This window comes from Maribacter sp. PR1 (assembly GCF_028464145.1).
Lineage (GTDB): Bacteria > Bacteroidota > Bacteroidia > Flavobacteriales > Flavobacteriaceae > Maribacter.
This window is the reverse complement of the sequence record NZ_JAQPCG010000007.1, coordinates 230,685-288,355: the sequence shown is the minus strand read 5'-3', so window position 1 is coordinate 288,355 and position 57,671 is coordinate 230,685. Positions and strand designations below refer to the sequence as shown.

The 57,671-nt window shown below is 36.4% G+C and carries 62 protein-coding genes (2 of these 62 cut by a window edge); 19 read left to right on the top strand and 43 right to left on the bottom strand.

Features of this window, described 5'->3' with window-relative positions; genetic code table 11:
- The 4 genes in view from PP182_RS15850 to PP182_RS15835 are tightly spaced (at most 10 nt apart) and all read right to left on the bottom strand, a layout consistent with a single transcriptional unit that may run on beyond the window.
- Positions 1–1,340, bottom strand: the 5' portion of a protein-coding gene (locus PP182_RS15850) for a cryptochrome/photolyase family protein (RefSeq protein WP_272652239.1). Its footprint begins 193 nt before the window's first position; only the first 1,340 of its 1,533 coding nucleotides appear in the window; it begins with the start codon at positions 1,338–1,340; the stop codon falls past the left edge of the window.
- 10 nt (positions 1,341–1,350) lie between these two features.
- Entirely contained in the window at positions 1,351–2,646 is a 1,296-nt protein-coding gene (locus PP182_RS15845; RefSeq protein ID WP_272652238.1) for a DASH family cryptochrome, read from the bottom strand.
- Positions 2,639–2,791, bottom strand: coding sequence for a DUF2256 domain-containing protein (locus PP182_RS15840; RefSeq protein ID WP_272652237.1), 153 nt, complete (start codon positions 2,789–2,791; stop codon positions 2,639–2,641). The genes PP182_RS15845 and PP182_RS15840 overlap by 8 nt, the downstream gene beginning before the upstream one ends.
- A complete protein-coding gene (locus tag PP182_RS15835; protein ID WP_272652236.1) occupies positions 2,781–3,422 on the bottom strand; it encodes a flavin reductase family protein in 642 nt (213 codons plus the stop codon). The genes PP182_RS15840 and PP182_RS15835 overlap by 11 nt, the downstream gene beginning before the upstream one ends.
- A 120-nt stretch (positions 3,423–3,542) precedes the next feature.
- Here PP182_RS15835 and PP182_RS15830 point away from each other — a divergent pair, with 120 nt between their 5' ends.
- Positions 3,543–4,898, top strand: coding sequence for an FAD-dependent oxidoreductase (locus PP182_RS15830; protein WP_272652235.1), 1,356 nt, complete (start codon positions 3,543–3,545; stop codon positions 4,896–4,898).
- On the opposite strand, the gene PP182_RS15825 is transcribed toward PP182_RS15830, so the two are convergent.
- The 3 genes from PP182_RS15825 to PP182_RS15815 form a co-directional block, all read right to left on the bottom strand.
- On the bottom strand, positions 4,895–5,269 hold the full coding sequence (locus PP182_RS15825) for a DUF4174 domain-containing protein (RefSeq protein ID WP_272652234.1): 375 nt from the start codon (positions 5,267–5,269) through the stop codon (positions 4,895–4,897). The two genes, PP182_RS15830 and PP182_RS15825, sit on opposite strands and share 4 nt — an antisense overlap.
- A gap of 107 nt (positions 5,270–5,376) precedes the next feature.
- Positions 5,377–6,156, bottom strand: coding sequence for a zinc ribbon domain-containing protein (locus PP182_RS15820; RefSeq protein ID WP_272652233.1), 780 nt, complete (start codon positions 6,154–6,156; stop codon positions 5,377–5,379).
- Positions 6,157–6,158: 2 nt separating this feature from the next.
- Positions 6,159–7,253, bottom strand: a complete 1,095-nt coding sequence (locus tag PP182_RS15815) for a Nif3-like dinuclear metal center hexameric protein (protein WP_272652232.1) — start codon at positions 7,251–7,253, stop codon at positions 6,159–6,161.
- 51 nt (positions 7,254–7,304) lie between these two features.
- Between PP182_RS15815 and lpxK the strand changes: the two genes are divergently transcribed.
- Entirely contained in the window at positions 7,305–8,312 is a 1,008-nt protein-coding gene (gene lpxK, locus PP182_RS15810; protein ID WP_272652231.1) for a tetraacyldisaccharide 4'-kinase, read from the top strand.
- On the opposite strand, the gene PP182_RS15805 is transcribed toward lpxK, so the two are convergent.
- From PP182_RS15805 to PP182_RS15765, 9 genes are all read right to left on the bottom strand, one after another.
- The gene (locus PP182_RS15805; protein ID WP_272652230.1) at positions 8,293–10,512 is read right to left on the bottom strand and encodes a hybrid sensor histidine kinase/response regulator; all 2,220 of its coding nucleotides are present in this window, start codon (positions 10,510–10,512) and stop codon (positions 8,293–8,295) included. The two genes, lpxK and PP182_RS15805, sit on opposite strands and share 20 nt — an antisense overlap.
- The gene (gene gap, locus PP182_RS15800) at positions 10,509–11,519 is read right to left on the bottom strand and encodes a type I glyceraldehyde-3-phosphate dehydrogenase (protein ID WP_272652229.1); all 1,011 of its coding nucleotides are present in this window, start codon (positions 11,517–11,519) and stop codon (positions 10,509–10,511) included. Before gap ends, PP182_RS15805 begins: the two co-directional genes overlap by 4 nt.
- A gap of 56 nt (positions 11,520–11,575) precedes the next feature.
- On the bottom strand, positions 11,576–12,451 hold the full coding sequence (gene lipA / locus PP182_RS15795; RefSeq protein WP_272652228.1) for a lipoyl synthase: 876 nt from the start codon (positions 12,449–12,451) through the stop codon (positions 11,576–11,578).
- A gap of 103 nt (positions 12,452–12,554) precedes the next feature.
- Positions 12,555–13,106, bottom strand: coding sequence for an RNA polymerase sigma factor (locus PP182_RS15790; protein WP_272652227.1), 552 nt, complete (start codon positions 13,104–13,106; stop codon positions 12,555–12,557).
- 30 nt (positions 13,107–13,136) lie between these two features.
- Entirely contained in the window at positions 13,137–13,337 is a 201-nt protein-coding gene (locus PP182_RS15785) for a membrane or secreted protein (protein WP_272652226.1), read from the bottom strand.
- Between the two features lie 159 nt (positions 13,338–13,496).
- Positions 13,497–14,255, bottom strand: a complete 759-nt coding sequence (locus PP182_RS15780; RefSeq protein ID WP_272652225.1) for an anti-sigma factor — start codon at positions 14,253–14,255, stop codon at positions 13,497–13,499.
- Positions 14,252–14,815, bottom strand: a complete 564-nt coding sequence (locus tag PP182_RS15775; RefSeq protein WP_272652224.1) for an RNA polymerase sigma factor — start codon at positions 14,813–14,815, stop codon at positions 14,252–14,254. The genes PP182_RS15780 and PP182_RS15775 overlap by 4 nt, the downstream gene beginning before the upstream one ends.
- A gap of 205 nt (positions 14,816–15,020) precedes the next feature.
- Positions 15,021–16,037, bottom strand: a complete 1,017-nt coding sequence (gene murB, locus PP182_RS15770; protein ID WP_272652223.1) for a UDP-N-acetylmuramate dehydrogenase — start codon at positions 16,035–16,037, stop codon at positions 15,021–15,023.
- Positions 16,037–17,227 carry a pyridoxal phosphate-dependent aminotransferase gene (locus PP182_RS15765; protein WP_272652222.1) on the bottom strand — a complete coding sequence of 397 codons (1,191 nt, stop codon included), beginning with the start codon at positions 17,225–17,227 and terminating at the stop codon, positions 16,037–16,039. The genes murB and PP182_RS15765 overlap by 1 nt, the downstream gene beginning before the upstream one ends.
- 125 nt (positions 17,228–17,352) lie before the next feature.
- Here PP182_RS15765 and PP182_RS15760 point away from each other — a divergent pair, with 125 nt between their 5' ends.
- Positions 17,353–18,708: an aspartyl protease family protein gene (locus PP182_RS15760; RefSeq protein ID WP_272652326.1), complete on the top strand. Its 1,356-nt coding sequence runs from the start codon at positions 17,353–17,355 to the stop codon at positions 18,706–18,708.
- A 48-nt stretch (positions 18,709–18,756) separates the two neighbouring features.
- Here PP182_RS15760 and PP182_RS15755 read toward each other — a convergent pair whose 3' ends face one another.
- A complete protein-coding gene (locus PP182_RS15755; RefSeq protein ID WP_272652221.1) occupies positions 18,757–19,149 on the bottom strand; it encodes a DUF1573 domain-containing protein in 393 nt (130 codons plus the stop codon).
- Between the two features lie 191 nt (positions 19,150–19,340).
- Here PP182_RS15755 and PP182_RS15750 point away from each other — a divergent pair, with 191 nt between their 5' ends.
- The 3 genes from PP182_RS15750 to PP182_RS15740 all read left to right on the top strand — a co-directional run bounded on the left by PP182_RS15750 (position 19,341) and on the right by PP182_RS15740 (position 22,966).
- A complete protein-coding gene (locus PP182_RS15750) occupies positions 19,341–21,971 on the top strand; it encodes a valine--tRNA ligase (protein WP_272652220.1) in 2,631 nt (876 codons plus the stop codon).
- A gap of 105 nt (positions 21,972–22,076) precedes the next feature.
- A complete protein-coding gene (locus tag PP182_RS15745) occupies positions 22,077–22,244 on the top strand; it encodes a lmo0937 family membrane protein (RefSeq protein WP_158657167.1) in 168 nt (55 codons plus the stop codon).
- Positions 22,245–22,375: 131 nt separating this feature from the next.
- Positions 22,376–22,966 carry a hypothetical protein gene (locus tag PP182_RS15740; protein ID WP_272652219.1) on the top strand — a complete coding sequence of 197 codons (591 nt, stop codon included), beginning with the start codon at positions 22,376–22,378 and terminating at the stop codon, positions 22,964–22,966.
- On the opposite strand, the gene PP182_RS15735 is transcribed toward PP182_RS15740, so the two are convergent.
- The gene (locus PP182_RS15735; RefSeq protein WP_272652218.1) at positions 22,963–23,475 is read right to left on the bottom strand and encodes a hypothetical protein; all 513 of its coding nucleotides are present in this window, start codon (positions 23,473–23,475) and stop codon (positions 22,963–22,965) included. The genes PP182_RS15740 and PP182_RS15735 overlap by 4 nt on opposite strands.
- Positions 23,476–23,480: 5 nt before the next feature.
- Positions 23,481–24,620, bottom strand: a complete 1,140-nt coding sequence (locus tag PP182_RS15730) for a hypothetical protein (protein WP_272652217.1) — start codon at positions 24,618–24,620, stop codon at positions 23,481–23,483.
- A gap of 261 nt (positions 24,621–24,881) precedes the next feature.
- On the opposite strand from PP182_RS15730, the gene PP182_RS15725 reads away from it, so the two are divergent.
- From PP182_RS15725 to PP182_RS15710, 4 genes are all read left to right on the top strand, one after another.
- Entirely contained in the window at positions 24,882–26,153 is a 1,272-nt protein-coding gene (locus tag PP182_RS15725) for a sensor histidine kinase (protein WP_419197736.1), read from the top strand.
- Complete coding sequence (locus PP182_RS15720; protein WP_330098001.1) at positions 26,150–26,851, top strand: response regulator transcription factor; 702 nt, start codon at positions 26,150–26,152, stop codon at positions 26,849–26,851. The genes PP182_RS15725 and PP182_RS15720 overlap by 4 nt, the downstream gene beginning before the upstream one ends.
- Positions 26,852–26,915: 64 nt before the next feature.
- Complete coding sequence (locus tag PP182_RS15715) at positions 26,916–28,175, top strand: sterol desaturase family protein (protein WP_272652215.1); 1,260 nt, start codon at positions 26,916–26,918, stop codon at positions 28,173–28,175.
- Positions 28,172–28,936 (top strand): creatininase family protein, encoded by a 765-nt coding sequence (locus PP182_RS15710; protein ID WP_272652214.1) that lies wholly within the window; start codon positions 28,172–28,174, stop codon positions 28,934–28,936. Before PP182_RS15715 ends, PP182_RS15710 begins: the two co-directional genes overlap by 4 nt.
- A gap of 9 nt (positions 28,937–28,945) precedes the next feature.
- Here the strand turns inward: PP182_RS15710 and PP182_RS15705 are convergent, their stop codons facing one another.
- The 6 genes from PP182_RS15705 to rsfS are packed head-to-tail and all read right to left on the bottom strand — an operon-like array spanning position 28,946 to position 33,715.
- Positions 28,946–29,206, bottom strand: coding sequence for an acyl-CoA-binding protein (locus tag PP182_RS15705; RefSeq protein WP_272652213.1), 261 nt, complete (start codon positions 29,204–29,206; stop codon positions 28,946–28,948).
- Positions 29,181–29,864: a phosphatidylserine decarboxylase family protein gene (locus PP182_RS15700; RefSeq protein WP_272652212.1), complete on the bottom strand. Its 684-nt coding sequence runs from the start codon at positions 29,862–29,864 to the stop codon at positions 29,181–29,183. Before PP182_RS15700 ends, PP182_RS15705 begins: the two co-directional genes overlap by 26 nt.
- Positions 29,854–30,657 (bottom strand): phosphatidate cytidylyltransferase, encoded by an 804-nt coding sequence (locus PP182_RS15695; protein WP_272652211.1) that lies wholly within the window; start codon positions 30,655–30,657, stop codon positions 29,854–29,856. Before PP182_RS15695 ends, PP182_RS15700 begins: the two co-directional genes overlap by 11 nt.
- Before the next feature lies 1 nt (position 30,658).
- The gene (locus PP182_RS15690) at positions 30,659–31,270 is read right to left on the bottom strand and encodes an LUD domain-containing protein (protein WP_272652210.1); all 612 of its coding nucleotides are present in this window, start codon (positions 31,268–31,270) and stop codon (positions 30,659–30,661) included.
- Positions 31,271–31,324: 54 nt separating this feature from the next.
- Positions 31,325–33,328 carry an ATP-dependent zinc metalloprotease FtsH gene (gene ftsH / locus PP182_RS15685; RefSeq protein ID WP_272652209.1) on the bottom strand — a complete coding sequence of 668 codons (2,004 nt, stop codon included), beginning with the start codon at positions 33,326–33,328 and terminating at the stop codon, positions 31,325–31,327.
- Positions 33,329–33,337: 9 nt separating this feature from the next.
- Positions 33,338–33,715 (bottom strand): ribosome silencing factor, encoded by a 378-nt coding sequence (rsfS, locus tag PP182_RS15680; RefSeq protein ID WP_272652208.1) that lies wholly within the window; start codon positions 33,713–33,715, stop codon positions 33,338–33,340.
- 94 nt (positions 33,716–33,809) lie between these two features.
- On the opposite strand from rsfS, the gene PP182_RS15675 reads away from it, so the two are divergent.
- Positions 33,810–34,541 carry a biotin--[acetyl-CoA-carboxylase] ligase gene (locus PP182_RS15675; protein WP_272652207.1) on the top strand — a complete coding sequence of 244 codons (732 nt, stop codon included), beginning with the start codon at positions 33,810–33,812 and terminating at the stop codon, positions 34,539–34,541.
- Here PP182_RS15675 and PP182_RS15670 read toward each other — a convergent pair.
- Positions 34,538–34,930, bottom strand: coding sequence for an SRPBCC family protein (locus PP182_RS15670; RefSeq protein ID WP_272652206.1), 393 nt, complete (start codon positions 34,928–34,930; stop codon positions 34,538–34,540). The two genes, PP182_RS15675 and PP182_RS15670, sit on opposite strands and share 4 nt — an antisense overlap.
- A gap of 3 nt (positions 34,931–34,933) precedes the next feature.
- Entirely contained in the window at positions 34,934–35,575 is a 642-nt protein-coding gene (gene pyrE, locus PP182_RS15665; RefSeq protein WP_272652205.1) for an orotate phosphoribosyltransferase, read from the bottom strand.
- Between the two features lie 7 nt (positions 35,576–35,582).
- Between pyrE and PP182_RS15660 the strand changes: the two genes are divergently transcribed.
- On the top strand, positions 35,583–36,173 hold the full coding sequence (locus PP182_RS15660) for an NUDIX hydrolase (RefSeq protein WP_272652204.1): 591 nt from the start codon (positions 35,583–35,585) through the stop codon (positions 36,171–36,173).
- A gap of 9 nt (positions 36,174–36,182) precedes the next feature.
- On the opposite strand, the gene PP182_RS15655 is transcribed toward PP182_RS15660, so the two are convergent.
- The 5 genes from PP182_RS15655 to PP182_RS15635 form a co-directional block, all read right to left on the bottom strand.
- Complete coding sequence (locus tag PP182_RS15655; protein WP_272652203.1) at positions 36,183–37,931, bottom strand: M14 family metallopeptidase; 1,749 nt, start codon at positions 37,929–37,931, stop codon at positions 36,183–36,185.
- Between the two features lie 76 nt (positions 37,932–38,007).
- Entirely contained in the window at positions 38,008–38,412 is a 405-nt protein-coding gene (locus PP182_RS15650; protein ID WP_272652202.1) for a response regulator, read from the bottom strand.
- Positions 38,399–40,246 carry a PAS domain-containing sensor histidine kinase gene (locus PP182_RS15645; protein ID WP_272652201.1) on the bottom strand — a complete coding sequence of 616 codons (1,848 nt, stop codon included), beginning with the start codon at positions 40,244–40,246 and terminating at the stop codon, positions 38,399–38,401. Before PP182_RS15645 ends, PP182_RS15650 begins: the two co-directional genes overlap by 14 nt.
- 178 nt (positions 40,247–40,424) lie before the next feature.
- Positions 40,425–40,883: a pantetheine-phosphate adenylyltransferase gene (coaD, locus tag PP182_RS15640; RefSeq protein WP_272652200.1), complete on the bottom strand. Its 459-nt coding sequence runs from the start codon at positions 40,881–40,883 to the stop codon at positions 40,425–40,427.
- A gap of 39 nt (positions 40,884–40,922) precedes the next feature.
- Complete coding sequence (locus PP182_RS15635; protein ID WP_272652199.1) at positions 40,923–41,897, bottom strand: D-alanine--D-alanine ligase; 975 nt, start codon at positions 41,895–41,897, stop codon at positions 40,923–40,925.
- 175 nt (positions 41,898–42,072) lie between these two features.
- Here PP182_RS15635 and PP182_RS15630 point away from each other — a divergent pair, with 175 nt between their 5' ends.
- The 4 genes from PP182_RS15630 to PP182_RS15615 all read left to right on the top strand — a co-directional run bounded on the left by PP182_RS15630 (position 42,073) and on the right by PP182_RS15615 (position 45,027).
- The gene (locus tag PP182_RS15630) at positions 42,073–42,660 is read left to right on the top strand and encodes a PASTA domain-containing protein (protein WP_272652198.1); all 588 of its coding nucleotides are present in this window, start codon (positions 42,073–42,075) and stop codon (positions 42,658–42,660) included.
- A 2-nt stretch (positions 42,661–42,662) separates the two neighbouring features.
- Positions 42,663–43,691, top strand: a complete 1,029-nt coding sequence (locus PP182_RS15625) for an RluA family pseudouridine synthase (protein ID WP_272652197.1) — start codon at positions 42,663–42,665, stop codon at positions 43,689–43,691.
- A 152-nt stretch (positions 43,692–43,843) separates the two neighbouring features.
- Positions 43,844–44,605, top strand: a complete 762-nt coding sequence (gene yaaA, locus PP182_RS15620; protein ID WP_272652196.1) for a peroxide stress protein YaaA — start codon at positions 43,844–43,846, stop codon at positions 44,603–44,605.
- Positions 44,606–44,661: 56 nt separating this feature from the next.
- Positions 44,662–45,027, top strand: coding sequence for a hypothetical protein (locus tag PP182_RS15615; protein ID WP_272652195.1), 366 nt, complete (start codon positions 44,662–44,664; stop codon positions 45,025–45,027).
- Position 45,028: 1 nt separating this feature from the next.
- Here PP182_RS15615 and PP182_RS15610 read toward each other — a convergent pair whose 3' ends face one another.
- Positions 45,029–45,157, bottom strand: a complete 129-nt coding sequence (locus tag PP182_RS15610; RefSeq protein WP_272652324.1) for a 30S ribosomal protein THX — start codon at positions 45,155–45,157, stop codon at positions 45,029–45,031.
- A gap of 80 nt (positions 45,158–45,237) precedes the next feature.
- Here PP182_RS15610 and PP182_RS15605 point away from each other — a divergent pair, with 80 nt between their 5' ends.
- From PP182_RS15605 to PP182_RS15595, 3 genes are all read left to right on the top strand, one after another.
- Entirely contained in the window at positions 45,238–45,900 is a 663-nt protein-coding gene (locus tag PP182_RS15605; RefSeq protein WP_272652194.1) for a uracil-DNA glycosylase family protein, read from the top strand.
- A 285-nt stretch (positions 45,901–46,185) separates the two neighbouring features.
- Entirely contained in the window at positions 46,186–48,732 is a 2,547-nt protein-coding gene (locus tag PP182_RS15600) for a phosphoenolpyruvate carboxylase (RefSeq protein ID WP_272652193.1), read from the top strand.
- 45 nt (positions 48,733–48,777) lie between these two features.
- Entirely contained in the window at positions 48,778–49,458 is a 681-nt protein-coding gene (locus tag PP182_RS15595; RefSeq protein ID WP_272652192.1) for a TonB-dependent receptor plug domain-containing protein, read from the top strand.
- Positions 49,459–49,597: 139 nt separating this feature from the next.
- Here PP182_RS15595 and PP182_RS15590 read toward each other — a convergent pair whose 3' ends face one another.
- The 10 genes from PP182_RS15590 to PP182_RS15545 form a co-directional block, all read right to left on the bottom strand.
- Positions 49,598–49,741: a hypothetical protein gene (locus PP182_RS15590; RefSeq protein WP_272652191.1), complete on the bottom strand. Its 144-nt coding sequence runs from the start codon at positions 49,739–49,741 to the stop codon at positions 49,598–49,600.
- Between the two features lie 99 nt (positions 49,742–49,840).
- Positions 49,841–51,343, bottom strand: a complete 1,503-nt coding sequence (locus tag PP182_RS15585) for a M20/M25/M40 family metallo-hydrolase (RefSeq protein ID WP_272652190.1) — start codon at positions 51,341–51,343, stop codon at positions 49,841–49,843.
- A 66-nt stretch (positions 51,344–51,409) separates the two neighbouring features.
- Positions 51,410–51,625, bottom strand: a complete 216-nt coding sequence (locus PP182_RS15580; RefSeq protein WP_272652189.1) for a hypothetical protein — start codon at positions 51,623–51,625, stop codon at positions 51,410–51,412.
- On the bottom strand, positions 51,622–52,386 hold the full coding sequence (gene trpA / locus PP182_RS15575; RefSeq protein ID WP_272652188.1) for a tryptophan synthase subunit alpha: 765 nt from the start codon (positions 52,384–52,386) through the stop codon (positions 51,622–51,624). Before trpA ends, PP182_RS15580 begins: the two co-directional genes overlap by 4 nt.
- Positions 52,387–52,389: 3 nt before the next feature.
- Positions 52,390–53,574, bottom strand: coding sequence for a tryptophan synthase subunit beta (trpB, locus tag PP182_RS15570; protein WP_272652187.1), 1,185 nt, complete (start codon positions 53,572–53,574; stop codon positions 52,390–52,392).
- 11 nt (positions 53,575–53,585) lie between these two features.
- A complete protein-coding gene (locus tag PP182_RS15565; RefSeq protein ID WP_272652186.1) occupies positions 53,586–54,212 on the bottom strand; it encodes a phosphoribosylanthranilate isomerase in 627 nt (208 codons plus the stop codon).
- A complete protein-coding gene (gene trpC, locus PP182_RS15560) occupies positions 54,209–54,991 on the bottom strand; it encodes an indole-3-glycerol phosphate synthase TrpC (protein WP_272652185.1) in 783 nt (260 codons plus the stop codon). The genes PP182_RS15565 and trpC overlap by 4 nt, the downstream gene beginning before the upstream one ends.
- On the bottom strand, positions 54,988–55,983 hold the full coding sequence (gene trpD, locus PP182_RS15555) for an anthranilate phosphoribosyltransferase (RefSeq protein WP_272652184.1): 996 nt from the start codon (positions 55,981–55,983) through the stop codon (positions 54,988–54,990). Before trpD ends, trpC begins: the two co-directional genes overlap by 4 nt.
- 4 nt (positions 55,984–55,987) lie before the next feature.
- Positions 55,988–56,554, bottom strand: a complete 567-nt coding sequence (locus PP182_RS15550; protein WP_272652183.1) for an anthranilate synthase component II — start codon at positions 56,552–56,554, stop codon at positions 55,988–55,990.
- Positions 56,555–57,671 carry the 3' portion of an anthranilate synthase component I family protein gene (locus PP182_RS15545; protein ID WP_272652182.1) on the bottom strand. 281 nt of this gene lie beyond the right edge of the window, so the window shows 1,117 of its 1,398 coding nt (coding positions 282–1,398); the start codon falls outside the window, past its right edge; its stop codon occupies positions 56,555–56,557.

The following is a 57,671-nucleotide window of genomic DNA, read 5'->3' as shown; positions in this document are numbered from 1 at the left end:
GTGTGTTTATAGTGGCAACTACTACAGTAATTGCTCATTTTGTTAATATAGTTGGCACTGCTTACATAAGGTTTGGTTGCAACAATTCCTCCGTCCGCAAATTGACTCATGCCCCTAGTATTTGTAATTTCTACCCACTCTATGGCATCAATGTAAACACCCAGGTACCAGCGGTCAACTTCATCGGGGTCTATTTGGGTGAGTAAGGCAAAATTACCAATTATCATAAGTCGTTGAATATGATGAGCGTATGCATCCGTCAAACTTTGTCCAATGGCATGTTTTAAGCAATTCATTTTGGTGTTACCGGACCAGAAAAATTCAGGGAGTTTGTTATGGTTTTCCAATTTGTTTAGATTGGAATAATTGGGCATTTCTTTCCAGTAGATTCCCCGCATATATTCCCGCCAACCTAAAATTTGTCTTACAAAGCCCTCTACTTGTGAAATGTCTATTGCATCGGTATGTTGATAATAATGGTCCAATACTTTAGTAATAACTTCTTTTGGACTCAAAATTTTTGAATTCATGGCAAAAGACAATCTAGAGTGAAATAGGAATTTCTCCTCGGTATGCAGCGCGTCTTGATAATCACCGAAGTGGGTCAACAATTCTTGGCAAAAGTAATTAAGGACGGAAAGACAATCTAGTCGTGTAACCGGCCAGCTGAACTGCTTAGGTTCAATTTCACCAAAGGTTATTATATCAGCTTTATGAATCTCGTCCAGTATAGCGGAAACATCCTTTCGAAACCCACTTTCATGTGGAATCTCAGGTTTGCCATTCCACTTCTTTCGGTTGCTTTTGTCATAGTTCCATTTACCACCTTCCGGTTGTCCATTGACTACCATGATATCATGCTTTTTTCGCATCATACGATAAAAAGACTCCATCACAAGCTGTTTCTTGCCGGAAAAGAAATTTTTAAGGGCGTAACGCGATGTATAGAAATGTTCGGTGTCCACCGCTTTGGTCTCTATTTCTAGGGTATTTGAAATACCCTTGAGTTGTTGGTCCAACCGATATTCATCCGGTAACTGATATTCAAATTGTTCCGCGTTGGTAGCCTGGCAATATTGTTCAATAATTTTACCTAATTCCTGCGGATTTTCAGTGCTTCCAATTTTTAGATAAATGAAATTGTGGCCTATCTCGGTTAAGTGTTCCTTGAAGGAGCGCATCGCCAAAAAAAAGGCTACAACCTTTTGTATGTGATGTTTTACATAGTCCGTTTCTTGACGCATTTCGGCCATAATGTAGGTAACATCATCGTCAACCTCATTGAACCAGCTATGGTTGTAATTCAATTGATCGCCTAATACTAATCTAAGCGTTTTCATTATTTTCTATTTAAAATAGGGATTCTTGGAGCCATAGATTTTGAAATTTTCCATTTGGATCATAGCGCTCCGCTTGTAAATTGCTATTGAACTTTCTATCTCTGGGGTCATTCCCCACACCACTGTTATACATCCAATTTCCCCAATTACTATGGACATCATAATCAATAAGCAAGCTTTCAAAATAAGCAGCACCGTAACGCCAATCTTGTTCTACTTCTTTGGACCAATAGCTTGCAACGTTTTGTCTTCCCCGGTTGCTCATCCATCCCGTTTGTGCAATCTCTTTCATATTGGCGTTTATAAAGGGTAGGTTTGTAGTACCCGAAATCCAGCTGTCCAACATTTTTTTATCAAAGTTCCAATCATATTTTTTATCCAATATCCCATCGATATGGAATATTTTGGAACTGTGTTTTAAGGATACATATTTAAAGAAATCACGCCAAATCAGCTCGAATATCAGCCAATAGGTATCTTGGTTCTTTTTTATTTCTTTTTCAAACTTTTTTACTTCCCAAAAAATAGTTCTGGGCGAAATGCTTCCATTGGCCAACCAAGCGGATAACTTGGAACTGTAGTCCGTACCTACCAGGCCATTTCTTGTTTTTTTATAGTAAGCTAATTTTTGGGTTTCCCAGAAATACTCGTTTATTCTTTTAAGAGCCTGTGCTTCACCACCTTTGAATGGAAATGCGGTTCTAGAATCAATTTCGGGTTCCGATAATCCAAGGTCCATTAGGGAAGGAATTTCTGTTTGGGTTTGAATAAAATTTGAGTGTGGAAATACTTTGTTGAACTTCTTGAAGGGCCTTATTTCGGATAGTTTTTCGCACTTTTTTCTAAAATGCGTAAATACCTTCGGAATTTCTTGGAAACTTGCAAATGGAATGTCTTTTGGATGATATAAAAACTGATTGAAAGATTCTTTGAACTCGATTGAATGGTCAACTTCTTTTTTTACCGAGTTTAGAATTTGGTTTTCGTCACGTGTCCACTCTTTTTGAAGATAAACCGTATTAATATTTTGGTTTTCAATTAATTGGGGTATAAATTTGGATGAGCTACCCATGTAAATAAATAGAGGTATGTTGTGTTTTTTTAGGTTTTCACTTAAATCTTTTATCGATTCAATTAGGAATTTAGCTCTGAACCGTTCGGTTTTCTTAAATCCAAAATCACCCTCTTTAAAATACATTGAATCGAAACAGTAAACTCCAATCAAATGTTCACCCTCACTTGCTTTTAATAGCGAAACATTATCTTGAACCCTAAGGTCGTTTCTGAACCAAACTAAATTATTCATGTGCGGTTGTGTGTTTATTTCTTCGGCACTTTTCACTGCAATATTTTACATCCGGCCAATTCTTTTCCCATTTTTTCCGCCAATTAAATGACAGACCACATATAGGACATTTTTTAGACGGAATATGCTGTTTTTTATGAGCCATGGTTTTTCCTTTCTAGTTCTTCGTTGGGCTTGGCGTAGGTATATCTTTGAACAATTTTTGAAGAAGCATAACCATCTAAACCAATGTTAGCGATGCTGTCTGCTTTTTCCAAATTCAACCATCCATCTTCAAGCATGACATTATCGGGAACATAAAGGTGCTCAATGGCTCCGATAATCATTACGCAGCCATTTTCCTTTATCAGATATTCGTTAACATAGGAGCACCCTATTTTTATTTTACTTTCCTTGACATAGGGAGCATCAAAACCATCCAAGTATTCCTCGGTTAGCTGAACCTCTTCAAACTCAGAAACCTCTTTCGCATATTTCGCTGAGGTTTTATGACTTTTTGATACTATTTTTCCATTCACGTGGTTTACTGTAAAAACGCCGGTATCTTTTAAGTTATCATAGGTATCCCTTCTGACGGTAAGTGGTCTTAAAACAAATCCTAACAGGGCAGGGTTACTGCCAATATGCATTATGGAATTAAAAAGCCCCAGATTTGTAACGCCTTTGAGTGATTTTGTACCTAAAAGATTGCTAGGTCTATACCCTGAGCAACTATTGATTAAATTTGCCCTGTATCTGCTAGGAAGTTTATCCAATTCCGATAGATTAAAATACATAGAATAATTTCATATTGTCTAATAAAATTAAATAATACTTAAACAATAAAAGTTAATTTTAAACTAAAACATGTTTAGGTAACTTTTATCCAGAACGATTATAAATTTAGTTTTCCCTATATGATCCACACCAAACAAAACATTGCAATTATTGGCTCAGGCCTAGTAGGTTCACTATTGGCCATATATCTTAGGAGGTATGGGCATACCCTTACTGTTTTTGATAGAAGACCGGATATTAGGGAAGTAGAATTCTCAGGAAGGTCTATAAATTTGGCGATGAGCAATAGAGGATGGAAAGCTTTGGAGGAAGTTGGTGTTGCCGAGGAAATTAGAAAAATAGGTATTCCCTTGGATAAGAGAGCCATGCATGTGATTGGAAAACCAGAGTATTATCAGAAATATGGTAAGGAAGGAGAGGCAATATGGTCCATTTCTAGAGGTGTACTCAATAAAAGAATGATTGACTTGGCCGAGAGTGCTGGTGTGGAATTTAGATTTGAGGAAAAGGTCTGGGATATCGATTTACCCAGAGCCCAAGTATTTACGGGGGAATCTGAAAAAGGGGAGTGGAAGGCTTACGACTTTGATTTGGTCTTTGGTTGTGATGGAGCGTTTTCAAGGGTTCGTCATAAAATGCAGCGAAGAAGTCGGTTTGATTATTCCCAAGACTTTATCGATGTCGGTTATAAGGAATTAACTATACCTCCCAACGAGGATGGTACCCATAAATTGAATAGTAATTCTTTTCATATTTGGCCTAGGGGCAAGTTTATGTTCATTGCCATGCCCAATCTTGACGGTAGTTTTACCTGTACTTTATTTATGCCATTTGAAGGTGAAGTGTCCTTTGAGAGTATTAAAACCAAAGCGGATGCCGTTCATTTTTTCAGTACTTACTTTCCCAATGTGAAAAAAGATATTGAAAACCTAACCCATGATTTTTTTAAGAACCCAACGAGTGCCATGGTTACCATGAAATGTTATCCATGGACCTATTGGGACAAAGTCGCTTTGGTGGGCGATTCTGCACATGCTATCGTTCCTTTTTATGGGCAAGGAATGAATGCTGGTTTTGAGGACATTTATGTACTTGATCAGATAATTAAAGAACAAGGGGATGATTGGGGGGCAATTTTTAAAATTTATCAAAAACAACGCAAACCCAATGCGGATGCCATAGCGGAATTAAGCTATCGTAATTTTATTGAAATGAGCAGTAAAACCGCAGACCCAATGTTCTTGTTACAAAAGAAGATCGAGAAGCGATTTTCTTCGCACCATCCAGAGAAGTGGATTCCTGCCTATAGCAGGGTAACCTTCTCCGACAAACCTTATGCGGAGGCTTTAGCTATTGGTGATTTTCAGGAAAAAATCATGAAAGAAATTATGGCAATTCCCAACATTTCCGAAAAATGGGATAGTGAGGAGGTAGAAAACAAAATTTTGAGGGCATTAGAGGAATCCAATCATTAATTAGTATTGGCCCGTATTTCAGCTCTTCTCATAGGCATACCATCTATACGGTCAAATATTTTTTTTGGTTCAAGGGGATATGCTTCTCTCATTTTTATACTGCCGTCTTTTCCTATAAGCAAATAACCCTTAAAGTTTTTTGGAAGATTTGAATTATAACCCACTGTTTCTTGATTTGCATTAAATAGCCTTTCATCATAAAAGAATAAAACGATTACCTCTCTTTCCTTCCATTCTTTCTTATGAGTTTTTAGGAGATGGTACGCGGTTTTGAGTTCCTTTTGATTTGCATCAGTATCTGCAAGTACTAGTATCCGGTTTTTCCATTGAAAGTCATCCAAATTTTGGGATTTTAGGGTTTTTGTGGCCATGCAAAGGAGTATTAGTAAAAGTATACCTTCTATTTTCATAGAGAATAATATAAACAAAAAAAGGCCATCTTTCAACAGATGGCCTTTAGTATAATTTTGATATTCGCTTATATCTTAGCGAATAGTTTTTCCATTTTTTCTTGTTCTTCATCCGCAAGGGTAGGGTCAACTAGAATTCTCCCACTATGTTCGTCTGTAATAATTTTTTTTCTAGATGCTATTTCTACCTGCACTTGAGGAGGAATTGTAAAGAAGGAACCTCCAGAAGCACCTCTTTCAATAGGAACTACGGCCAGTCCGTTTTTAACGTTGTTTCTAATTCGAGCATATGCCTTTACCAGCCTCTCTTCAATTTTATCCTGATATTTCATGGACTCATCCAAAAGTGCCTTTTCCTCTTTTTCGGTTTCGGCCAGGATGGCATCCAATTCTCCTTTTTTATGTTTAAGGTGTGTTTCGCGCTCACTTAAACGTTCTTTGGTTTCGGCAATAACCTCTTTTTTCTGTTCTATTTGAGCCTTAAATTCCTTTATGTTCTTTTCGGCCAATTGAATTTCTAATTCTTGAAATTCAAGTTCCTTACTAATAGAGTTAAACTCCCTACTGTTCCTAACATTTTTTTGCTGCTCGGTATATTTCTTGATTAAAGCTTTGGCTTCTTCAATAAGATTTTTCTTGGCACCTATTTCGTAATTGATAGTTTCCAAATCGGTCTTAAGTTTATCCAGTCTGGTTTTAAGGCCAAGCACATCATCTTCTAAATCTTCAACTTCCAAAGGTAGTTCTCCACGTACATTTCTAATTTCATCTACTCTGGAATCAATTAATTGAAGGTCATACAACGCCCTTAACTTTGCTTCAACAGATGAATCTTCTTTTTTTGCCATATTTAAAAATACTTGATAGGATTTGTTATACTTTCCGATAAACGGATTGCAAAATTAGGAATTTTTTTCGTAAGATAATCAACTAAAAGGTTTTTTGTAAACTGCTCAGTTTCAAAGTGTCCAATATCCGCAATTACCATTTTATTTTCAGCTTCATAAAACTGATGATATTTTACATCTGCAGTGACGAAAACATCAGCTCCTGAAGCCTTTGCAGCTCCTATGGCAAAGGCCCCACTACCTCCTAAAACGGCAACACTTTTTACGGGTTTATTCCTGAGTTCGGAGTGTCTTACGATTTTAGCGTTCATGACTTTTTTTAAGTGTTCTAGAAATGCCTGTTCTTGAACCGGTTCATCCAATTCCCCAATCATTCCCATTCCAATATCCTGATTTGTATTTTCCAGAGAATAGATTTCATAGGCAACTTCTTCATAAGGATGGTTCTCCATCAATGACCTCAAGACCTTTCCTTCCAATGATTTTAGATAGGTAACAGAAATCATCATCTCCTGTTCGTAATGCGTTTCCCCTTTTTTTCCGATAGTAGGGTTACTGTTTTCATCTCCTTTATAACTGCCCATGCCTTCTAGGGTGAAACTACAATTACTATAATTACCAATATTCCCTGCGCCCGCTTCAAAAAGTCTTTGCTTAAGTGTTTCGGAATCTGCCAATGGAACATAAGTAATTAATTTTCTTATTGTACCCCCCTTAGGGATTAATATCCTCGTATTTGAAACCCCCAAAACCTCACAGATTTTGGCATTTACGCCCTTCGAGGAATTGTCAAGTGCTGTATGTGGGGCGTAGATGGCTATGTTGTTCTGTATTGCTTTTAAAATGGTTCGCTCTACATAATTTTTACCCGTAATTTTTTTTAGACCGCTAAAAATTATGGGGTGAAAACTAACAATTAGATTGCAGTTGTTTTCAATGGCTTCATCCACAACACACTCTAAGGTATCCAAAGTCACTAGTATACCTTGAACCTCCATTTCGCCGTCGCCTAAAAGAAGGCCGACATTGTCAAAGTCCTCGGCATGGTCCAAGGGCGCCAGTTCTTCTAAAATTTGGGTAACCGTATTAACCGTCATTTTCAATAAATTATAAGGTTTTCAAAGATAAAATATTATAATTTCGTTCTGATGCAACTGTTGAGAAAACTTCTATTTCCATTTTCACTAGTTTACGGACTTATAGTTTATATACGCAATTCGCTTTACGATAGGGGTATATTGGAATCAAAAGAATTTGACGTGCCCACTATTTGCATTGGGAACTTAAGTGTAGGTGGAACCGGGAAAACTCCAATGACCGAGTTTCTTATCAAACTATTACAACCCAAGTATAAAATTGCCGTTTTGAGTAGGGGATATAAGAGAAAATCCTCTGGTTTTGTGCTGGCCAACGATAATGCTTCCGTGGAACAACTTGGAGATGAACCATATCAAATTTATAGAAAATTCAAAAATATCACCGTAGCCGTTGATGCGGATAGGAGGGAGGGTATACGGCAGTTGGTTAAAAGAGTTCATCCTGACTTGATTTTATTGGATGATGCTTTTCAACACAGAAAAGTAAATCCTGGGTTTTCTATTCTGTTGACTTCTTACGGAAATCTATATGTTGATGATTGGTATTTGCCAACAGGGGACTTGAGGGATAGTAAATACGCCGCGAAACGAGCGGACTTAATTGTTGTAACCAAATGTTCCCCGCTGTTAAGTAACGAAGAACAAAAGAACATAATAGCTAAGTTAAAATCCAGAAAAAATCAAAGAGTACTCTTTACTTTTTTTGAATATGATGAGTTGGTCAAAAACGATAAGGAGTCAATAAAGCTTAGCGAGTTTGCCGGTAGAAGATTAACCCTTGTTACAGGAATAGCCAATCCTGAACCTTTAGTAAAGTATTTAAAGGAAAAAGGATTTCCTATGGAGCATTTAGCCTTTAATGATCATCACTTCTTTTCGGAAAAGGAAATCGATGAATTGAAAACAAGGGAATTAATAATTACAACTGAAAAAGACTATGTAAGATTGTGCAACAAGTTATCCAATCTTTTTTATTTACCTGTAAAACATGCCTTTTTGAGCGATGGGGAGTATATGATTGGTGAGGAACTTAACACTTTTATGAAAGCGAAGACTTAGCTTTCTTATCAAAGATATTTTCCCCGATTTTCTGATAAAATATTTCTGGTTTAAAAGGTTTAGTAACGACATCATTGCAGCCCGCAGCATAAAAACTTTCTAAACTATCGTCCAAAGATATTGCGGTTAAGGCAATTATAGGCGTTTGCTGATCAAATTTCCTAATTTGTATTGTAGCTTCCTCACCACTGATACCTGGCATATGTATATCCATTAAAATGGCATCGTACTCATTTTCCCCTGCAAGAGTTACCGCTTCTTCACCGTTACTGGCGATATCACACGTAATTTCCTTCTTGTTTAGCATTTTTTTGGTAATTACCTGATTGATTTTGTTGTCCTCGACAATCATGATATGCAGACCTTTAAAATCGTATTCACCTTGGGTTATTTCGAAGTCTATGTCATCTACAATGTCATCCTTACTCTTCATGTCGATATCGAACATGAAGGAACTACCCTCATTCAAATTACTTTTGAGTTCAATTTTACTACCGAATAACCCAAGTAAACTTTTAACGATGGTAAGTCCTAGTCCGGTACCCCCGTATTCCCTATTAATTTGAATGGAACCTTGCTCAAATCCATCAAAAATACTTTGTTGTTTTTCTTTTGAAATCCCTATTCCGTTATCCTTGACTTCAAAATAAATGGTTACGTCCTCTCCGTTTTTCTCTTTCAGTTTACAAATAACTTCAACGATTCCTCCTCTTGTAAACTTTATGGCATTGCCAATAAGGTTCATAAAAACCTGTGATAGTTTTAAGGGGTCGCTCATTAAATGGCTTGGAATATCATTATCGTAGTCCAGTAACAATTTTGTCTTATTCTCTTTGGCGCTCTGTTGCAGGGAATCCATTACTTCGTTAATGACCTTTTTAAGGTTGAATTCCATGTTTAGCGGCTCCAGCTTATTCGCGTCAATTTTATTGATATGTAGGATATCATTGATGAAGTTTAATAAGTAGTCTCCAGAGAATTTTAAGGCCTTTAAATGCTCTTTCTGATGTTCAGATGGGTTTTCCTCCAATAGTAAATGGGTTAGTCCAGTAACCGCATACAAAGGTGTTCTTAGCTCATGACTAACGGTAGAAAGAAAGTTTGTTTTAGCCTCCATAGCCTGTACAGCTCCATCCCTGGCCACTTGTAGTTCTCGGTTCTTTGTCTGAAGAAGGTCATTGGTTTTTAATTTTATCTGATTATTTCGGTAAAGCGATACCGCCAAAAGTGATATAATAATCAGAAACGCAGAGGTTAATATCGCGGTTAACTCCGAACGGTTTTGGGATTCCTTCAATTCTTCGATGGTATCATCCTGTCTTGCAATCAACTCTGTCTTATAATCGTCCCTAATTTTATCTGCAGTTTTTGCTTCAACTTTAACCTTGTCAATCGTAAATAGGGAATCTTGGATTTTTAATAGGTTTTGACTGTTTGTCCATGCCTTCTGATACGATCCCATCTCACTGTACACCTTGGATAACAAATCATTGGCTTTCCTTATTTCCAAAAAGAAACCATTTGCATTGGCCAGTTCTAGGGCTTGCTCTCCATTTTTGGAACTTTCTTCATAATTTTCAGTTCTATAATTGAGGTCGGCCAACCCTAAATAAGCCCTTGTTGATAGATAATCTTTCTCATAAATATCCGTATTTACGACCAAGGAATTAAGGTTTTTTGCCGCACTCTCGTACTTCTCCAGTTTCATGTAAACCATAGCCTCGGTCAGGAGAATATTGTTGAAAAAATTCCGATCGTTATTCAATTGCTTTGCCTCATTAAGCATAAATAGTGATTGAAAACTCTGATCGGCCTCGTATAGCAGTATGGCTTCGATATATTTATGGATTGCATCTCCGTAAGGATATGCCGTATCTTTAAGTAATACACTTGCACGGTCCCAATAAAACTGGGTATCACTTTCTTTGTCCAGTTTTAGATATAAAAGGGCCAATTCATGGTAGCAGTCTATCAACCCTTTCAAATCTTCGCCCTCTTCCGCCTTCTCGGCAGCCTTGTCCAAGGTTTGCAGTGCCAAATCTATCTTATTTTGATTTCTTAGCTTTCGGGCTTCATCAAAATAAGGATCCATATCCCTGACCGGCACGGAATCCTGGGCATGAAGGGAGCAACCCACTAAAAGACATAGAAACAGCAGGGTAAGATTTAATACATTTATATGGAGTTGAATTTTTCTCAAATATATTTTTTGAATGCCATTAAGTTTATCAAATCAATGATTCTACTACTATATCCTGTCTCATTATCATACCAACCAATAATCTTCACCATTCGTCCTATTACTGAAGTCATTAAAGAATCAAACGTACAAGAATAATAACTATTGTTTATATCTATAGATACTATTGGATCTTCCGTATAAAAAAGAATGTTTTTTAGTTCGTTTTTAGACGCTCTTTCAAAAGTATCATTAATTTCCTTAATGGTGGTATTTCTTCCTACATTGAAAGTAATATCTGTCAAAGAGCCATTGGGTACAGGTACGCGAATACCGCAACCTCCAATGACATTTTCCAACTCTGGGAATATGCTCGTTAATGCTTTTGCCGCTCCCGTAGTCGTTGGAACTATGGATTGACCGGCTGCTCTCGCTCGTCTAAGGTCCTTGTGAGGTTGGTCATGAAGGCTTTGATCTGAAGTATATGAATGGACCGTAGTAATATAGGCTTGTTCAATTCCACAAAGATCTTTAATGACCTTGATCATTGGCGCCGCGTTGTTCGTAGTACAAGATGCATTGGAAATTATATTATCTTCTTTTTCCAGTATGGATTCGTTGATTCCATACACAATCATCTTAATGTCCGGGTCTATTGGTGGTACGGAGAGTATCACTTTTTTTGCACCGTTTTTTAAATGGTATTCAAGCGTCTCTTTTGTTTTAAATTTCCCAGTGCATTCAACTACTACATCTATTCCGAAGGACGACCAATTTAAATTCTTTGGGTCTTGAATATTGAAAAGAAGCACACCCTTACCATCTACAATTATATGGTTGATGTCATAATCTACTTTGCCATTATAAACACCATGGATGCTATCATATTTTAATAAATGAGCCAATGTTTTTGTATCGGCAAGGTCATTTACAGCTACGACCTCTAAATGAGGATGGTTTTGTATTAATCGGAATAAGGTCCTTCCTATTCTACCAAAACCATTGATACCTATTTTTATTTTTTTCATAGGTTTTGATTTTTAATTTGAACCTGACCGATAAGTGATTCTTTATTGGAAATGAATTAATCGATGTGTTTATGGGCCTTATAGGAAGATCTGACTAAAGCTCCACTCTCCACATGCCTAAATCCCATTTCAAGTCCAATTTCTTCATATTTTTTAAATTGGTCCGGGGTAATGAACTCCTTAACAGGTAAATGTTTTTTTGAAGGTTGCAAATACTGACCAATAGTAACTACATCGACATTGGCTTCCCTTAGATCTTGCATGGTGTGAATAACCTCTTCCTCAAATTCACCCAATCCGAGCATGATACCAGATTTGGTTCTATTAACACCATTAGCTCTTAGGTATTTTAGGACTTCCAGACTACGCTCATATTTTGCCTGTATTCTAACCTCTCTTGTCAGCCTTTTTACCGTTTCCATATTATGGGAAACAACTTCTGGTGAAACTTCAATAATGCGGTCCAAGTGTTTTTCAATTCCTTGAAAATCAGGTATTAAGGTTTCCAATGTAGTGTTTGGATTCATTCGTCTAATGGCCTTTACAGTTTCGGCCCAAATGATGGAACCCATATCCTTAAGGTCATCCCGGTCTACAGATGTGATTACGGCATGTTTAATACCCATGATTTTGATGGAACGTGCAACCTTCTCCGGTTCGGCCCAATCCACATTTTCCGGCCTCCCAGTTTTTACACCGCAAAAGCCACAGGATCTTGTACAGATATTTCCAAGAATCATAAAGGTAGCCGTTCCCTCTCCCCAACATTCTCCCATATTGGGACAACTTCCAGAGGTACAAATCGTATGCAAATCATATTTGTCGACCAAACTACGTAACTGCGTGTATTTCTTACCTGTAGGCAGTTTAACCCTTAACCATTTTGGTTTTCCTTTTGGAGGTGCGTTATTTTCTTTTATGACTACTGACATACCTATTTTTTTACAAATATACGAAGTTAAAGGTGTTTAATTTAATGGACAATTGGGACTGGTTAATTCTTGAACTTTGGTGATTATGCTTAATTTTATGGAACTATCTTCTATTTCGAATAACTTCCGAAAGCAATTTTTTCGCCCTTAAAATTTTCACCTTGATGTTGTTGATCGGTTCGTTTAACTTTTCCGCAATATCTGCATAACTAAGTTCGTTAAAATACCTAAGATTTATTACTTCTTGGTAATGAGGTTTAAGACTTTTAATATCACGTAAGAGATCAGCCAAATTCTGCTCCTGTATCAGTTGGTCTTCCATAGTCAGGGATTCATCATAAACACTTTTAATTGCGTCTTCATTTCTCCTCGAGTCCAAAAGGCTTTTTTTCCTTTTTCGAACTAAATCGATGTGAATATTCTTGGAAATAGTGATTAACCACGTTTTAAAGGCAAATCTGTTATCGTAGGTGTTTATTTTGTCGAAGGCCTTGGAAAATGTCTGGATGGTAATATCCTCGGCATCATTTTCGTTTTCCGTACGTTTTAGCTGAAAACCATAAACATCATTCCAAAACCTATCCAGTAATCTGCTAAACGCTATTTGATTACCTTCCTTGGCCCTGTTGATAATTTCATGTACGTCTTCGGTCAATATTGGGGGTAAGTTTTAATTAGAGTATTTCTATGAGCTAATTTCTTTTTTACAATCCTGTTCTTCTGGTAGTTTACCGCACATACCACATGCTTGCCCATCCTTATTCAAATATGGACTTTGACTAGCGCAGGTACCTGCGAACTTTCCGTCTTTTTTAGCCCATATTTTTATAGCTATTCCAGAGAATGCCAATGCCAAAAGTCCAACAGTGAGTAAAATAAGTTTCATCTATTAATTTTTAGTTTTTTAATAGGTAATATGCAATTGGTTCTAAACCATCATTGTATAACCATGATAAATCTCGCGCTATTACATCTTAATGATTGATACAAAGGTAAAAAAATAAAGCCCCAAATTGGGGCTTTAAGACTACTTTATCATTTGAAATTAATAGGCGATATTCGCAACTATATTGTCAACTGTAGGGTTTTGATTACCCCCTTTTGGCTCTATTGTTATATAACCGACCGCATTTTCTGCATAAGGAAGTGCCAAAAGTTTTTCGCTATCGCCTGCCTCTTGAATTATACCTAAATTCAACATTTCCCCATTAACCTCGGCCCACATTTGAAAACATTGGTCTTCGGGAAGATTCGGTAATTTACTCACATTGATATACGAAAGCTTTTTTACAGGATTTATGTAGGCTACGGCCTTAAGTTCCTTGGCCTTCTTGTTTCCGTTTACATTATATTTTTTGGTGCTAGGATTGTTTAGGACGATAAATTGGTTTCGTACATCCTCCAATTGCTGCCTCATATCAGCTTCCAACAACTTTATCTTATTGCTAACCACTGAATTTTCTTCCTGTAAATTCTGATTCTGATCCCAATAGAAATAAGAGGAACCTGCGAAAATAAAGGCGACAATACTTGCGGCAATTGCAAACCTAAAAAACTTTTTCCTGCCGATACGTTCAGATTTAATTCGAGCACTAATCTTTTCTTTTAATCCTTCAGGAGATTTAATCGCATGTAGCTTTGCATATACCTCTAAACTTTCCTGTAACTCATTATAGGCCTCCCTAACCTCTGGATACATAGCAATATACTGCTCCACTTTTAATGCCTCCATTTCCGTAGTGGTACCGAGTAGATAGCTCTCTAACAAATCAGTTTCCAAGAACTTTTTAATTTTATCTTTCATACTATTAGATTTAGTAGCAACAAAAGTACTGCCGGTCCGTAAACCTTTCTTAGTTCCCTTAGTCCAATTTTTAATCTTGATTTGATTGTTCCTAGTGGAATATCCAACTCATCACTTGCTTCCTGTTGGGTCATTCCCTGGAAAAATAGCGCATCTAAAACGATTTGATATTTATCCTCAATCTTATCCAGATGTTCTTGAACATCCATGAACTCCGGTCTTGTACTTTCAACACCTAAATTATATACGTCTGAAACGTCGATTTGGATTTCCTTATCCGTTTTTGTGTTTATACTTCGTAATTTGTCGATTGCGGTATTTCTTGTAATTCGAAAAAGCCAGGTAAACAACTTGGCTTTAGAAGGGTCGTAAGAGTCCGCTTTTTTCCAAATTTTAACAAAACTTTCCTGCAGTACATCTTGTGCAAGTTCTTCGTTTCTAAGAACCTTATTGGCAACACCTAGAAGTGTATCCCCGTAATTATCATAAAGAAGGGAAATGGCCTTGTCATTCCTTTCCTGTAAGAGTTCAACAATATGTTTTTCAAGTAGTGCGCTCATAGCGATATTAGGACCTTAATTTATTTTGCTTTTAAAGATCCAAAGTGGTTTGTTGTTCCGTATATCCATAAACGCTAAATTATAAAATTGATTGTTAAGGCGGCGTTATCTAAAAATATATATGTTTTAAGTGTGCAGCTGGTAACTGCCCACTTAGTTTTTGGTTAGTTTGGTTTGGTATAACCCCCGGAATTAATTCTGGGGGTTATTTTATTAAGTTTACTTCGGGTTGTATGGTAATTCCGAAATCTGACTCTACATCCTTTATTATTCTATAAGCCAAATCCAATATTTCTGAGCCTGTTGCATTACCATAATTGACCAAAACCAAAGCCTGTTTTTTATGAACACCTGCATCTCCAAAACGTATGCCTTTGTAACCACTTTGTTCAATTAGCCAACCTGCTGGAATCTTATATTCTTTTTCCGAAATTTTGTAAAATGGAGCTATTGGGTGGTTTTTTATAAAGGTTTCAAATTTTTCCTTAGTGATGATTGGATTTTTAAAAAAGCTCCCACTGTTCCCCAATTCCTTAGGGTTTGGTAATTTTCTTTTTCTAATTGCTATGACAGCCTCAGAAACATTTTTGATATTTGGTTCGGCAATGTTATTTTTCTGTAATTCTTCGTTGATTGCCCCATAACTTGTGTTGATATTATGATTTCTTTTGGAAAGCTTTAGATTTACAGAAGTGATAACATATTTGTTTTTACCAGCATTTTTAAAGAAGGAGTCCCTATAGCCAAATCGGCATTCTTCCTTAGTGAAATAAACAAGTTCTTGGTCCGACCTGCGAACAGCTTCACAGATTACAAAAACGTCCTTTAGTTCCACACCATACGCTCCAATATTCTGAATGGGGGCAGTTCCTGTATTACCTGGTATCAAAGACATATTTTCTAGCCCTCCAAAATTATGTTCCAATGTCCATAGTATCATTTGGTGCCAGTTTTCACCCGCCATTACTCTAATTTCTACGGTATCCTCATTTTGGCTGATTATCTCAATTCCCCTTAAATCTATATGGATAACCAATGCATCTATATCACTTGTTAGGAGCATATTGCTTCCTCCTCCCAAAATAAATTGGACAGGATAAGAATCATTACCCAGTATTTCTTGGAGCTCCTCTATCGAATTTACCTGTACAAAGAATTTTGCCTTGGCGTCAATTCCAAAGGTGTTGAATTCCTTCAATGAAAAATTCTTGTGAATTTCCATCAACCGATATAGGTTTTTAAGGCCTCTCCCAAAATATGAACAGCCCTTTTCAAAGTAGGTTGGTCAAGTACATAGGCAATCCTGATTTGATTTTTTCCTAATCCCTCTGTAGCATAGAACCCTGCAGCCGGGGCTACCATTACCGTTTCATTATTAACCCTAAAATCTTCCAGGAGCCATTGTGCAAAGTCATCAGCATCTGTAATCGGAAGTTCGGCAATGCAATAAAATGCACCCTGCGGTTTTGCAACTTTGACGCCTTCCAGCTTTTCCAATTCAGAAATCAGGAGATTGCGTCGGGCAACGTATTCGGTCTTTACCTCCTCAAAATAACTTTGTGGGGTTTCCAATGCCGCCTCACTGGCTATTTGAGCATAAGTGGGTGGAGAAAGTCTAGCTTGGGCGAATTTAATCGCAGTTGAAATTACTTCCTTGTTTTTGGAGACCAAAAATCCAATTCTGGCACCACACATACTATACCTTTTAGAGACAGAATCTACAATGATTCCATTGTTACTTAGAACTTCTTCCTGAAGAATAGAGTAGTGTTCCCTGTTATCATAAACAAATTCCCGGTAAACCTCGTCAGCAATTAAAAACAAGTCGTATTTAAGAACAATCTTGGCCAATTTTTGAATTTCCTCCTTACTGTATAGATAACCTGTTGGGTTACCAGGATTGCAAATGAGAATAGCCTTGGTTTTTGGGGTAATCAATTTCTCAAAGTCTTCTATTGGTGGCAAGGCAAAGTTGTTCTCTATTTTAGATACAACGGGTACCACTTTTATTCCACTAGCTGTGGCAAATCCATTATAATTAGCGTAAAAAGGTTCCGGGATTATAATTTCATCATCTGTATCTGCGATGGTTCCCAAGGCAAAAGAAAGCGCTTCTGAACCCCCTGTGGTGACGATGATATCATCTGCCTGAACATGAATATTATTCCTTTTATAATATTCGGCTATTTTTTCCCTATAACCTTCCGATCCTTCCGTTCTGCTATACTCCAGTACGGCAAGCTGGTTATTTTTAACTGCATCCAGTGCAATTTGAGGTGTTTTTATGTCGGGTTGGCCGATATTCAAATGAATTACTTTGGCGCCGTTCTTCTTGGCATTTTCGGCATAAGGAACCAACTTTCTAATAGGAGATTGGGGCATTGTGCGCCCTTTAATGGAAATAGATGGCATATAGGTATACTTTTACGCAAAAGTGATAAATCATTAGCGATTCTACAATACCTGAGCCTTTTATTTACGGTTTGCAAACGAATGTTAAAATATATGATGGCATAAAAAAAAATCGTACCTTGAAGATGGTCAATCAATTGGAAACGAATATGTTAAATAGATTGTTTCAATTTTTTATTCTTTCTCTCCTAGTGCTACCATTTTTTGGTGTTGCCCAGGGATACTCTTTGCAAGAAGGTCAGAAGTTTGAAAAGATTAGGTTCGAACTTATTAATAATTTGATGGTTATACCCATTGAGGTTAATGGAACGGAACTATCTTTTGTTATGGATTCCGGGGTAAGCACTCCAATTTTATTCAATCTTGCCAATCAGGATTCTATTGAATTAAAGAATGTATCTGAAATAACCATTAATGGTTTAGGGGAAGGGGAACCTATTAGTGCTTTAAGCTCTCAAGGCAACTTCTTCAAATTGGGAAATATTCAAAATTTCTCTCAGAAACTATATGTTGTCATGGATGCAGGAATAAATTTTTCCCCGAGTTTGGGTGTTCCAATACACGGTATCATTGGTTATGACCTATTTAGGGACTTTATTGTTGATATTAATTATTCTTCTAAGACTATCAAATTTTATAACCCGCAGTCAATAGGACCCAAGATTGGAAAAAAGTATGAAACCTTTGATATGGAAATAATTAATAGAAAGGCTTACTTGGACGCCAGTATTTCGCTTAAAGGAGAAGAGGATATCGATGTAAAAATGCTTTTAGATACGGGTAGTAGCGATGCGGTATGGCTTTTCGAGGATGAAAGAATTAAATTACCTGAAAAGAATTATGATGATTACTTGGGTAAGGGTTTGGCCGGTGATATTTATGGTAAGAGGACAAAAATTGAAAGTATTAAAATTGGCGACTATGATTTCTCAGATGCCAAGGCAGCTTTTCCGGACATGTTGACCTTTAATACAATTAAAGATTTAGGAAACAGGAATGGTAGTTTAGGGGGTGAAATCTTGAAAAGGTTTAATATTGTCTTTGACTATCCAAATGGTAAAATTAGTCTGAGGAAAAATTCAAATTTTAAAAGGCCTTTTCATTATAATGTTAGTGGGATAGATTTACAGCATGCTGGTGTGAGGTATGTTTCGGAAAGAATAGCAAGTTTTAATGGAGTTGTGCAAAAAAGTGATAGGTCCTACGGAAACGTACAGATATTGTTAGAAGGTGCTACCAGATTAAGTTTGGTGCCGGAGATTATTGTTTCAGGTATTCGGGCTGGCAGTCCTGCACATTCTGCAGGGCTAAAGGAGGGCGATGTTATACTAGCCGTTAATGGAAAACGGATACACAGATATAAAATTCAAGAGATTATGGAAATGCTAAATGAAAAGGAAGGCAAGCGGGTAAAAGTGCTTGTGGAAAGATCAAATAGTAATCTTTTATTTAGCTTTATCCTTAAGGATTTGTTTAAATAAAAAAGCCCTCAACAATTAGAGGGCTTCCTGAGCTTTAAGAGTAATTAATTATTTGGTTCCACTAGCGGCCTTAACCTCTCCTTTAATTTTTAAAATCTTAGTAGGCGTATCCGCATTTGAAGTTACCGTTATGGCTTTTCTTATAGGTCCTACACGATTTGTATCATATTTAACTTGAATCTCACCAGTTTTTCCTGGCATAATAGGGTCTTCCGGTTTTTTAGGAATGGTACATCCACAACTAGAACGTACATTGCTAATGATCAAAGGAGCACTTCCTGTATTGGTAAACTCAAAAACACGAATACCATCCGAACCTTTTTCGATTTCACCGTAATCCACTGTTTCTGTTTTAAACTCAATTTTTGCCGCTGTGTCCTGGGCTTTTAAACTTAAACCTAGTAATCCGACAAATAATACAAGTACAATTTTTTTCATCATTTTTAATTTAGGATGAACTTCAAAATTAATTCTTTTCAGAACAACTCCAAAATCCTTTTGTTATACTCTAACGTTACTTATTTTTGTTTCGTATTTAATTTGAGAAAAAAACGGTACGGATATGCAATTTATCTATTCCGTTTTGTTTTTTACTCTTCTTTATTTCAATTCTTTCAAAAACTGTTCCAAAAATGGATATTCCATCTAAATATGAGCCCCATCAAATAGAGAATCGCTGGTACGATTACTGGATGAAAAACAACTATTTTCATTCAACCCCGGACGAAAGAGAACCTTATACTATAGTAATACCGCCACCTAATGTTACTGGGGTATTGCATATGGGGCATATGCTCAATAACACCTTACAGGATGTATTGATTAGAAAAGCCCGTTTAATGGGTAAAAATGCATGTTGGGTTCCAGGTACAGACCATGCCTCTATTGCGACCGAGGCCAAGGTGGTCGCTAAACTTAAGGAACAGGGAATAAATAAAAGTGACATTTCCAGGGAAGAGTTCTTAAAGCATGCTTGGGATTGGACACATGAATACGGTGGGGTCATTTTGGAGCAATTGAAAAAGCTTGGATGCTCCTGTGATTGGGACCGAACCGCCTTCACCATGGATGAGGACCGATATGAAAGCGTAATTAATGTTTTTGTAGACCTTTTTAATAAAGGGCTTATCTACAGGGGTTATAGAATGGTAAATTGGGATCCAGAGGCCCAGACCACGCTGTCCGATGAAGAGGTTATATATGAGGAAAAGCAAGGTGTATTATATTATTTAGAATATGCCATAGTGGGTTCTAACGAAAAGGTGACCATTGCAACTACAAGACCCGAAACTATTTTGGGGGATACCGCTATTTGTATTCATCCAAATGATGAAAGGTTTAATCACTTAAAGGGTAAAAAAGCCATAGTTCCACTTTGTAATAGGGTAATACCCATAATTGAAGACGAATATGTAGATATGGAGTTCGGTACGGGCTGTTTAAAGGTAACCCCGGCCCATGATATCAATGATAAGGCCTTAGGGGAGAAGCATAACCTTGAGACGGTAGATATTTTTAATGCAAACGCCACTTTAAACTCGTATGGCCTACATTACCAGGGCAAGGACAGATTTGTAGTTAGGAAAGAAATAGCTGAGGAACTTGAGGATAAAGGTTTCTTGGTCAAGACCGAACAACATCTAAATAAAGTGGGAACCTCTGAGCGTACCAAAGCAGTCATAGAGCCTCGACTTTCGGATCAATGGTTTTTAAAGATGGAAGATTTGGTCAAACCTGCCATTAAGGCAGTTTTGGACTCGAATGAGATTAAATTTTTCCCTAAGAGATTCGATAATACCTATCGTCATTGGATGGAAAATATAAGGGATTGGAATATCTCCAGACAATTATGGTGGGGACAAAGAATTCCTGCGTATTACTTTGGAGATGGTCAGGATGATTTTGTTGTAGCTCAAGATGAAGATGAAGCTTTGTCGTTAGCAAAGAAGAAATCTGGTAACCAACATTTGACCGTTAATGATTTAAAGCAGGATGAAGATGTACTGGACACTTGGTTTTCTTCATGGTTATGGCCCATGAGTGTGTTTAATGGTGTTTTAGAGCCCGACAATGAGGAGGTCAACTATTATTACCCCACCAACGATTTGGTAACGGGACCGGATATCATTTTCTTTTGGGTAGCTAGAATGATAATTGCCGGTTATGAATATAGGGGAGAAAGACCATTTGAAAATGTCTATTTCACTGGTTTGGTCCGTGATAAGCAACGAAGAAAAATGTCAAAATCCCTCGGAAACTCGCCTGATGCACTAAAGTTAATTGACCAATACGGTGCGGATGGGGTAAGGGTAGGCTTGTTGTTGAGTTCCGCGGCAGGAAATGATTTAATGTTCGATGAAGACCTTTGTCAACAAGGAAAGAATTTTGCCAATAAGATTTGGAACGGCTTCCGACTTTTAAAAGGGTGGGAGGTTGCCAATATGCCTCAACCCAAAGCTTCAAAAAAGGGTGTTGAATGGTATAAGGCCAAGTTCAACAAGACTTTAGAGGAAATCGAGGACCATTTTAGCAAGTATCGTATATCAGACGCGTTAATGGCTATATACAAACTCGTATGGGACGATTATAGTTCTTGGCTTTTAGAAATAATAAAACCTGCATATCAGCAGCCTATAGACAAAAATACGTATGATGAGGTACTATATATCTTTGAGCAAAACCTCAAATTATTGCATCCTTTTATGCCCTTTCTTACCGAAGAGGTATGGCAGCATATAGCAGTGCGGACCCCTTCGGAAGCCCTAATCATATCAACATGGCCACAAGCGTTTGAGGCAAATAGTAAGTTGATAGGAGAATTCGATTTTACGGCAGAAGTTATTGCTGGTATTCGTACGATTCGAAAGGAAAAAAATATTCCCATGAAAGAATCCTTGGAGTTGAGTGTATTGAATGGGGAAAAGATGCTTATGGATTGGGATGAGGTTATTTCAAAACTGACTAATATCGATGAAATTTCATATGTAAAAAATACAGTTAACGGTGCATTGTCCTTTCGTGTAAAATCCAATGAGTATTTTATCCCTATTAGCGGTGCCATTGATGTTGATGCAGAAAAAGCGAAGATCGAGGACGAATTAAAATATATAAAAGGGTTTTTAAATTCAGTTCAAAAGAAACTATCCAATGAGCGATTTGTAAATAATGCACCTAAAAAGGTGATTGAAATTGAACGGAAGAAACAGGCAGATGCCGAGGCAAAAATTGAAACTTTGGAAAAGAGTCTTGCTAATTTAGGATAAATATATTGGAGTTAACCGTCCAAATGGGTTAATAATCATCGTGTTAAAGAACCGCAATTGTACCAATATCTATTAATTTCCGTACAAATTAAAAACACTTATATTATGAAAAGTCTATTATGGTTGGTTGCGGTTATTTGCATTATTATATGGTTGTTGGGGATGCTTGGTGTAGTTCCAGGGCTGGCAACAGGTAGTTTAATACATATTCTTTTGGTAATCGCCGTTGTGGTGATTCTTTACAATATCATTTCTGGACGTAAGCCTTTATAAGACTAAACCCTTAAAAATTAGTAAACCAATTCTAGGGATAGAATTGGTTTTTTACTTTGAGTTTCTAAAGTTTTGACTATCTTAAGGTTAAGTTGTTTAAACACCTATTTTTTCAATAAAATCAAATAATTATGAAAAATCTATGTATCTGCTTATTTCTTTTTTCTTTAGTTGGGTCATATGCTCAAAATGAAAAGGGCAAAATATTACCCAAAGATGTTCAAATAAAAACAGCTTTGTTACCAGTTCCCGAAGGAAACAATACTGATACTATGGTATATGGGTATAATGAAGCAGGGGAATTAGTAGTGCTTAAAGAAGGAACAAGTAATTTGATTTGTCTGTCAGATGACCCTATTAGGGAAGGAATAAGTGTTTCCTGCTATTCCAAAAAATTGGAACCCTTTATGAATCGTGGTAGGGAATTAAGGGCGCAAGGGAAAGATGTACAGGAGATTCGGGAAATTCGTGGAGATGAAGTAGCCCAAGGTAAACTTGAAATGCCCAAAGAACCAAGTATGATGTATGTCTATTACGGTTCTGATGAGGATTACGACAGTTCAACCGGGGAATTATCTAATGGAAAATTTAGATACGTTATTTATATTCCTTTCGCAACCACTGAATCTACAGGTTTACCCGATAAACCCCACGCAAAAGGTATGCCCTGGCTTATGGACCCGGGAACACATAGGGCCCATATTATGGTAGGCCCCAACTAGGTTGTAGCCTTCCTTTTGTCGGAATTAAAGTAATCTAAAACTTTACTAAGGTTTAAAGATGATGACAACGTGTTTTTTTCCGTTTTTTGGGCTACAGAACTTTTTTCCTTCACTTCTATCCACAAAATACCAAGAGCCCCAAGAATAATTAGGTTTTTTACAATGTACTGTCCTAATAGTGTAAGTGATAAAATGGTGTCGTTGAAAATTAAATCAGGGAAAAAATAAAGAGGTGTAAATGTTAGGAGCATATGTATAACAGCAACTCTAATCGTGTTTTTTTTCTGTAAACCAAGGATTAAAAAAAGACCAACGGTGGTTTCCCAAAGCGCCAATAATACGATTGAGATATTGGAAGGAATTAAGAAATTGGTCAGCTGATTAATGGTATTTACCGCTAGTTCTTCTGCGGGACTTACGTTGGGGAAGAATTTGAGCACTCCAAACCATAGATATACTAGGCCTATTGCAATTTTTAGATAACGATTGTTTTTGTTCTTGTTTTCCATTTGGTTTAATTCGTTTTAAAAGTGTCCTCTATTTCAGGGGATAATTTGACTTTATTGTTCGCAAAACGATAAGAAACTCCTAAGTTGATGACATAATCCGAAAAGGCTGCGTCACCATTTCTAGGATTTCCGGTAAGTTCTTCCGTTTGTAAATCTGTAATACTCTGTGGACGCTCTCTGCGTACGGCAAAAGGTACATTTAGATTAATTGTAAAATTATTTTTCATAAAACTTAGACCAGGATCAACAGAAAGTACGTTGCCAGGCCTTCTAAAGCCTTCGTTGCCGCCTAGAAGGTCTTTTACCGGAACACAATCAAATCGTGCCCCTAAGGAGGTTGAAAAGGAAGGTGTCAGGGTATAACTTAAACCACCTCTTAGTGAGTATTGATCAGGTACTGCCATTATGGACTCATTTTCTAAAATAGGACTAAGTGTTTCCCTAAAAGTTCTTGTTCCGTTGGTTTCTCTTGGGTTTATTAAATAAAATCCACTTGCATAACCAAAAAAGTCAGTTGCAAACTTTTGATACACTTGAAAGTCCAGGGTAATCCCGAAACCTCCATCTCCTGGCTGGATGGACTGGTCTACAGGTCTTGTCTGAGGTTCCCCATTAGGACCTACATTGTAAAAAATATCGGAAGCATTGTAGCTCCCTGTGGGTAATTTTACCCCTAAGCCTAGTGCTAAATTTCCGTTAGGTGATTTTTCCAAATCAAATAACCAATAACCAACTCCAAACCTGATATCCGCAAGACCTCTGGAGAAAGTAACATTACGCTCATCCCGTCCATGTTCATATAGCGAGGACCTTGTATTGATTACCGTGGGTATGGTAATACTGGTATAAAGCCTCTCGGTAACACCATAGGTTGCAAAAAAATCCCAAGCGTGGGAATGGTTTATAACTTCCGTATTATTGGACAAACGATCAGGTTCTTCTTCCGTGCCTCTAAAATGTCTAAAGGATTTAAAGTACCGGTAATTGACTCCAATTTGTAAATCTCCGGTTCCCAATAAGTTATTCTCTAGACTACTTCCCACACAGGAGGAAAAGTGACGAATAGCCACACATCCCTGCGCCTTTAGATTAGTAATTGATGATAAAATAAATAAGGAGGTAAAAAAAATGAGTTTTTTTAGCACGGTAAATGATTTTTTTTAGTTGGTTGAAAGATGAATTGCCGTGAGAAAAAAACCAACTCCCCGCTACAAAGAGTTGGTTTTTCAACATTATGTTCTTAAACACTAACTTAACTCAAGATTAATTCATTAACATTGACAAACATAGAGGAATTCGATACTTACTTAGATTAAGGGTAGGGTAAAGAGGTTTAACGAAAGGTTAATGGACTTAAGAGAATATTAAAATGCATTAATATACCCGGTTATTTGGGTTAATTAGTAGTGATTTTGAAAAGGAAATATATCTATATAGGACTGTTCTTTGTATCAATTGTTGGTTTGGCCATTGTGCAATATCAATATTTAAGAATAGGGCTTAACTTGGCGAAAGTTCAATTTGGAACAAGGATAGAAACTGCAGCCAAAGTAATCAAAGAAGGGCTAGAGGAGGATAATAAACTTACCTATTTGGTCGGCCAAGCCATGCAGCGGGATACTACTTTTTTCAAGGTTAGTATTGATAGTCTTGAAAATGTATCCGACTTTTTTTTAAGGGATTTTATTGGGGAACAATTAAGGCAACAAGGCATTGAATCTGATTTTACCTATCATTTATTGGCTAAGGACAGTAGTTATATTCTAAGCTCCTTGGACCAATTCGATGATTTAGATGACGTGGAATCCTATCCAATCGAGTTGGAGGGATACTTTGCCGATTTATTGGAAAAGCCTATTGTTCTGGAGCTTCAATTCAATAATTTACATAAATATTATCTATCAAAACTAAATGGACTCACTTTTCCCAGTATTTTATTCTTAATAGGAATCTGTGTAACGATATTTTGGGTTTTAAGGACCTATTATTGGCAGAGCAGTGTTATAACAACAACAAATGAATTTATAAACAATCTAACACATGAATTAAAAACACCTGTTTTTTCGATTGGATTGGCCACTAAGATACTTGACGAGACCGCTTCGGAAAAGCAGAAACCTGTACTGGATATTATTAGGCAACAGGTAAGTCGTTTATCCGGTCATATAGAAAAGGTCCTGGAGCTAGCAAGTTTGGAATCAGGTAAAAGCGTAATTACCCTAAAACAAGTAGACTTGAAGCCTTATTTGGAGTCTCTTTGTTCAGAATTTAAAACCTTGATCTCTATTGAAGATGGAAAATTCGAGTATGAGCTTTCAGGAGAAGAATATCTAGTTAATGCAGAAGTTTTTCATCTGGAAAATGCCATCAACAATATTTTGGATAATGCAAAGAAATATTCTCAAAACCCAATAATAGATTTGAAGTCATATACAAAGAAATCTAAACTGTACATTGAGATATCGGATAATGGTAAGGGGATATCCAAAGACGATAAGCAAAGGGTTTTTAGAAAGTTTTATAGAGTTGTTGATGGTGATTTACACAATGTAAAGGGGTATGGTCTTGGCTTAAGCTATGTGAAAAAGGTTATTGGTAAACATGGTGGTAAAGTTTTAATAGAGAGTGAGGAAGACTTAGGTACCAAAGTAACTTTAATAATACCAATTATTAAATGATGGAAAATAAAAAAAGAATATTATTGGTTGAAGATGATGAGGCTTTAGGCTACTTGTTATCCGAATACCTGAAGATGAAAAATTTCGATGTTACCTGGGCGAAAAATGGAAAGGCAGCTTTGCTGCAGTTGAATCAGTCCCCATACGATTTGGCTGTATTAGATGTTATGATGCCAGAAATGGATGGGTTTACGTTGGCACAAAAAATCAATGAGGATCATTCGGGTTTACCATTTATATTTTTAACGGCAAAATCATTAAAAGTCGACGTTCTTAAAGGGTTTTATTTGGGCGCTGTGGATTATCTCAAAAAACCTATCGATGAAGAGGAACTAGTAATTAGGATACAAAATTTATTGTCTCGACTAACGAATAATTCGAAAATTGAAACCGTAATAGAGGAATACAAAGTAGGCAAGTACCACTTTAACTCCCTGAATCAGGAATTGACATATGAGGACCAGAAAGTAAAATTAACGGTAAAGGAAAGTGAAGTACTAAAATATTTAGTTGAAAAAAAGAATCAGCTTTGTTCTCACAAGGACATTTTAATAAAGATTTGGGGTAAGAATGATTATTTCAATAAAAAGAGCTTGAATGTATTTATTACTCGATTAAGAAAGTACTTGGACAAGGACCCCAGTATTAAAATAGAGAACGTTCATAGTAAAGGATACATACTTCGTTTCGATCCTTAAATGGATTTTTGGAATTTGAGTTTATAAAGAGACTTTGTATCTTGAACAGTATTAACATATAGTTTTGGAAACTTACGCCACAGCCTTACTTTATGCCATTCCTTTTTTTATTCTTCTATTGGGAATAGAGATACTCTACGGTCATGTTGTAAAGGACCAAAAACATAGTGTTTTGGATACGGTCTCCAGTATAAGTTCGGGACTAACCAATATCATTAAGGATTCCTTGGGAATTGTTTTGGTCTTGGTGTCCTATCCATTCTTACTTAAACTTTTGGCTATAACGCATATTGAAGTTACATGGGTAACATGGGTAGTTGGCTTTATAGCCATAGATTTTGCCGGATATTGGAATCATAGGCTTAGCCATAAGGTCAATTTTTTTTGGAATCAGCATGTAATTCATCATAGTAGTGAATCGTTTAACCTAGCCTGTGCGCTACGTCAATCAATTTCTAACTTATTAGGGTATTTCCCTTTCCTGTTGATACCTGCAGCTCTTTTGGGTGTTCCCAACAAAGTAATTGCGATATTGGCCCCTATACAATTGTTTGCTCAGTTTTGGTATCATACACAACATATAGGTAAAATGGGTTGGTTGGAATATATAATTGTAACTCCATCACAACATAGAGTGCACCATGCTATTAATCCAGAATACATCGATAAGAATTTGGGACAAGTGTTCTGTGTTTGGGACCGTTTATTTGGGACATTTCAAGAGGAATTACCCGACGTAGTTCCACAATATGGTATATTAAAACCTGCGAAGACATGGAACCCAATCAGAATTAATTTTCAACATTTATGGAGGTTAATGATGGATGCTCGGCGAACAAAAAGTTTTTGGGATAAATTTAGAATTTGGTTCATGCCAACCGGTTGGAGGCCTAATGATGTTAGGGATAAATATCCTATGGAGATTATTACCGATGTTTATAATTTTGAGCGTTACAAAACACCCACTTCCAAAATCTTCAACGTTTATATTATTTTTCAATTGGTAATGTCCCTGCTGTTGTTATTGTATATGTTTGGTAATTATGGGAACCTTTCAACCACGGAGTTATTGGTTTATGGGGGGATTGTGTTTACCGGTATTTATGGGTATACAAGTTTGATGGACGGTGAAACGCATGCCATTTGGATAGAAGTCCTAAGGGGTATAGTAGGTATCCTAATTATTATTCTCACCGGGGATTGGTTCGATTTAAACTCGGTTATTCCTTTTGGTGTATCCTTAATAGTATTTTATAATTTAATAACAATCGCAGGAGGAGCATATTTTACGGCTACCTTTAAAAAGAAAAACGTACTTGTATGATAAGACCTTATATTTTAGCGGAGACCAATTGGGAACATCTTAAGGGCGAAGATGTTGAATTGGCCATATTACCGTGGGGTGCAACGGAAGCACACAATTATCACTTGCCTTACGCAACAGATAATTTTCAGGCTCAATCCATGGTTGAAGAATCAGCAAGAATTACTTGGGAAAATGGTGATAAGGTTATTGTGCTTCCAACGATTCCATTCGGGGTAAATACGGGTCAAAAGGATATCTATTTGGATATCAACTTAAACCCAAGCACACAGTTTGCCATATTAAAGGATATAATTACGGTTTTAAGTACTCAAGGAGTTCACAAATTATTGATTTTTAATGGACATGGAGGTAATAATTTTAAACCCATTGTAAGGGAATTGGGTTTACTCTTCCCTAAAATGTTCATTTGTTTTTGCTTTTTCCCTCAAATGTTAGATAAGTCAAAGTATTTTCAAGAAGAAGGGGATCATGCCGATGAAATGGAAACCAGTTTGATGCTTTATCTAAGACCGGATTTGGTTTTGCCAAAAGATAGATGGGGAAGGGGTGACCATAAAAAATTTAAAATAAAGGCTTTTTCAGAAGGTGGTGTTTGGGCGGAAAGGGAGTGGTCCAAAATTAGTAAGGATACTGGTACAGGAAATCCAGAATTTGCAACAAAAGAAAAGGGTGAACTTTTTTTTAATGATGTTTGCTATGAGGTAAGTAAACTTTTTACAGATTTGTGCAATGCAGATTTGGATGACTTATATGAATAAAATATGGTATTAAGATTTTAACTCAAGGTCTACCAATTTAATATAGGCCTTCATGGCTTCCTCATTACTTATGTTCTGTGCCTGTATCAATGCATTGGCCTTAAATGCATTTATCAAGGGAGTTTTGCTACCAGGATTATTATAGTTCTTATTGGCAACTTTGTAATAGGCATATAGTTTTAAAAGAATATCTGCTGGTATGGGTGATTCATAAGTGTTCACGAATTCAACCGCCGCTTCAAAATTAGTATGTAGATTCTTCTTGCTCATTTGGATCAACATAAGTAGCGATACACGTTAGGGCTCCTTTTACTTTTTGATTTAAGGTTACATTAATTTGGCAATCTAAAGGTAGCAATAGGTCTACCCTAGAACCAAACTTTATAAAACCAGAATCATCCCCCTGCTGAACGCTTTCGCCAACTTCTGCATAATTTACGATTCTACGTGCCATTGCCCCCGCTATTTGTCTAAAAAGAACATCACCAAACTTGGGAGTTCCTACAACGACGGTAGTTCTTTCGTTTTCCTCACTGGATTTTGGGTGCCAGGCCACCAAGTATTTTCCGGGATGATATTTCGAATATTTTACCCTTCCACTCGCCGGGTACCTTGTTACATGTACATTGATTGGCGACATAAAAATAGAAACCTGTTTTCTCTTGTCCTTAAAATACTCTGTCTCTTCCACCTCTTCAATAACTACAACTTTACCGTCCACCGGAGCCAAAATTTCATCAAATGTTTTGTTGGCCCTTCTTTTAGGATTCCTAAAAAATTGAAGTATAAGTACTAATAATACTAAAGAAGATATTTGGATGGCAAGTTTTACCCAAGCCAAGTCTACATAGAAATGTGCCAATAGTACTGCAATGGCAGTCACAAAAAAGGTTATTAATATTATTTTTTGTCCCTCTCTATGAAACATAGGTAAAAATATTTAGTGTTAAGTAAGCAAAAGGGGCGGCAAAAACCAAACTATCCAAACGGTCCAACATACCTCCATGACCCGGTAATATGGCCCCACTATCCTTAACATCGGCATTTCGTTTAAACTTGGATTCTATTAAATCTCCCAAACTTCCGGTAACAACGATGACACTAGCCAACAACATCCATTGGTAAGGCCCAATAATTTGCTCTTGAGTTCCCATTATGTATGCCGCGGCCAAGGCAAAGATATAACCTCCAACAGTTCCTTCCACAGTTTTTTTTGGTGAAACGGTTGGGAATAATTTAGTTCTTCCAATGGTTTTGCCCACGATATATGCAAAGGAGTCGTTAACCCATATAAGAATGAAAATACCCATAATAAGAAGTTTTGCAAAAGCATCATTTTTATAAGGTATCATGGTAAGAAAAATACATCCACCACCAATATAGAACAGACCAATTAAAAATTTATATAAAGTTGAAAAGGTCTTTTGCTTTTTGGAGAAGAGATAAACTAAAAGGTAGACATCTACCAGAATTGTGATAAACATCAAGATATTTATCAAAATTTGGTCGTGTATTAAATAGATATATGCCCACCAAAGACATAAATAGGCCAAGAAAATATAGTACCCTTTAAGATGAACAAGCCGTTTATATTCGTAAAGGCATGCCAGCCCGAATATCATAAATAGGAAATCAAAAGCATCGGAACTAAGGAATACTGCGGATAATAACAAGATTATATACACCGCTCCAGTAAGTGACCTTCTTAAAACCTCTTTCATACTATAAATCTTCCAGCAATAAAAGATAAAGATTTTTAGTACTACTTCCGTATGTTAAGAAATCATCTGAGTTTTCTTCTGTAGCTTTAAAGTGTTTTAGGGTAGTGATATTGGCAGGAATGGATGGGCCATATTTCTTCTTAATTGCCTTTAATCCTTCACCTATAGATTCCACCAATTGACTTGTAGTGGCATATACAATAACATTACTTGGTAATTCATTGATTTTCTTTTCCATTAGCTGATTTGAACATACCAAAATACTACCGTTCTGGGCGATCAAATGCTCGCAGGTGGTCATGAAAACATCGCTTTCCTTTATTTTTTCCGTAAATGAAATATTTTCTTTGGAAAATTTTTTAACCAATTGAGAGTTCATCGCAAAAAAAGGATGGTCCTCCCAACTATTTTCTTCTATGATATTATGGATTGCTTTTGAGACTTCTTTATCGGATATGCAATAAATAAATTTTCCGCCATTCTTTTTAAAGTGAATAGTAAATTTTTCATCTACGGGAAGTAATAAATCTGGCATGTGTTCACCACGGGTTTCCGCAGTTTCTTTGGAAATTTTCTTTTTCCCTCCACCAAATAAAATGTCTAATATCCCCATTTAAAAATTAATCAACCAATCGTATGTTTTTGAAATGCACTTTAGATTACATAGTTAACTATTTTCCGCTACTTTTTCGTCTTCTTCAGTATCTTTTTTGGACTCAGCAGCTTCTAATTTCTTCTTCTCTTCTTCTAAAATATCCTTGTCAAAAGATCTTTTTCCAAATATTTTTTCCAAATCTTCTTTAAAGATAACTTCTTTTTCCAATAGCCTTTTAGCGAGTGTCGTAAGTTTATCTTTATTTTCAGTAAGAACTTTAATGGCTCTCTGATATTGCTCTTCAATAATCTTTGAAATTTCCTGATCTATTTTTCTGGCAGTATCTTCACTGTAGGGTTTGGAAAAGCCATAAGAGTCTTGCCCAGAGGAATCATAATAGGTAAGATTTCCTATTGTATCATTTAGACCATAGATGGTAACCATGGCCTTGGCCTGTTTGGTAACCTTTTCCAAATCGCTCAAGGCACCAGTAGAAATTTTGTCGAATATTACCTTTTCAGCGGCTCTACCTCCCATTGTAGCACACATTTCATCTAACATTTGATCCGGTCTCACAATGAGTCTTTCTTCGGGAAGATACCAAGCGGCCCCAAGGGATTGTCCCCTAGGCACTATGGTAACTTTAACCAAGGGAGCGGCATGTTCTAACATCCAACTGACGGTTGCGTGACCAGCTTCGTGATATGCAATAGTTTCTTTTTCCCCTGGAGTAATAATCTTATTTTTCTTCTCTAGACCTCCAACAATTCTGTCAACCGCATCTAAGAAATCCTGCTTATTAACTGCTTTTTGTTCTTTTCTGGCTGCAATTAATGCTGCTTCATTACAGACATTGGCAATATCGGCTCCAGAAAATCCAGGTGTTTGTCTGGCCAAGAAATCTAGGTCTAGGGTTTCAGAAGTTTTAATAGGTCTTAGGTGTACTTCAAAAATCTCCTTACGTTCCCTGATGTCAGGTAAATCAACATAAATCTGTCTGTCAAACCTTCCGGCACGCATCAGTGCTTTATCAAGAACATCAGCACGGTTGGTAGCTGCCAAAACAATTACATTCGTATTGGTGCCGAAACCGTCCATTTCTGTTAATAGTTGGTTCAAAGTATTTTCCCGTTCGTCGTTGGAACCCGTAAAGTTGTTTTTTCCTCTCGCTCTACCAATTGCATCAATTTCATCAATGAAAATGATAGCTGGGGATTTATCCTTGGCTTGTTTGAATAGGTCCCTGACACGAGATGCCCCAACACCTACGAACATTTCAACAAAATCTGAACCTGATAGCGAAAAGAAAGGTACTTTGGCCTCACCAGCAACTGCTTTTGCCAAGAGTGTCTTACCTGTCCCCGGAGGTCCTACTAGTAATGCACCTTTTGGAATTTTACCTCCAAGCGAGGTATATTTATCCGGATTTCGCAAGAATTCAACGATTTCTTCTACTTCTTCTTTGGCACCTTCCAACCCGGCAACATCCTTAAAAGAAGTTCTTGTGTCCGTTTTTTCGTCAAAAAGTTTTGCCTTGGATTTCCCTATGTTGAAGATTTGACCTCCGGCGCCGCCTCCGCCTCCGCCGGACATTCTTCTCATTAAATAAATCCAGATTCCGATGATGAGAACAAAGGGTAAAAGGGATAACAAAAAGTCCAAAATAGCCGTAGATTCTTTACCAAACTCTATAATGGTGTCTAGATTATTTTCCTTCTTTATTTCAGTTATTTCATTTTGAAAAATCTGAAGATCACCATAATCCAATGTGTATTGTGGAACATTGCCAGAAGTTGGAAGAAAAGACTTTTCGGATACATCTTTATGAACCTCCTTGGTCATTGCTTCATCAGTAAGAAATACTTTAGCCTGATTTGTATTAGTGATAATCAATATCTTCTGAACATCACCATTTCTTAAATACTCTTGTAATTCAGATGTTGTTGTTTTTTTAGTGCTAGCTAAATCGTCACTACTGAACAACTGAAAACCTATAAGCAACACTGCTACTAATCCATAGATCCACCAAGAACTGAATTTTGGTTTTTTCGGACTCGTACTATTCTCTTTTGCCATTATTTTTTTTTAATTATTAATGCTACTTTCTACGGTGGTGAACTTAGCGTCCCCCCATAGACCTTCAATATCGTAAAATTCCCTGATTTGTTTTTGGAAAACATGGACCACAACATTCACATAGTCCATTAAAACCCATTCGGCGTTTTCTGTGCCTTCAACATGCCAAGGTTTGTCCTTGCTTGCTTTGCTTACTGTTTTCTGGATGGAACCTACGATTGCATTTACATGCGTATTGGAAGTACCATTACATATTATAAAATAGTCGCAAACGGTATTTTCAATCTCTCTTAGGTCAAGTAAATTTATGTTTTGTCCTTTTACTTCTTCTATTCCCTGTAAAATCAATGCAATTAACTCATCTGCACTAGTTTTCCTTTTCTGCATTCAAAAGTTTTAATTTCTACAAAGTTATTGTTTTTTTGCTCTTTTAGGCTTAGTTTTTAACAATAGATTAAAGTTTTCCTATAAGCAAGTATACATGCAAATAATCAAACTTGATGCCACGGAGTCGACCAACAGCTATTTAAAAGCGATGGTAAAGGATAGCGTTGTTGGTGATTTTACCGTTGTTTTGGCCAAAAGGCAATATGGTGGTAGGGGACAGATGGATGGAAAATGGGACTCTGAACCGGGTAAAAATCTAACTTTCAGTATGTTAAAAAAAACAAAGATGCTTGATTTGAAGCAGCAATTTGTTTTTAATATGGCTGTTTCTATAGCAGTTTATGATACACTCAAGGCTTTAGAAATACCGAGAGTTAAGGTTAAATGGCCAAACGACATTATGTCAGGTGCCTATAAGATTTGTGGGATTTTGATTGAAAACATAGTCTCTGGTGACAAACTTAAAAGTGTCGTCATAGGAATTGGTCTTAATATTAACCAAACCGAATTTCCCGGAAATCCCAAGGCGTCCTCCTTAAAAAATCAAACACAAAAGGACTTCGATTTAGAGAAAGTATTTAATAAGCTTCTTCAAAATATAAAAATTAGTATAGCTAAAGTTGAATCAGAAAACTATGCGTCCATTTACGAGGATTATCAGTCCAATTTATTTCGCAAGGGACTGGCAAGTACCTTTCAAAATCCAAATGGGTCCAATTTTAGCGGAATTATACGAGGTGTCAATAATAACGGAAAGTTACAGGTACAACTTGAAGACGATAGCTTAAAAGATTTTGACCTAAAAGAGATTAAATTATTGTATTAGATTTTCTCCAGGTTAGCAGATAAAGTATTCATAAAATTGGTTATTGGAGATTTTATCATCATGGCCATCATGGCATTGAATTCACCAGAAAAATGGAGTACCACCTCAGTTTTATTTTCGTCAATTCCTTTGATTTCCGAAGCTAAGGTAAATGGGAGTTTATCGCTGGCGGCACCTAATACCAATTTCGAATAAGGTAATTCTTCTTTTTTTTCCAAAACAATTTCGGGCATTCCTTTAAGTGAGAACAAAAATCTATTTTCGCTCAATACTTCAAACTTATCTATATTCTCGGGCATTAATTTTTCAAAGTTGGATAGGTCGTTTAAAAAATTAAAGGTCTCCTCTTTGCTTTTGGTTACGACTGCCTTAGGTGATTCTATAAACATAACTTATTGTAGCCATTTTGATGGATTTTTTCTCCATTCCATTAGTGTATTGAGCTGTTCCTCTTTTATATAATTGGTTTCTGATGCTTGTTCAATCAAAAACTCATAGTTACTTAGCGTATGTAGCTCGACGTTTTTCGTTTTAAAATTATTCGTGGCGGTATCAAAACCATAGGTAAATATGGCTAACATTCCTTTAATATTCGCTTGTTGTGCTTTTAGTGCATCAACAGCATTTAGACTGCTCTTTCCAGTACTAATTAAATCCTCTATAACCACTACTGATTGGTTGGCGTCAAGAAAACCTTCTATTTGGTTTTTACGGCCATGGGATTTTGGTTCAGGTCTAACATAAATAAATGGTAGCCCAAGAGCATCTGCAACTAGAGCACCAATTCCTATTGCACCTGTTGCTACACCTGCAATAACATCAGGCCTACCATAGATAGCCTCCACTTGCTTCGCCATTTCATCCTTTATGTAATTTCTAATGATAGGAAATGAGAGTAAGATTCTATTATCGCAATATATTGGGGATTTCCATCCTGAAGCCCAAGTAAAAGGATTTTCAGGTTTCAATTTTATTGCATTAATTTGTAGCAGAAGCTCAGCTGTTTTTTTAGCCGTGTTTTTGTTTAAAACCATGTCGCAAATGTATAAAGTTTTTGTCAATGAACTGCCTCTGATTTTAACAAATAAACTTTCAGAAACAGCTAATGGCGAGTATTTTTTATTGAATCAAGAATCCATAAACGAAGCAATTAAGGCCCTGAAGAAAAAAAAGCTATCAGAAGCTTATATCTATCATCCTAATTCTGAGGAGATTCTAAAAAAATTCACACAGGAAATACCTTTGGTAGTCGCTGCGGGAGGGGTAGTGACCAATCCTAAAGGTAAGGTACTTTTCATCTATAGAAATGATAAGTGGGATTTGCCTAAAGGTAAATTGGATAAGGGCGAATCCATAGAGGATTGTGCAGTAAGGGAAGTAATGGAAGAGACCGGTGTTCAAGGATTAAAAATTGAAAATTTCCTAAGGACAACCTATCATATTTTCAAAAATAGCGGCACACCCACTTTGAAGCAAGTACATTGGTACGCCATGAAAACGGATTACTCTGGGAAACTTAAGCCGGAGAAAAAAGAGGGTATAGTAAAAGTTAAATGGAAAGGGCCAAAAAAAATTCAAAAGGCATTACAGAATTCCTACGTGAATATCAAAATATTGTTTGAAGGCGACTAAATTGTCTTTTTAGATTTTGGGTATTCTATAGACAGGGTATTGGTTATGTGCTTTTTCATAAAATTCTGAACGTTCAAAAATCCAACTTAATTGTTCATACCAATTTTCTGAAAAATCCTTGTCATTCAATTTTTTGGCTTCGAAATCCTTACGGAGAATAGAATCTTTCAGAAGCAAACGGTATGCAGTATCTTCAAAAACATAAGGGGAAAACCCTTCCTTTTGTTGAAGGATAGTGTCAAAAAAGTTCCAATTAAAAAAGGAGTCTACAGCGGACGGCTCCAAGGTCTCTAAAATATATCTAATACCATCTTGGTCTGTCGGCACTAATACATCTCCCTCTTCAAAAAAAACATTTTCTGTATTCGATACCACTTTGGTATTGTAATGCAGATAATGACCTTCATAAGGACTCTGATAAGTGTTAAAATTCTCGATTTTATAGGATTCTACTTCTAGGATTGTATCATTTTTAATCATATCGAATTCAACCTCATTAAGGTTGAGCAGGTCAATAATGCTTGTCCATTGCTTTTTTATAAGGTATGATTCCGGGATTTTGACCGAATCTCTGGGTTTATATGAATCATAATAAACTATATCTTTGGTAAAGGGTTCTTCACGATTGTATTTAAGACGATTAAAACCTGTGACCTCACTAACTAAAGTATCTGCCTTAAAACCCTTGAATTTTAAAGTTGAAGATTTTGAACTATCAATTTCCCATTGAATAGGGTAGTATGCTTTTAAGGCATATTCAGAATTTGTTTTGTTGCGAAGTTCTTGGATTTTTTGCCCTTCTTTTTCTGAAATAGTAATCATTTTTTTCATTAGGGTGTAGGTGCCTTCAACCCTCTTTTTATAGGGTTTTAGCATGTGTGTTTCGACCATCATACCAAGGGTGTTCCAAAGCGAGGTGTAACCGGTAGAATATCTTGGATGATCCATGAATTGGGTGAAACCAACTTCCGGGGGTTTATTGAAAACGTTCACATAAGGAGTAATATCCCAGTCCGCCATGGCCAAGGAGTCTTCAAGGCTGGGCATTAGCGATTCGTGTACATATTTGCCAAGCGAACCACCTAATTTATTATGTTGGGTAAAAAGATGGGTTAAAGTATATTGATAATCTGCCCCATTGCTAACATGATTGTCAATGAAAATATCAGGATTTACCAAATGAAATATCTGGGCAAAGGTTCTGGCATTTTTTGTATCCGTCTTAATAAAATCCCTATTGAGGTCGTAATTGAGTGCATTTCCTCGAAACCCATACGATTTTGGTCCGTTCTGATTCGCTCTAGAAGTTGAATTTCTATTAAGAGAACCACCCACATTATAAATAGGTATGGTGACTATTACAGTTTTTTTTGGAGATTCGATTTTTCCACTGGCCAAATCCCTAAATAATAGCATTGTGGCATCAATACCATCACTTTCTCCGGGGTGAATTCCATTGTTGACAAAGAGAATGGTTTTATCCTTATTAATATGATTAAAATTAAAGTCACTGTCTAAATTGTAAGTTACAAGGTGTAAAGGTCTATTGCTGTCCGTTTTTCCAATGGTTTGAATATTAACCTCAGGAAATTCCTTGGCTAACTTAAGATAGAATGAAATTACTTCTTCGTAAGTTGCTGTTTCTGTACCCCGTGAAGTCTCGAAGGTAGTTGGAAAATCAAGTTCGATGTCCTCGGTTTTCGTTTCGCAGGAATATAAAAAAATTGCAATTGCGATTAAAGAAAGTACGTGTTTCATGGTAATAGACAATTCATAAACCCAATATGGGCCATGCTTACCATGTAAAAGTAGCTAAAAGCTCTATATTTTAGGTTTAAGCTACTTGAGTAATTTCCTCAATATCCTGTTTATTTATTGGCTTGTTATTGAAAGTAATTAGATGATGGGTATTTTCCTTATAATATTCCCACTTTTTCTTATCAAAGGGGTCTATGGATGATGTGACAATATTGATTCTTATCCTTTTATTAATAGGAAGTTTTAGGAATTCGTCCAAAAATTGCCATCCGTCCATGATGGGCATATTAATATCTAGAAATATTACTTCAGGAATATCTTCATTTTCCGAAAATTTTTTATGGAGCGCCTCAAAAGCAACTTTACCGTTCTGGTAAGCTTCCACAATTTCGCAATCCACTACGGTGTTTAGCATTTTGCGGATACCAAAAACAGTTATTGGATCATCATCCACTATTCCTATGAATTTAATTTTTTTCATTAAAGAAAATCTTAAACGTGGTACCAGCCCCAACTTCGCTTTCAACTTCGATTTTACCACCCATTGCCTCAACCTGGTTTTTTGTAACGTAAAGGCCTATTCCTCTGGCATTCTCATGAGAATGGAAGGTTTTATACATTCCAAAGAGTTTGTTTCCGTACTTATTTAAATCAATCCCTAAACCATTGTCTGTTACCGTCAATATTTTATAGTCCTCATTTGAACTAAGTTTTAAGGACAAAACAGGATTTCTATCTGGATGTTTATATTTTATTCCATTGGTGATAAAATTTATCAATATACTTTCTAAGTATTGGGGAATAACTTTTAAACTCTGCTTTTGAGGAATTTTATTTACTATTTCCCCCTTGTTTTCAGTTATAAAATCTTTCAAATTACTCTCCACGGTTAGTATACTATCAAAAAGATTAACATCCTTCTTTTTTAGATTTATGTTCGTATTTATGGCTAAGACTTCATTTAGGTTTTCAATAGTATCCAAAAGATTGTTGGACGCGCTGTTTAGCATGTTGAGAATGGTTTCTTTTTCTTCTTCATCTTCTTCGTGTTGAAGGAAATTCAACAACATAGAAAAATTTGCAGTATGTGAGCGCAAGTTATGTGAAACTATATGGGCAAAATTGATGAGTTTTTTATTCTGTAATGAAGTGACATCAATAAGGTTTCTTAGTTCTTTCTCCTTTTGTTTTATGTTTGTTATATCTAAGCTAATACCTATTAGACCAGTAGAGGAGCCTTGCCCATCTAACAAAGGAATTTTTGAGGTAAGGTAGGTCGTTTGCCTTCCTTTCTTATCTGTACTAATGACCTCTTCTCCAAGAATTGGGACTAAACTGGTCATTACCTTAATATCCTGTTCTGTAAATCTTTTAGCGGTTTCGTAATCATATATATCGAAGTTGTCCTTCCCAAGTAGTTCGTCCTCGTTTTTAACGCCTAAGTGCTCACACTCCGCCTTATTAACCAATATTTTTTTGGAGTTGATGTCCTTTACATATACGTTTAGTGGTAAATTGTCAACCAGGGTCCTTAATAGTTTCTCGTTCTTTTTGGTTTCTATATTTGCAACTACCTGCTCATTTATATCTTGAAAAGTTCCGGTAAAACCAACAAGTTCTCTTTTTTCATATAGAGGTTTACCAGCGGCCAAAACCCATTTTTCTTTTCCGGTTGCAGTAATTATTTGAAGTTTAATACTCCATGGCTTTCCTTTTTCCTGAGCTTCAAAAATTGCCATGGAAATTGCATTTCTGCTATATCCTTCCTTATAGAACTGGATACCAGTATCGAGTCTAGGAACATAATCTTGACTGACTTCATGGATGGATCTGGTAATATCGCACCAAGTTATCTCGTCATTAATAATATCGTATTCCCATCTACCAGTTTTTGATATTTCAGATTGCTGCTTTAACTGGACCTTGGTCTTTTCAAGCTCTAGTTCATTTTTTAGGGCTTCCGTTACATCATTTATTTGTATAATCGCACCAATGATATTCTCATTTTCATCAAACCAACAGGTGTTGGACCATTCATACCATTTTTTCTGTTCATTTTGCTCATATATTTGTACACCCATGGGGTTGGATTTTCCCTCAAAACATTCATTTAATACCGACTTCCATTTAATGCTAAGTTCTGGGAATACTTTAAAAAGACACTGACCAAAGATGGTATTGCTTCTCTCGCCAAATGTATAGAGCCATTTGTCCGATGCGTGCATAATTTTAAATTCGCGGTCAATAAAAACAGTCAATGTGGGTAACTGTTTTATTAGATAAGATGTGGACTGAATCCGGGGGCCTATCAACATTTATGTGTAATTTCTTACAAAGATATCAGAGACTTACAATTTAATGTAAATTTTGTTGTGAACTAGTGAAATTCTGTGGTATCTAAAGTATTAGAAACTTTTATGCAGTAAGAGAACATTTAGCCGTGTTTTTTGCAGCATAGGAGTATTTTACACTAAATTATTGTGTATAAGTTTCTTACGAAGAAACCCTGACTGAATCTGGGACCAGCCCCGTGTAATCTCCCCCGTTTCTTATAACATCTCGTACTATTGAGGAACTGATATAGGATTTTCCTGAGGAGGTAAGAAGAAATACGGTCTCTATTTCCGAAAGTTTTCTATTGGTGTGTGCTATCGCCTTTTCGAACTCAAAATCTGCAGGGTTTCGAAGGCCTCTTAGAATGTAATTGGCATTCACCTTTTTACAAAAATCAACCGTAAGCCCTTCATAGGTTAACACTTTAATTCTGGGTTCATTAGCAAAGGCTCTTTTTATAAAAGTCATTCTTTCTTCCAGGGTGAACATGTACTTCTTTTGTGCGTTTTTCCCTATTGCAATTACAAGTTCATCAAATAATGTAATGCCTCGCAGTATAATATCATGATGTCCTAATGTAAGTGGATCAAAAGACCCTGGAAAGATGGCTCGCCTCATATACGTATTTAAAATCTACATTTTCTAAAAATAGTCATTTTATGGAAGAACCTCATTTATAGCATTTTCAAAAAGGGAAGGAAGGTCAATACCTGCCTGTTTTGCTTGTTGTGGTAATATACTTTCGGTTGTAAGGCCTGGTGTTGTATTTACTTCAAGTAGGTAAGGTTCGTCCCCAATAAATATAAATTCACTCCTTGAAAATCCTTTCATTTTTAGTACTTCATAAATTTTTTTGGCTAAATATTTAACCTTCTCTTCCTTACTCTTGCTAATTCTTGCAGGAGTAATTTCCTTCGATTTTCCCTCATATTTGGCCTCATAATCAAAAAAATCATTTTCAGATACAATTTCCGTTATGGGTAAAACTTTTGTTTCTCCTTCATAGCTAATTACACCAACCGATACTTCCGTGCCATCTAAAAATCCTTCAATAATAATTTCATCATCTTCCTCATAAGCAGATTTAATGGCTTTACGCAAATCTTCTTTTTTGTAAACTTTTGATATACCATAACTACTTCCCGATTTATTGGCTTTGACAAAACAAGGTAGTTTTACAGTATTTATAATTTCTTCAGTATTTACCTTATCGCCTTTATTTAAATAGTAGGAAGGTGCAGATTTAATGCCATAAGGTTTTAGTACACTTAATAAATCCCTTTTGTTAAAAGTTAGTGCAGCCTGATAAAAGTTACAAGAGGTCTGTGGGATGTTCAAAAGTTCAAAATAGGCCTGTAGGAGTCCATCTTCGCCTGGCGTACCATGAATTGCATTGAAAACACAGTCGAATTGAATTAGTTCACTTTCGATTTTTATCGAAAAGTCATGTCTGTTAACTGGAAATTCTACATTTTCCTGGTTGACATAAACCCATTTCTCCTTGGAAATATGTATGGGGAAACAATTAAATTTTTCCTTATCAAGGTAATCATAAACAACTTTTCCGCTTTTCAAGGAAATCTTATATTCGCTGGAATAGCCACCCATTATAATTGCTATATTTTTTTTCATTTATGTATGTATCCTTTTCTCTTACAAAGATGTACTATTCCCTTTAAAGAAAAAAGAATTGATTTCTGTAGTTGAATTTTTCAAAAATCAACTTTAGATTGTCCTTAATACCATTTGTTAATGGTTCAAATTGGTACAAGGGCATTTACTATATTTGTACCAATCAAAGATTCAAATGAAGAATTTTTTAATTTTTTTAAGGAGCAAAACATTCCTAATACAGTTGGGACTTGCCTTAGTGCTTACGTTGGTTTTAATATTTCTGGTATTTAGGTGGTTGAACAGTACTACCAACCATGGTGAGTTTGTTGAGGTTCCCGATTTTTCAAAATTGTCTGTTATGGAGATGCGCAAATCTGTCGAGAATGCCGGTTTGAGGTACGAAGTAGTGGATTCCGCAAATTATAATCCAGATTATCCAAGGTTTTCTATTATTGAGCAGAATCCGTCTGCCGGTACCAAGGTAAAAAGTAATCGAAAAATATATTTTACGGTCAATCCTTCGGGATACAAAAAGGTGACTGTACCGAAAATCATACAGGTTACGAAAAGAAATGCATCTTCCATGTTAAAGGCTGTTGGGCTAGACGTCCAGAGAGTAACGTATATTGACCAACTCGGAAAAGATATGGTGTATTACATAAAATATAAAGGAAAGGACATAAAACCTGGAGATAAATTGCCAAAAACCTCAAAAATTGAATTGATTTGTGGAAATGGAAAAATTCCCGGGAGTGCCATCATACAGTCCGACTCTGAATAATTATGACTTCAATAACCAATTCAGAACAAGAAGATAACGACGAACTTTTTGAGCATTTTAGATTTATGGCCTCTAAGGGACAAGAGCCTTTGAGAGTCGATAAATTTTTGATGAATTTTATTGAAAATGCCACAAGAAACAAGATTCAACAAGCCGCTAAAGATGGTCATGTTTGGGTCAATGAAACTGTTGTTAAATCTAATTACAAAGTAAAAGCGGGCGATGAGGTTAAGGTACTTTTTGAACATCCTCCCCATGAACATTTATTGGTACCTGAAGACATTCCTTTAGAAATCGTCTATGAGGATGATTCACTATTAGTTGTTGATAAACCTTCAGGGATGGTGGTCCACCCAGGGCATGGGAACTATTCCGGAACCCTTATCAATGCTCTGATATTCCATTTCGAAAATTTGCCAACCAATAGCAATGAGCGCCCAGGCCTAGTTCACAGAATTGACAAGGATACCTCCGGTCTTTTGGTAATTGCAAAAACCGAAGCCGCTATGACCCATTTGGCCAAGCAATTTTTCGACAAAACATCAGAAAGGGAATATATTGCCTTGGTATGGGGAAATGTTGAAGATGATGAAGGAACGGTTGTTGGTAATATTGGTAGGAACCCAAAAAACAGACTTCAAATGCATGTCTTTCCTGAGGGTGAGGATGGAAAAGAAGCTGTTACCCATTATAAAGTTTTAGAGCGTTTAGGCTACGTAACCTTGGTTTCGTGTAAATTGGAAACGGGTAGAACCCATCAAATACGTGTTCACATGAAGTATATTGGTCATACGTTATTTAATGACGAACGTTATGGGGGTGATAAAATTTTAAAAGGAACCACATTTACAAAATATAGACAGTTTGTGGAAAATGCCTTCAAGGTATTACCTAGACAGGCCTTACATGCAAAAACATTGGGCTTTGTGCATCCGGTCACTGGAGAGAAAATGAAATTTGATTCCGAAGTTCCTGTGGACATGGAAGCATGTATAGACAAATGGAGGAATTACACTAGTTCAAGTTCATAGATAGCATCGATATAACTATCAATTCTCTTTGTTCTCAACTATTTTACTTAGAAGAAAAAACCTATATTTTTGGAGTTATGAACGCGATGTGTTTTCAGTTCAATTATTTACTTAAAACTTTTCAAATAAGCATTAAGGTTTAACTATATTCTATGAAAATTGTAGTATCTCCGGCAAAATCACTTGATTTTGAAAGCAAATTACCAACCGATTGGTTTTCTCAACCCATATTTATTGAAGAGGCTGAAAAGCTAAACAAGATATTGGCAAAGAAAAAGCCAAAAGCGCTATCAGAACTTTTGTCAATTTCAGATAACTTGGCACAATTGAATTGGGAGCGTAACCAAAATTTTAAAACTCCTTTTAACGAAGAGAATGCCAGGCCAGCCGTTTTTGCTTTTAATGGAGATGTTTACCAAGGGTTGGATGCTTACTCCATTTCAAAAAATAAATTGGAAAATCTTCAAGATTCCTTGCGAATACTTTCAGGACTTTACGGTATTTTAAAGCCTTTGGATTTAATACAGCCGTATCGATTGGAAATGGGTACATCTTTGAAAGTGGGCAGGAAGAAAAATCTGTATGAATTCTGGAAAAAGAGGTTGACAGACGAATTAAATCAGGAACTACAGGAAGGGGATCTTTTTATAAACCTCGCCAGTAACGAGTATTTTAGTGCTATAGACCAAAAAGAATTAAAAGTTCCCGTTATTTCCCCTGTTTTCAAAGATTGGAAAAATGATAAACTAAAAGTGATAAGCTTTTTTGCCAAGAAGGCCAGAGGTTCTATGGTGAGATATATTTTGGACTCAAATGCGAAAACCCTGGATGATATAAAAGGTTTTAGTATGGATGACTACGAATTTAGCCAAGAACATACCTTAAAGGAAAACGAACCCGTATTTATAAGATAAAATATATTGGGGTTCCTACCGTTTTGCTTGTATAGCTAATCCTTAAATTTTTATTCATGAAGAGGCTTCTAGTAGTATGCGTAGTATTTTTTGGTATCTTCTTATCATGTACGGATCAGGACGACGATGTAGATATGGTCAATATCCGTATTAAGAACGATACCGAGTTTTCATTTACGGAAGTTCGTATTGTTGAAAAGGATACGGTTTATGAGAATATTCCCGCGGGCGAATTTTCTGAATATTATGAGTTCTTAAATGCAGCGGAGGAAATGGGACTATCCATAGTATCAGATTCCAGTTTTTTTAGCTACATACCCAATACTGATGTAATCGATTCTTTGCCTATTGGATTTTATACTTATGAAATAGGAATAGACGAAGAGAATCAGGTTCAGTTCAACTTTAGAATAGACTATTAAGCTACTTTTTTTTACTGATTTTTATTTTTTCCTCTACCGTAGGTTTTCTTTTGATTTTTTTCGGTCGTCTGGCACCATAGGAATTATTCGCTATTTTTCCTCTTTTTGATTTTTTATCTCCCTTGCCCATTTTCATTTAATTTATCTTCTTAAAGTTACTAAATTGGTGGGTAAATAGCTATTGATTGTAACTCTATTAATGAACTAGTTTTGTTTCAACATATACACCCCTATGAACCTTTTCTTTTTAAGGAAGCTACTCGGCTCATTGTAGGTACTTTGCCTCCTCCCAGATTTACGACCGGAGAATTGAAGCCTGGTGATGTTGATTTTTGCTATGGCAGCAGGGACGGACAATTATGGCCTATCTTAAATGAAATTTTCAATTTAAATCTTCTTTTTGAAACCTCAGAAAGGGCTGTTCAACAACGAAAGCAGTTTTTAATAAAGCATAAAATTGGAATTTGTGATATTGTTGCTTCTGCAGAAAGGGAAAAAGTGGATGCATCGGATTTAGGGATGCAAAATATTGAATTAAGGAATCTTCTTTGTCAATTAGAGCGATTCCCAAATATAGAAACCCTTCTCTTTACTGGCGGAAATAGCAAAAACGGTCCGGAGTATTTTTTCAGGAAACACCTAAAGGCCAATGGACTGACCTTAAAATTGGTGTTTAATCAAGTACCCAGAATTCACGAGTTTATCCATCCCAAAACCAAGAAAAAAATGAATACGGTTTCTTTAATTGCACCTTCTGGGGCTGCCAATAGAGCAGTGGGTAGTTTGGCCGACTATAAATTATTAAAAGCAAAGAACCCAAGCTTCAATACCATAGATTATAGGATTCTGCAATACAGTAAGTTTTTTCAATAATTAATAGTATTCCAAAACTAAAAAGAGCCCTGCTTTATCGGCAAGACTCTTTTACGAGAACACTATATGAAAATGAAAAAATTATTTAATTAATTACAAGATAAAACTAAGCAGGTTTCTTGGTAAAGATTAATTATTGTTGTCAAAACTGTTGTTTTTGTGGTAAAGGAAATCTATTTTGTTATTTAAGCATATTCATGCTTTCCATTTCCAGAGAATATCGATCTTTATAGATGGATGAAAGATGGAAAAATGGTCAATAAACTGAAAAAATAATATTAGTATATGCAGCAGTCAGAAAGATTAGAGGAATTTAAAAAATCTGTTGAAAATAAATTCAATGTATACAACAGCCTATTTCTTAATTTACCTTATAGTAATATTGAGAACGTAGGAATGTTGATTCCCCTTTTAATGGATCAATCTGAAAAGGGGTTAAAAAAGGGACTTAATCCAAGGGAAATATTGGATTTGTTCTTTGAAAAGTTTGTAAGTCTAGAAACGGAGCAGGAGAAGATAGATTTTATGTTTCGTGTCATTCAATACGTAGAGCGTCAGGTCGTATTGTATGACAGTGTCGAAGATGCTGCTTTTCCAAAATTACATAGGCATTCTAGCTCACTATCCTTGAGGGATTATTTCCAACTTGTAGAAAGAAATGGTGCCTGGGACCAAATTGGCGATAAATTGGACAGTTTTAGCGCTAGAATTGTACTTACCGCACATCCTACTCAGTTTTATACCCCGGCGGTCCTTGATATTATTACCAACCTTAGAACCTTAATTCTTGAAGATAGGATCGATGAAATTGATGTAGCGCTACAACAACTAGGTCTTACCTCCTTGATTAATGCCAAGAAACCTACACCTTTAGATGAGGCCAAAAATATAATATACACCCTTAGAAATGTATATTATGATGCTATTGGAGATTTATATTCCTATATAAAAGGTAGCACAGGTTCCAAGAAATTCGAAAATCATAATATTGTAAAATTAGGATTTTGGCCGGGTGGTGACAGGGATGGTAATCCTTTTGTAACTTCCGATATCACGAAAGATGTAATGAACGAGCTTCGATTAACCTTAATGAAGTGTTATTACAACGATTTGAAAAGGCTTCAGCATAAACTCACCTTCAAGGCGGTTCAGGAGCCTTTGAACAAATTAAGAGGCAATTTATATACTGCTATGTTCGACAGTACTAAAGATGTGGGTTATGATGATATCATAAATCCGTTAGTGCAAATTAGGGAAGCCCTTATAGAAAAATACAATAGTCTTTACCTGAAGGATTTAGACAAATTCATCGATAAGGTGAAAATATTTAAAACCCATTTTGCCACAATCGACATTAGGCAAGATCATAGTATGCATACTAAAGTGATGACTGCAGTATTAAAACATAAAGGTTTTATTGAGGAAGATTTGACCGAATTATCGGAGGAAGAGTTCATAAAAATTTTAATTCATGAAGATTTTCAATTATCTCCCAATGATTTTGACGATGATATAGTAAAGGATACCATTGCCAATATTTCCCAGTTACAGACCATTCAAGAAAAAAATGGAGAGGAAGGCTGCAATAGATATATAATTAGTAATTCCGAGGATATTTATAGTATCCTATTTGTTTATGCCTTGTTTAGATGGTGCGGTTGGGGAGATAAGAAAATCACCTTTGATATCGTACCTTTATTTGAAACGATGAACGGTATGGACAACTCTGAAGCGACCATGCAACAATTGTTCAATTTAAAGGAATATAGAGCGCATGTTGCCAATAGGGGTAACAAGCAAACCATTATGCTTGGTTTTTCTGATGGTACTAAGGATGGCGGTTACTTAAAAGCGAATTGGTCAATTTTAAAAACCAAGGAATCACTGTCCGGTGTCTGCGAAAATAATGGTGTAGATGCGATATTTTTTGATGGTAGGGGAGGACCCCCAGCAAGGGGTGGTGGTAAAACACATCGTTTTTATGCCGCACAAACAAGTAAGGTGGCCAATAATGAAATTCAATTGACCATTCAAGGACAGACCATAACGAGTACTTATGGAACTAAGGAACAATTTATTTACAACAGTGAGCAGTTATTGACAGCGGGACTTTCCAATGCCATTTTGGACAAGGAAATAAGTATAACGGATGAATCCAGGGCTTTAATAGAAGAATTATCAGAGTTGAGTTTTTCTAAATATGATGCCTTAAAACATCACGACAAATTTATGCCCTATCTGGAGAACATGAGTACCTTAAAATATTACACCAAGGCCAATATTGGCAGTAGGCCTGGCAAAAGAGGAAATAAGGCAAAATTGGAACTAACAGATTTAAGGGCTATTTCTTTCGTAGGTTCATGGAGTCAGCTTAAACAGAATGTTCCAGGATATTTTGGTATCGGTACGGCGCTTAAGAAGTTGGAGGACCAAGGCCGATTTGAGGAAGTGAAAAATCTTTATGAAGACGTCCCTTTTTTCCAAGCGCTAATGATGAATAGTATGATGAGTTTATCCAAGTGCTATTTCGAATTAACCAGTTATATGAAGGAGGATGATGAATATGGGGCTTTTTGGGAAATATTACTGGAGGAATTTAGACTTTCTAAGAAGATGCTATTGAAACTATCAGGAATGGAGGTATTAATGGAAAAAGAGGCCATTTCAAGGGAGTCGATTAAAATCCGCGAGGATATTGTTTTGCCCTTATTGGTTATACAGCAGTATGCACTGCAAAAAATTAGTCAAGGTACTAAACATAAAGACCTATATGAGAAAATTGTAACCAGGTCATTATATGGCAATATCAATGCTAGTAGAAATTCTGCGTAAATTATAATAAGTATTGGTCTTACGATAGGTATAAATCAAGAGATTATGAAGCAGTTTTCGGCACTATTTAAAAATGGATTGAATTCATATTTATTTATATGTCTTTTGGTTTGCTGTTCAGTTAAGTCCCAAAAAAGTAAGTCTGAAAGGATTAAAATTGAAGGAGTGGTAACGGATGCAGCTGGAAATCCTATAAAAAATGCTGTATTATATGTTGATTCGGTTAAAACCTTTGAAAGGTCAAATAAAAATGGATTTTATAAATTCAGAATAGATGGTAGCACTAAATTCTTGAGTATGTTTTCTGAATTACATGGTATTCAAAATACAATTTATAATGGGCAACATAAGATAGATTTTCAGTTCGATGAAAGCTATAATAAGCTTAGTGAAAGGGAGCTGGAAAATATGGGGTATACAATTAGAATACCTAAAAAAGGGACCGTCGACCCATCAAAATTCAAGGACTATTCAGATATTTTTCAATTAATTAGGGAAATGTTTACTGGTGTTGTAGTTAATGGGAATAACATAGTCGTAAGAGGAAAATCAACGTTTGGAAGTAATACACAACCTTTATTCATAGTGGATGATACTTATGTGAACGATATTTCAAACATAAATCCAATCGAGGTCCGGTCAATTGAACTTCTAAAAGGAAGCGATGCAACTTTATATGGTTCAAGAGGGGGGAATGGTGTATTCCTTATCTATTTAAAGAAATAGAAATTATAATATTTTTAACGACTAATATCTATTGGATTGATTTTTAGTAATACTAGTAAGAGATTTGAATAAAAAATAATAAACAATAAAACGCCCGGTTCCTTGAACCGGGCGTTTTTAATTATGATCATTCAGACAATTATTTTTTATTCTGCTGGTCTTTTATTGTCTTTTCATCAATATCAAACTTGTTCGTATCGATTTTTGTATTACCAGTCGGATTTGTAGGATTTTCCTGTTCCTGTTTTCTCTTAAACTTTTTTTTATCTTTAATTATTCCCATTGTTTCTATTTTCTTGATTCACTCAAAATATACGAAACAAGATACCTAAACTCCGTTAAGGCCCCATTAAACCTTTGTTAGTAGATGTTAAATCATGCTTCAGTCAGAAAAAGGGGTACTTAATAAAGCGTAGAAAGTTTTAATGCCGTAAGCTATCTGTCCAATTTTTAAATTTTCATTTGGACTATGCTGATTATTGTCCGGATTCACCAAAGGGACCAGAAAAGCTGGGATTTTTAATTCATTGACAAATGGGGAGATTGGAACGGTACCTCCCATAGTCCTTATCTGAACCACATCTTGCTGAAATTGGTCCTTTAAGGTTTTGACTATAAAATCACCATATGGGTTATTCAAGTCTGTTCTAAACGCATCGGTAACGGAACCTTCGGTAATCATAATTATTTTTTCGTTGTTCATTCGTTGTTGTTCTGTAGGCTCGGAATCGGTAATGTAGAAACCTTGATTTTTAATATATTCCTTTACCAAATTTTTAAGACGTTCGCCATCAGATTCGGGAACTAACCTTAAATCCAATTCTGCGGTTGCGGTTGCGGGGACAATGGTCCTTGCCTCATCGCCAACCCATCCAGAACCTAACCCTCTTAAATTCAAACTTGGATACTGTAAAGATTCTTGGTAATATGAACCTACTTTATCGGCCGATTTAAATTGAAGTCTCTGCTTAATTGCTGAATCATCATCAGGGACACTTTTTAAAATATTTTGAGTGGTTTGATCTAAACTAATTCCATCATAATAACCTGGGATAATTACACGCCCTTCCGAGTCCTTTAAAGAAGCCAATAGTTGGGATAAAATAAACCCTGGATTGGGAGCATAATTTCCATAATGTCCGCTATGCTGAGGCTTTACAGGGCCAAAAGTGGTAAGGGACATCGTTGTGATACCCCTGCACCCGTAGACCACCGTTGGCAATCCAGAGGGATGAACGGGACCATCATTAATGATTAAAAAATCGGCCATCAATAGCTCCCTATATTCTTGTACTGCCTTGGGCAAGGGTTTACTACTTTTTTCCTCTTCGCTATCCAAAATTACCTTAATATTAAAAGGAAGGTTGATATTATCTTCTTTTAATAGGTCTATCGTATTTAAGAGCATAACGATGGGTCCCTTGTCATCTGATGTGGAGCGTCCAAAAAGTCGCCAATCATAATTGATATCGTCGTTCAAATCACCGAAGGATTCTTCTTCCCATTTGCCATCTTTATTGGACTTAAGACTTAAAACATAAGGATCTTTTTGATTCCATTTGGAGGGGTCTACTGATTGTCCATCAAAATGCATATAGAATAGTATGGTTGGTTTGTTATCGTCCATGGGTAAGGCGGCGAAGAATAAAGGGAGACCTTCTGTTTCCAAAATACTAGTATTGAATCCACGGGCATTAAATTTATTTCGGAGCCATAAAATATTGGTATCTATATCGTCCGAATTTAAGGCATCATTGGGTATAGCTACGAATTCTTGTAACTCATCAATAGTTTTACGTACTTGAGTTTTTATTTTAATCGAATCTTGCCCGTACATGGTACATACGGAAATAAATACAAGAATAATTGCTAAAAGTCTTTTCATGGATAATTGGTTAAAGAGACAAACTATAATTACACCTTAAAGATAGGGCTACCAATTGAATTGAAACTATTTATCGGCAAGGGATAAAGCTATTTTTCGTATTAAAAGTAAATATGGGAATCCATGGAACAGTACATCGAACCAATCCATAAGTGCCATTCCATTTGCTCCTCCCATAATCCATTTAATTTTTCCCCAGATGTGCGGTTCGGGAAAGAAAGGTGCCAGTCCTAGTGTGAGGCATAATAGGATTACTAATTTCCAATCGTTTATAAAACTCACCTAATCGTATTTATAAAGTCAGGAATATTATTTTCACCATTTTCAGTCAAATGTTTTATAAAGGCGGAGCCAATAATAGCACCTTTTGCTGTTTTCGTAGCTTGCTGAAAAGTTTTATTATCCTTAATACCAAAACCAACAATCTGTGGATTTTTTAAATTCATGGCCTCAATTCTTTCAAAATAGGCCTCTTGCTCATTTCCGAATCCCGTTTTGGAACCCGTAACACTTGCGGAACTCACCATATAGATAAAACCATTGGAGGCTTTGTCAATTTGTCGGATTCGTTCGTCACTAGTTTGCGGCGTAATCAAGAAAATATTCAACAAACCATATTTTTTGAAGGTTGCTTCAAATTCAGATTGAAAAACATCCAATGGTAAATCGGGTAAAATAAGTCCGTCAATTCCTATTTCCTCACATTGTTTACAGAATGCTTCTACTCCATACTGAAGGACAGGATTGAAATACCCCATGATAATCAGCGGAATGGTAACCGATTTACGAATATCTTTCAATTGGTCAAAAAGAATTTCCGTGGTCATTCCATTAATTAAAGCGTCCGTTGAACTCTTTTGAATAGTCGGCCCATCTGCCAAAGGATCGCTAAATGGCAATCCGATTTCAATCATGTCCACACCATTTTTCTCCAAATCCTGGATGATTTTAACGGTACTATTAAGGGAAGGATATCCAGCCGTAAAATAAATGGATAATAGTTTTTTATCCTCCTTTAATTTTAGTTTTATTCTATTGCCCATTGGTTATGCTAGCTTAAAATAATCAATATAGGTTTGCAAATCCTTATCGCCCCTCCCGGATAGACTTAGAACAAGAACATCATCTGGCTTAAACTTTTTGTGCTGAAAAATGGCAAAAGCATGACCTGATTCTATAGCAGGAATTATACCTTCCAATTGGGACAGTTCCAATCCTGCTGTCATGGCCTCGTCATCCGTTGCCGAATAGAATTCTGCCCTTCCTGATGTATAGAGGTGTGAATGCATCGGACCAACACCAGGGTAATCCAATCCCGCTGATATGGAATAGGGTTCTGTAATTTGTCCATCCGATGTTTGCATGAGCATCGTTTTACAACCATGAATAATGCCAATTTTTCCAAGTGCCGATGTGGCTGCACTTTCCCCGGAATCAATTCCTTTTCCTGCTGCTTCTACCGCAATGATGCCAACCTCCGGCTCATCCAGAAAATGATAGTAGGTTCCTGCCGCATTACTGCCTCCACCAATACAGGCAATAACATAATCCGGATTTTCACGTCCTTCTTTTTCCTTTAACTGCCATTTTATTTCTTCTGAAATTATGGACTGAAAACGGGTAACCATATCGGGATAGGGGTGAGGTCCGATAGCAGAACCTATGATATAATGTGTGTCCACCGGATTGTTAATCCAATCCCGGATCGCTTCATTGGTAGCATCCTTTAATGTTTTACTTCCTGAAATTGCAGGTCTAACTTCGGCCCCTAGCATTTTCATGCGAGCAACATTCGGTGCCTGTCGAGCAATATCAATTTCCCCCATGTAAACGATACATTTAATTCCCATTAAAGCGCATACCGTGGCAGTAGCTACACCATGTTGTCCAGCCCCAGTTTCAGCAATGATTCGGGTTTTTCCCAATCGCTTGGCCATTAAAATTTGTCCAACGGTATTATTCACCTTGTGTGCTCCGGTATGGTTGAGGTCTTCCCTTTTTAAATAGATTTTCGCCCCATGCTTTTCAGATAAACGCTTTGCATAGTACAAAGGGGAAGGTCGGCCGACATAATCCTTTAAAAGTTGATAAAATTCCTTTTTAAAGGAATCCTCATTCATTATTTCCAGATATTTCTGTCTCAACTCTTCAACATTCGGATACAGCATTTCGGGTATAAAAGCTCCTCCAAATTCACCATAATACCCTTTTTCGTCGACATGATATTTCATAAGCATGTGTATTAAGTACCAAGTACTTTTTTAAACTCTTCTAAATTTTCAATATTTTTTAGACCAGGTTTATCCTCAAACTTACTGTTGACGTCCACAGCATAGCAGTATTTTGACTCTGGTCTTTTTAAAAATTCTTTGATGTCATTCAGGTTGTCCAATCCAATTCCTCCACTTAAAAAATAAGGTTTGGTAGAGGGGTATGCTTTAAGTACTGACCAATCAAAGGTGTAACCGTTTCCCCCAGGCAATTTCCCTTTGGTATCGAATAAAAAGTAATCACTAACTTTTTCATATTCCTTTAAATCGCTAAAATCAAAATCTTTTTTTATGGAGAAAACCTTGATGATTTCAACATCTGAGCCCAATTCTTTTCCTTTTAATCTCTTGCAGTAACTTGGACTTTCTTTACCATGCAATTGTACACCATTGAGTCCATACTTTTTAACTGTTTCGGTAATATATGCTATAGAAGCATCAACAAAAACACCTACTTTTTTTATGGAAGGAGATAGAAAAGGAATCTCACCATCAAAATAACGAGAGGAGGACTCCCAAAATATAAAGCCTAAATAATCGGGCCTTAAAGCTGCAACTTCCAATGGGTTATATTTCATGCCGCAAATCTTTAGCTTCATTTTAGTTGATCGATGAATTTATGGGCACTTTCACCTGGCTTATCGGTTTTCATAAAATTCTCTCCAATAAGAAAACCCTCATAACCGTAGTTTTTTAATGATTTTATAGCTTCAATGGAACTTATCCCACTTTCGGAAACTTTTACAAAATCTTCTGGGATAAGACTGGATAAATCTTTACTTGTATCCAAGCTTACCTCGAATGTTTTGAGATTTCGGTTGTTGACACCTAACATGTCCAAACTGGGCATAATGGATTTTGTAAGTTCCTCTTCGTTATGAACTTCAAGCAATACGTCCAAGTTTATGGACTTAGCGAATTCTGATAGGTTCTTTATTTCATTTTTTGTCAGTACAGCTGCAATCAGCAAAATAACATCGGCACCATAGGCCTTTGCTTCCATGATTTGATATTCATCAATAATAAAATCTTTTCGCAACAATGGAATATTTACGGAAGCCCGGGCTAATACTAAATCCTCAATCGAACCTCCAAAATATTTGATGTCCGTTAGGACACTCATACCACAAACCCCTGCGGATTTATATCCTTTGGCAACTTGGCCGACATTGGTATTTTGGTTGATGGTATCTTTCGATGGAGAACGTCTTTTGTGTTCCGCAATAATTCCCGTGTCACTATGCTTTAAAGCAGTAGCCAAAGAATTACTTTTTCGGTCAAAAAGAACCGATCTTTCCAGTTGACTCCTCGGAATCACTGTTTTTTTTAAAGCAACTTCTTTACGTTTATCCGTAACTATTTTGTCTAAAATGTTCATGCTGCACTAATTGCCTGTAATTTTTTTAATGCCTTTAATCCATTACCATTCAATAGGGATTCTTTGGCAATTTCAAAACCTTCCTTAGGTGTTAAATTGTTTACCGTACTAATGGCGACTCCCGCATTGGCGCAAACCACGTTATTTTGTGCCTCCGTACCTCTTCCGTTCAAAACGTTCATAAAGATTTGGGCAGATTCGGGAATTCCTGCACCTCCAACAATTTCTGAAGCTGAAATACTATCGACGCCAAAGTCCGACGGTTTTAACATACCTTCGGACCCATTGGAAATAGTCTTGGTCTCTCCGGTTAAGCTAATTTCATCATAACCGTCCAAAGCGTGTAATACCGTGAATTTTTTATCTGTGTTTTGGTAGAGATAACCATACATTCGAGCCAATTCTAAATTGAACACACCTACCATTTGATTTTTTGGGAATGCAGGATTAACCATAGGTCCCAACATATTAAAGAATGTTTTTACAGCCAATTCCCTTCGTATGGGCGCTACATTTTTCATAGCAGGATGAAATAGGGGAGCATGAAGTACACAAATACCTGCTTCTTCAATCGATTTTTTTAGAAAATCAGCTTCACTACTAAACTTGATACCCAGGAACTCCATCACATTACTGCTACCACATTTGGAGGAAACCCCATAGTTGCCATGCTTGGTAACCTTAACACCGGCACCAGCTGTAACGAAGGATGCCAGTGTAGAAATGTTAAAGGTGTCTTTACCGTCACCTCCCGTACCACAAAGATCAATTGGATTATATTCGGACAGATCAACAGCTAAGCATAAATCCAGCAATGCATCTCGAAATCCTTCCAATTCTTCTATGGTTACGCTGCGCATCATATAGACAGTCAGGAAAGCGGCGATTTGACTCGTGTTGTAGTCCCCCTTTGCGATGTTTACCAAAATCTGTTTGGCATCCTCTTTTTCTAGGATTTCGTGATTAATAAGTTTATTTAATGTTTTTTTCATTTTTTTAGTGCTTTAACCAGTTCTCTAACATTTGTTTACCACTTGGCGTTAAAACGGATTCCGGGTGAAATTGAACGGCCCTAACATCATATATTTTATGTCTTAAAGACATAATTTGACCGTTTTTATCAAAAGAGGTAGCTTCAAGACAGTCTGGCAAATTGGGGTCTACTACCCAAGAGTGATATCTTCCTATTTCAATATCTTTTTGAAGTCCGTTAAAAATGTAGTCATTAACTTCGATTCTAATCTTGGTGGCTACACCATGATAGACTTGGTCCAAATTAATTAGTGTCCCACCGAAGACTTCGGCAATCGCCTGTTGTCCTAAACAAACTCCAAATATTCTTTTTGTAGAAGCGTATTTTTTTATGATTGGTTTTAATAATCCGGCTTCGTCTGGAATCCCGGGTCCTGGTGAAAGTACTAGTTCACTATAATCATCAACTTCTTCCAAGGTGAGTTGGTCATTTCGTTTTACAACAACCTCGCATCCCAAATCCTCTAAATAGTGCACCAGATTAAAGGTGAAGCTATCATAATTATCGATCATTAATATCCTCCTTGCCATTTAGATAGTTTCAGCGATTTCCAAAGCTTTGTTTAAAGCTCCCAATTTATTGTATGTCTCTTGTAGTTCGTCATCTGCATCTGAGGCAGCCACAAGTCCTGCTCCTGCTTGAAAATGGAGTTCATGGTTTTTGCTGAGGAACGTTCTTATCATTATGGCATGGTTAAAGTTTCCATTAAAATCCATAAAGCCGATGGCACCTCCGTAATAACTACGACTTGTTGTTTCATATTTTTCTATGAGTTGCATTGCCATATGCTTAGGAGCTCCGCTTAATGTTCCCGCAGGAAAAGTATCTGCAACTATTTTTAGGGTAGATATATCCTGTTTTTTCATTCCAGTAACCTTGGAAACTAAGTGAATTACATGAGAAAAGTATTGAACCTCCCTATAAGTATCTACATGAACCATGTTACCGTTCCGGCTTAGGTCATTTCTTGCAAGATCTACGAGCATAACATGTTCACTATTTTCCTTATCATCCTGGGCTAATTTTTTTGCCAATTCAGCATCTTTTTCGTCATTTCCCGTGCGTTTATACGTTCCTGCAATAGGGTGTATTTCTGCTTTTCCATCCTTAACAATAAGCTGTGCTTCTGGTGAGCTGCCGAATATTTTAAAATTCCCATAATCGAAAAAGAAAAGATAGGGGGAAGGGTTAATGGAACGCAATGCCCTATAAACATTGAATTCATCACCTTTAAATTTTTGAGAAAACCTTCTGGAAAGCACTAACTGAAAAACATCTCCTCGCTTGCAATGTTTTTTTGCCAATTCTACGTGTTTCTTGTATTCTTCGTCCTCCAGATTTGTTTTAACCTCACCTTCTTTAGTGAAATTATAAGAGGCAAATGATTTTACATTTAAAAGCCGTTCAATTTCTGGAATATTATTTTCCGATTCAAAACAATGAGCAAAAATGTATGCTTCATTTTTAAAGTGATTTATGGCAATTACATTTTTGTAAACAGCATAAAAAATATCCGGGATTTCTATTGAATTTTCCTTTCTGGAGATTTCTATATCCTCGAAATAGCGAACGGCATCATATGCCATAAAGCCAAAAAGACCATTAGTTATGAATTTATAGTCCTGATTGGCAACATTGAAGCTTTTA

Coding starts and splice junctions, on each gene's coding strand:
- PP182_RS15590 (WP_272652191.1), bottom strand. CDS start 49,741: ATGGGAATAATTAAAGATAAAAAAAAGTTTAAGAGAAAACAGGAACAG.
- trpD (WP_272652184.1), bottom strand. CDS start 55,983: ATGAAAAAAACATTAAATAAACTTATTAATCACGAAATCCTAGAAAAA.
- PP182_RS15585 (WP_272652190.1), bottom strand. CDS start 51,343: ATGAAAAGACTTTTAGCAATTATTCTTGTATTTATTTCCGTATGTACC.
- PP182_RS15595 (WP_272652192.1), top strand. CDS start 48,778: ATGAAGCAGTTTTCGGCACTATTTAAAAATGGATTGAATTCATATTTA.
- PP182_RS15720 (WP_330098001.1), top strand. CDS start 26,150: ATGATGGAAAATAAAAAAAGAATATTATTGGTTGAAGATGATGAGGCT.
- PP182_RS15760 (WP_272652326.1), top strand. CDS start 17,353: ATGGTCAATCAATTGGAAACGAATATGTTAAATAGATTGTTTCAATTT.
- PP182_RS15840 (WP_272652237.1), bottom strand. CDS start 2,791: ATGGCTCATAAAAAACAGCATATTCCGTCTAAAAAATGTCCTATATGT.
- rsfS (WP_272652208.1), bottom strand. CDS start 33,715: ATGCAGAAAAGGAAAACTAGTGCAGATGAGTTAATTGCATTGATTTTA.
- PP182_RS15710 (WP_272652214.1), top strand. CDS start 28,172: ATGATAAGACCTTATATTTTAGCGGAGACCAATTGGGAACATCTTAAG.
- PP182_RS15745 (WP_158657167.1), top strand. CDS start 22,077: ATGAAAAGTCTATTATGGTTGGTTGCGGTTATTTGCATTATTATATGG.
- murB (WP_272652223.1), bottom strand. CDS start 16,037: ATGGAAATTCACAAGAATTTTTCATTGAAGGAATTCAACACCTTTGGA.
- PP182_RS15660 (WP_272652204.1), top strand. CDS start 35,583: ATGTATAAAGTTTTTGTCAATGAACTGCCTCTGATTTTAACAAATAAA.
- PP182_RS15780 (WP_272652225.1), bottom strand. CDS start 14,255: ATGAAAGATAAAATTAAAAAGTTCTTGGAAACTGATTTGTTAGAGAGC.
- PP182_RS15655 (WP_272652203.1), bottom strand. CDS start 37,931: ATGAAACACGTACTTTCTTTAATCGCAATTGCAATTTTTTTATATTCC.
- PP182_RS15820 (WP_272652233.1), bottom strand. CDS start 6,156: ATGGCAAAAAAAGAAGATTCATCTGTTGAAGCAAAGTTAAGGGCGTTG.
- PP182_RS15705 (WP_272652213.1), bottom strand. CDS start 29,206: ATGAGCAAGAAGAATCTACATACTAATTTTGAAGCGGCGGTTGAATTC.
- yaaA (WP_272652196.1), top strand. CDS start 43,844: ATGAAAATTGTAGTATCTCCGGCAAAATCACTTGATTTTGAAAGCAAA.
- ftsH (WP_272652209.1), bottom strand. CDS start 33,328: ATGGCAAAAGAGAATAGTACGAGTCCGAAAAAACCAAAATTCAGTTCT.
- PP182_RS15615 (WP_272652195.1), top strand. CDS start 44,662: ATGAAGAGGCTTCTAGTAGTATGCGTAGTATTTTTTGGTATCTTCTTA.
- PP182_RS15690 (WP_272652210.1), bottom strand. CDS start 31,270: ATGGGGATATTAGACATTTTATTTGGTGGAGGGAAAAAGAAAATTTCC.
- gap (WP_272652229.1), bottom strand. CDS start 11,519: ATGAAAAAAATAAAAATAGGTATCAATGGTTTTGGTAGAATAGGAAGG.
- PP182_RS15835 (WP_272652236.1), bottom strand. CDS start 3,422: ATGTATTTTAATCTATCGGAATTGGATAAACTTCCTAGCAGATACAGG.
- trpA (WP_272652188.1), bottom strand. CDS start 52,386: ATGGGCAATAGAATAAAACTAAAATTAAAGGAGGATAAAAAACTATTA.
- pyrE (WP_272652205.1), bottom strand. CDS start 35,575: ATGGTTTTAAACAAAAACACGGCTAAAAAAACAGCTGAGCTTCTGCTA.
- PP182_RS15675 (WP_272652207.1), top strand. CDS start 33,810: ATGCAAATAATCAAACTTGATGCCACGGAGTCGACCAACAGCTATTTA.
- PP182_RS15735 (WP_272652218.1), bottom strand. CDS start 23,475: ATGGAAAACAAGAACAAAAACAATCGTTATCTAAAAATTGCAATAGGC.
- trpC (WP_272652185.1), bottom strand. CDS start 54,991: ATGAACATTTTAGACAAAATAGTTACGGATAAACGTAAAGAAGTTGCT.
- PP182_RS15600 (WP_272652193.1), top strand. CDS start 46,186: ATGCAGCAGTCAGAAAGATTAGAGGAATTTAAAAAATCTGTTGAAAAT.
- PP182_RS15750 (WP_272652220.1), top strand. CDS start 19,341: ATGGATATTCCATCTAAATATGAGCCCCATCAAATAGAGAATCGCTGG.
- PP182_RS15740 (WP_272652219.1), top strand. CDS start 22,376: ATGAAAAATCTATGTATCTGCTTATTTCTTTTTTCTTTAGTTGGGTCA.
- PP182_RS15785 (WP_272652226.1), bottom strand. CDS start 13,337: ATGAAACTTATTTTACTCACTGTTGGACTTTTGGCATTGGCATTCTCT.
- PP182_RS15765 (WP_272652222.1), bottom strand. CDS start 17,227: ATGCCATCTATTTCCATTAAAGGGCGCACAATGCCCCAATCTCCTATT.
- PP182_RS15635 (WP_272652199.1), bottom strand. CDS start 41,897: ATGAAAAAAAATATAGCAATTATAATGGGTGGCTATTCCAGCGAATAT.
- PP182_RS15700 (WP_272652212.1), bottom strand. CDS start 29,864: ATGTTTCATAGAGAGGGACAAAAAATAATATTAATAACCTTTTTTGTG.
- PP182_RS15625 (WP_272652197.1), top strand. CDS start 42,663: ATGACTTCAATAACCAATTCAGAACAAGAAGATAACGACGAACTTTTT.
- PP182_RS15830 (WP_272652235.1), top strand. CDS start 3,543: ATGATCCACACCAAACAAAACATTGCAATTATTGGCTCAGGCCTAGTA.
- PP182_RS15565 (WP_272652186.1), bottom strand. CDS start 54,212: ATGAAGCTAAAGATTTGCGGCATGAAATATAACCCATTGGAAGTTGCA.
- PP182_RS15815 (WP_272652232.1), bottom strand. CDS start 7,253: ATGACGGTTAATACGGTTACCCAAATTTTAGAAGAACTGGCGCCCTTG.
- lpxK (WP_272652231.1), top strand. CDS start 7,305: ATGCAACTGTTGAGAAAACTTCTATTTCCATTTTCACTAGTTTACGGA.
- PP182_RS15775 (WP_272652224.1), bottom strand. CDS start 14,815: ATGAGCGCACTACTTGAAAAACATATTGTTGAACTCTTACAGGAAAGG.
- PP182_RS15825 (WP_272652234.1), bottom strand. CDS start 5,269: ATGGCCACAAAAACCCTAAAATCCCAAAATTTGGATGACTTTCAATGG.
- PP182_RS15670 (WP_272652206.1), bottom strand. CDS start 34,930: ATGTTTATAGAATCACCTAAGGCAGTCGTAACCAAAAGCAAAGAGGAG.
- coaD (WP_272652200.1), bottom strand. CDS start 40,883: ATGAGGCGAGCCATCTTTCCAGGGTCTTTTGATCCACTTACATTAGGA.
- PP182_RS15755 (WP_272652221.1), bottom strand. CDS start 19,149: ATGATGAAAAAAATTGTACTTGTATTATTTGTCGGATTACTAGGTTTA.
- PP182_RS15645 (WP_272652201.1), bottom strand. CDS start 40,246: ATGTTGATAGGCCCCCGGATTCAGTCCACATCTTATCTAATAAAACAG.
- PP182_RS15550 (WP_272652183.1), bottom strand. CDS start 56,554: ATGGCAAGGAGGATATTAATGATCGATAATTATGATAGCTTCACCTTT.
- PP182_RS15650 (WP_272652202.1), bottom strand. CDS start 38,412: ATGAAAAAAATTAAATTCATAGGAATAGTGGATGATGATCCAATAACT.
- PP182_RS15630 (WP_272652198.1), top strand. CDS start 42,073: ATGAAGAATTTTTTAATTTTTTTAAGGAGCAAAACATTCCTAATACAG.
- PP182_RS15695 (WP_272652211.1), bottom strand. CDS start 30,657: ATGAAAGAGGTTTTAAGAAGGTCACTTACTGGAGCGGTGTATATAATC.
- lipA (WP_272652228.1), bottom strand. CDS start 12,451: ATGTCAGTAGTCATAAAAGAAAATAACGCACCTCCAAAAGGAAAACCA.
- trpB (WP_272652187.1), bottom strand. CDS start 53,574: ATGAAATATCATGTCGACGAAAAAGGGTATTATGGTGAATTTGGAGGA.
- PP182_RS15845 (WP_272652238.1), bottom strand. CDS start 2,646: ATGAATAATTTAGTTTGGTTCAGAAACGACCTTAGGGTTCAAGATAAT.
- PP182_RS15610 (WP_272652324.1), bottom strand. CDS start 45,157: ATGGGCAAGGGAGATAAAAAATCAAAAAGAGGAAAAATAGCGAATAAT.